43 protein-coding genes, 1 pseudogene and 1 riboswitch (1 of these 45 only partly in view) are annotated in these 42,827 nt (G+C 43.3%); of the genes and pseudogenes, 27 read left to right on the top strand and 17 right to left on the bottom strand.

Features of this window, described 5'->3' with window-relative positions; all coding sequences use genetic code 11:
* Positions 1-208: 208 nt before the first annotated feature.
* The 7 genes from LOR49_RS12290 to LOR49_RS12265 all read left to right on the top strand — a co-directional run bounded on the left by LOR49_RS12290 (position 209) and on the right by LOR49_RS12265 (position 4,966).
* Positions 209-577 (top strand): hypothetical protein, encoded by a 369-nt coding sequence (locus LOR49_RS12290; protein WP_240377029.1) that lies wholly within the window; start codon positions 209-211, stop codon positions 575-577.
* 63 nt (positions 578-640) lie between these two features.
* Positions 641-823, top strand: a complete 183-nt coding sequence (locus LOR49_RS12285; protein WP_240377028.1) for a hypothetical protein — start codon at positions 641-643, stop codon at positions 821-823.
* Positions 824-975: 152 nt separating this feature from the next.
* Complete coding sequence (locus tag LOR49_RS12280; RefSeq protein ID WP_240377027.1) at positions 976-1,530, top strand: tyrosine-type recombinase/integrase; 555 nt, start codon at positions 976-978, stop codon at positions 1,528-1,530.
* A gap of 176 nt (positions 1,531-1,706) precedes the next feature.
* The gene (locus LOR49_RS17520; protein WP_275899648.1) at positions 1,707-2,156 is read left to right on the top strand and encodes an Rpn family recombination-promoting nuclease/putative transposase; all 450 of its coding nucleotides are present in this window, start codon (positions 1,707-1,709) and stop codon (positions 2,154-2,156) included.
* Positions 2,150-2,590, top strand: coding sequence for a PD-(D/E)XK nuclease family transposase (locus LOR49_RS17515; protein ID WP_338021144.1), 441 nt, complete (start codon positions 2,150-2,152; stop codon positions 2,588-2,590). Before LOR49_RS17520 ends, LOR49_RS17515 begins: the two co-directional genes overlap by 7 nt.
* Before the next feature lie 223 nt (positions 2,591-2,813).
* On the top strand, positions 2,814-2,993 hold the full coding sequence (locus tag LOR49_RS12270) for a hypothetical protein (RefSeq protein ID WP_240377026.1): 180 nt from the start codon (positions 2,814-2,816) through the stop codon (positions 2,991-2,993).
* A 317-nt stretch (positions 2,994-3,310) separates the two neighbouring features.
* Positions 3,311-4,966 carry a flagellin N-terminal helical domain-containing protein gene (locus tag LOR49_RS12265; RefSeq protein ID WP_240377025.1) on the top strand — a complete coding sequence of 552 codons (1,656 nt, stop codon included), beginning with the start codon at positions 3,311-3,313 and terminating at the stop codon, positions 4,964-4,966.
* Positions 4,967-5,159: 193 nt separating this feature from the next.
* On the opposite strand, the gene LOR49_RS12260 is transcribed toward LOR49_RS12265, so the two are convergent.
* From LOR49_RS12260 to LOR49_RS12230, 7 genes are all read right to left on the bottom strand, one after another.
* Positions 5,160-6,053, bottom strand: a complete 894-nt coding sequence (locus tag LOR49_RS12260) for a chemotaxis protein (RefSeq protein ID WP_240377024.1) — start codon at positions 6,051-6,053, stop codon at positions 5,160-5,162.
* Between the two features lie 44 nt (positions 6,054-6,097).
* Positions 6,098-6,697 carry a chemotaxis protein CheX gene (locus tag LOR49_RS12255; protein WP_240377023.1) on the bottom strand — a complete coding sequence of 200 codons (600 nt, stop codon included), beginning with the start codon at positions 6,695-6,697 and terminating at the stop codon, positions 6,098-6,100.
* Positions 6,698-6,730: 33 nt separating this feature from the next.
* The gene (motB, locus tag LOR49_RS12250; protein WP_240377022.1) at positions 6,731-7,495 is read right to left on the bottom strand and encodes a flagellar motor protein MotB; all 765 of its coding nucleotides are present in this window, start codon (positions 7,493-7,495) and stop codon (positions 6,731-6,733) included.
* Positions 7,473-8,276, bottom strand: a complete 804-nt coding sequence (gene motA / locus LOR49_RS12245; RefSeq protein ID WP_240377021.1) for a flagellar motor stator protein MotA — start codon at positions 8,274-8,276, stop codon at positions 7,473-7,475. The genes motB and motA overlap by 23 nt, the downstream gene beginning before the upstream one ends.
* 254 nt (positions 8,277-8,530) lie before the next feature.
* Complete coding sequence (locus tag LOR49_RS12240) at positions 8,531-9,073, bottom strand: DUF4352 domain-containing protein (RefSeq protein WP_240377020.1); 543 nt, start codon at positions 9,071-9,073, stop codon at positions 8,531-8,533.
* A 3-nt stretch (positions 9,074-9,076) separates the two neighbouring features.
* A complete protein-coding gene (locus LOR49_RS12235; protein ID WP_240377019.1) occupies positions 9,077-9,271 on the bottom strand; it encodes an aspartyl-phosphate phosphatase Spo0E family protein in 195 nt (64 codons plus the stop codon).
* 59 nt (positions 9,272-9,330) lie between these two features.
* Positions 9,331-9,415, bottom strand: a riboswitch (cyclic di-GMP riboswitch).
* Between the two features lie 124 nt (positions 9,416-9,539).
* Complete coding sequence (locus LOR49_RS12230) at positions 9,540-10,268, bottom strand: LuxR C-terminal-related transcriptional regulator (RefSeq protein WP_240377018.1); 729 nt, start codon at positions 10,266-10,268, stop codon at positions 9,540-9,542.
* A 374-nt stretch (positions 10,269-10,642) separates the two neighbouring features.
* On the opposite strand from LOR49_RS12230, the gene LOR49_RS12225 reads away from it, so the two are divergent.
* The gene (locus tag LOR49_RS12225) at positions 10,643-11,059 is read left to right on the top strand and encodes a DUF4870 domain-containing protein (protein ID WP_240377017.1); all 417 of its coding nucleotides are present in this window, start codon (positions 10,643-10,645) and stop codon (positions 11,057-11,059) included.
* 140 nt (positions 11,060-11,199) lie between these two features.
* On the opposite strand, the gene LOR49_RS12220 is transcribed toward LOR49_RS12225, so the two are convergent.
* The 3 genes from LOR49_RS12220 to LOR49_RS12210 all read right to left on the bottom strand — a co-directional run bounded on the left by LOR49_RS12220 (position 11,200) and on the right by LOR49_RS12210 (position 12,077).
* Positions 11,200-11,406, bottom strand: coding sequence for a YvrJ family protein (locus tag LOR49_RS12220; protein WP_240377016.1), 207 nt, complete (start codon positions 11,404-11,406; stop codon positions 11,200-11,202).
* Positions 11,407-11,474: 68 nt separating this feature from the next.
* Complete coding sequence (locus LOR49_RS12215; RefSeq protein WP_240377015.1) at positions 11,475-11,696, bottom strand: DUF2922 domain-containing protein; 222 nt, start codon at positions 11,694-11,696, stop codon at positions 11,475-11,477.
* A gap of 168 nt (positions 11,697-11,864) precedes the next feature.
* Positions 11,865-12,077 carry a DUF1659 domain-containing protein gene (locus LOR49_RS12210; RefSeq protein ID WP_240377014.1) on the bottom strand — a complete coding sequence of 71 codons (213 nt, stop codon included), beginning with the start codon at positions 12,075-12,077 and terminating at the stop codon, positions 11,865-11,867.
* 500 nt (positions 12,078-12,577) lie between these two features.
* On the opposite strand from LOR49_RS12210, the gene LOR49_RS12205 reads away from it, so the two are divergent.
* Positions 12,578-15,931 (top strand): S-layer homology domain-containing protein, encoded by a 3,354-nt coding sequence (locus tag LOR49_RS12205; protein ID WP_240377013.1) that lies wholly within the window; start codon positions 12,578-12,580, stop codon positions 15,929-15,931.
* Here the strand turns inward: LOR49_RS12205 and LOR49_RS17745 are convergent.
* Positions 15,906-16,142 (bottom strand): hypothetical protein, encoded by a 237-nt coding sequence (locus LOR49_RS17745; RefSeq protein ID WP_420830449.1) that lies wholly within the window; start codon positions 16,140-16,142, stop codon positions 15,906-15,908. The two genes, LOR49_RS12205 and LOR49_RS17745, sit on opposite strands and share 26 nt — an antisense overlap.
* Positions 16,143-16,280: 138 nt before the next feature.
* On the opposite strand from LOR49_RS17745, the gene LOR49_RS12195 reads away from it, so the two are divergent.
* Together LOR49_RS12195 and LOR49_RS12190 are read left to right on the top strand one after the other, a co-directional pair.
* The gene (locus tag LOR49_RS12195) at positions 16,281-17,684 is read left to right on the top strand and encodes an amidase (protein ID WP_240377012.1); all 1,404 of its coding nucleotides are present in this window, start codon (positions 16,281-16,283) and stop codon (positions 17,682-17,684) included.
* Between the two features lie 52 nt (positions 17,685-17,736).
* Positions 17,737-19,083 (top strand): short-chain fatty acid transporter, encoded by a 1,347-nt coding sequence (locus LOR49_RS12190; protein ID WP_240377011.1) that lies wholly within the window; start codon positions 17,737-17,739, stop codon positions 19,081-19,083.
* Between the two features lie 119 nt (positions 19,084-19,202).
* Here LOR49_RS12190 and LOR49_RS12185 read toward each other — a convergent pair whose 3' ends face one another.
* From LOR49_RS12185 to LOR49_RS12175, 3 genes are read right to left on the bottom strand one after another with little or no spacing between them, the layout of a single operon-like run.
* Complete coding sequence (locus tag LOR49_RS12185; RefSeq protein WP_240377010.1) at positions 19,203-20,390, bottom strand: acetyl-CoA C-acetyltransferase; 1,188 nt, start codon at positions 20,388-20,390, stop codon at positions 19,203-19,205.
* The gene (locus LOR49_RS12180; protein ID WP_240377009.1) at positions 20,391-21,050 is read right to left on the bottom strand and encodes a 3-oxoacid CoA-transferase subunit B; all 660 of its coding nucleotides are present in this window, start codon (positions 21,048-21,050) and stop codon (positions 20,391-20,393) included.
* Positions 21,051-21,068: 18 nt separating this feature from the next.
* On the bottom strand, positions 21,069-21,764 hold the full coding sequence (locus tag LOR49_RS12175) for a CoA transferase subunit A (RefSeq protein ID WP_240377008.1): 696 nt from the start codon (positions 21,762-21,764) through the stop codon (positions 21,069-21,071).
* Positions 21,765-21,887: 123 nt separating this feature from the next.
* Between LOR49_RS12175 and LOR49_RS12170 the strand changes: the two genes are divergently transcribed.
* The 13 genes and pseudogenes from LOR49_RS12170 (at position 21,888) to LOR49_RS12115 (ending at position 35,250) form a co-directional block, all read left to right on the top strand.
* Entirely contained in the window at positions 21,888-22,766 is an 879-nt protein-coding gene (locus LOR49_RS12170; RefSeq protein ID WP_240377007.1) for a LysR family transcriptional regulator, read from the top strand.
* Positions 22,767-23,070: 304 nt separating this feature from the next.
* Positions 23,071-23,127, top strand: a pseudogene (locus LOR49_RS17740) (hemoblobin-interacting domain-containing protein); the annotation flags it as partial.
* Between the two features lie 57 nt (positions 23,128-23,184).
* Positions 23,185-23,460, top strand: a complete 276-nt coding sequence (locus tag LOR49_RS12165) for a fibronectin type III domain-containing protein (RefSeq protein ID WP_240377006.1) — start codon at positions 23,185-23,187, stop codon at positions 23,458-23,460.
* A 148-nt stretch (positions 23,461-23,608) separates the two neighbouring features.
* Positions 23,609-24,403, top strand: a complete 795-nt coding sequence (locus LOR49_RS12160) for an alpha/beta fold hydrolase (RefSeq protein WP_240377005.1) — start codon at positions 23,609-23,611, stop codon at positions 24,401-24,403.
* A 13-nt stretch (positions 24,404-24,416) separates the two neighbouring features.
* Positions 24,417-25,178, top strand: a complete 762-nt coding sequence (locus LOR49_RS12155; RefSeq protein WP_240377004.1) for an IclR family transcriptional regulator — start codon at positions 24,417-24,419, stop codon at positions 25,176-25,178.
* A 183-nt stretch (positions 25,179-25,361) separates the two neighbouring features.
* Positions 25,362-25,898, top strand: coding sequence for a cupin domain-containing protein (locus LOR49_RS12150; protein WP_240377003.1), 537 nt, complete (start codon positions 25,362-25,364; stop codon positions 25,896-25,898).
* Between the two features lie 96 nt (positions 25,899-25,994).
* Entirely contained in the window at positions 25,995-26,786 is a 792-nt protein-coding gene (gene nadX, locus LOR49_RS12145) for an aspartate dehydrogenase (RefSeq protein ID WP_240377002.1), read from the top strand.
* Positions 26,787-26,807: 21 nt separating this feature from the next.
* Positions 26,808-27,905 carry an ABC transporter substrate-binding protein gene (locus LOR49_RS12140; protein ID WP_240377001.1) on the top strand — a complete coding sequence of 366 codons (1,098 nt, stop codon included), beginning with the start codon at positions 26,808-26,810 and terminating at the stop codon, positions 27,903-27,905.
* Positions 27,906-27,943: 38 nt separating this feature from the next.
* Positions 27,944-28,732, top strand: coding sequence for an ABC transporter ATP-binding protein (locus tag LOR49_RS12135; protein WP_240377000.1), 789 nt, complete (start codon positions 27,944-27,946; stop codon positions 28,730-28,732).
* Positions 28,733-28,743: 11 nt separating this feature from the next.
* Positions 28,744-29,574, top strand: coding sequence for an ABC transporter permease (locus tag LOR49_RS12130; protein ID WP_240376999.1), 831 nt, complete (start codon positions 28,744-28,746; stop codon positions 29,572-29,574).
* Positions 29,575-30,292: 718 nt separating this feature from the next.
* Positions 30,293-32,431, top strand: a complete 2,139-nt coding sequence (locus LOR49_RS12125) for a hydantoinase/oxoprolinase family protein (RefSeq protein ID WP_275899647.1) — start codon at positions 30,293-30,295, stop codon at positions 32,429-32,431.
* A gap of 17 nt (positions 32,432-32,448) precedes the next feature.
* Positions 32,449-34,725, top strand: a complete 2,277-nt coding sequence (locus LOR49_RS12120) for a hydantoinase B/oxoprolinase family protein (protein ID WP_240376998.1) — start codon at positions 32,449-32,451, stop codon at positions 34,723-34,725.
* A 12-nt stretch (positions 34,726-34,737) separates the two neighbouring features.
* Complete coding sequence (locus LOR49_RS12115; RefSeq protein ID WP_240376997.1) at positions 34,738-35,250, top strand: acetone carboxylase subunit gamma; 513 nt, start codon at positions 34,738-34,740, stop codon at positions 35,248-35,250.
* Between the two features lie 161 nt (positions 35,251-35,411).
* On the opposite strand, the gene LOR49_RS12110 is transcribed toward LOR49_RS12115, so the two are convergent.
* Positions 35,412-37,364 carry a sigma-54-dependent Fis family transcriptional regulator gene (locus tag LOR49_RS12110; protein ID WP_240376996.1) on the bottom strand — a complete coding sequence of 651 codons (1,953 nt, stop codon included), beginning with the start codon at positions 37,362-37,364 and terminating at the stop codon, positions 35,412-35,414.
* A 940-nt stretch (positions 37,365-38,304) separates the two neighbouring features.
* On the opposite strand from LOR49_RS12110, the gene LOR49_RS12105 reads away from it, so the two are divergent.
* A complete protein-coding gene (locus LOR49_RS12105) occupies positions 38,305-38,493 on the top strand; it encodes a hypothetical protein (protein ID WP_240376995.1) in 189 nt (62 codons plus the stop codon).
* 244 nt (positions 38,494-38,737) lie between these two features.
* On the opposite strand, the gene LOR49_RS12100 is transcribed toward LOR49_RS12105, so the two are convergent.
* Positions 38,738-39,829 carry a sensor domain-containing diguanylate cyclase gene (locus LOR49_RS12100; protein ID WP_240376994.1) on the bottom strand — a complete coding sequence of 364 codons (1,092 nt, stop codon included), beginning with the start codon at positions 39,827-39,829 and terminating at the stop codon, positions 38,738-38,740.
* Between the two features lie 203 nt (positions 39,830-40,032).
* Between LOR49_RS12100 and LOR49_RS12095 the strand changes: the two genes are divergently transcribed.
* A complete protein-coding gene (locus tag LOR49_RS12095; protein ID WP_240376993.1) occupies positions 40,033-41,559 on the top strand; it encodes an S-layer homology domain-containing protein in 1,527 nt (508 codons plus the stop codon).
* Between the two features lie 167 nt (positions 41,560-41,726).
* On the opposite strand, the gene LOR49_RS12090 is transcribed toward LOR49_RS12095, so the two are convergent.
* On the bottom strand, positions 41,727-42,542 hold the full coding sequence (locus tag LOR49_RS12090) for a sulfite exporter TauE/SafE family protein (RefSeq protein ID WP_240376992.1): 816 nt from the start codon (positions 42,540-42,542) through the stop codon (positions 41,727-41,729).
* A 253-nt stretch (positions 42,543-42,795) separates the two neighbouring features.
* Here LOR49_RS12090 and LOR49_RS12085 point away from each other — a divergent pair, with 253 nt between their 5' ends.
* Positions 42,796-42,827 carry the 5' end (the start) of an LLM class flavin-dependent oxidoreductase gene (locus LOR49_RS12085; protein WP_240376991.1) on the top strand. 970 nt of this gene lie beyond the right edge of the window, so 32 of the gene's 1,002 nt are visible here — the first part of the coding sequence; its start codon is at positions 42,796-42,798; its stop codon lies beyond the right edge, outside the window.

The following is a 42,827-nucleotide window of genomic DNA, read 5'->3' as shown; positions in this document are numbered from 1 at the left end:
ACCTTCTTGGGCAACCAACATAGAAGGCCTTCCGAAACCTACATTTTTAGAATGCCATAAACACGATAACCTACCATTGGACACAGCTTTCTCTCCTTCATTTCCCTGCGCTATGAAAAAAGTAAAAAAAATCAGCACGCAAATGATAACAATGTAATAACGGAGACGTAGTAGTCGACGTATATCTGAAAAAGAAAGAGGGAGAAGTATGGCTTATTATGTGAAGAAAAAGAAGGTGCGTTCCCCGATTGTACAACAACCTGTCACTGTGATTCCGCTGGATCAAGAGGAAGAAGCCGAGACACTAGACGCAGGAAAAGGAGAACGAAAGGATAAAAATCAAACACAACAAACGGAGACGCCGATTATGGAAAAAAGTCTTAAAAGCAATCGACATCCCCATGTGCCAACCAACAATATGAAACGCCCCCCAACATTTGACGAGAGTCATGTACGAAAAACCATCTACTTTACTATAGAGAACCAAGAACGATTAGAAAAGGAGAAATATAGTACTCGCAGAAGCATTACGCGACTTGTGAATGACGCTTTAGACCGTTACTTTGCCGATTCATAAACCATTGCCACCTATGCCATGACGGTATAGGTGGTTTTTCATTCATAAGAAAGGGAGAGGTCGATGTCAACGAATCAGGAGCTACTACTTACGGAAAAACAAAAAGAGATCCTGGAAGGATTTCAGAAATGGTTGGAACGGGAAGAAAAAGCTGCAAAACGATTGAGTCTTATGTACATGATGTCAAAAGGCTCTTTCTTAAAGAGCAAATCCAACCCCCACATGATCTTTCGCGCTCCCTTGTAAAAAGATACTTGGAAACCATGCGAAACGATGGTTTTGCCATTGCTACTATCAACAAAGCCATAAACACTTTTCAAGTACTCTACCTGTATTTCAAACACATGGGGGAGAGTATAGAACCATTTGTTTACCCCAAAAGAGATCGAAAGCATGTAATGAACTCATATGTCGATGTGTTGAAGGATGAGGAAGTAGATAAATTAATGATGCATATGCATAATCAAGCAAAGAAGAGGGATCGGCTGATAATTTATATTCTGCTCTACACCGGGGTCCGTGTTAGTGAATTAATAAATATTCGGACACGGGACATTGATAGATTGACAGGAACCCTTCAAGTCACAGGGAAGGGTGGGAAAATTCGAGAATTGCCACTACGGGCTGATGTACTGGAACAGATAGAAAGTTACGTAAGAGGAGAACGGAGGGAAAGCCGCTTTGCAGAAAGCTCCTATTTGTTACTTTCCCAACGTGCCGCTAAGTTGCACCGAGACACTGTTAATCGCCTATGTAACAGATTATCTAGGGAACTGACGTTTCAGGTTTACCCCCACAAATGTAGAAGAACATACGCTTCACGCCTTTTGGCAAAAAAGGCAGACTTGTCGATGGTACCGGCTTTGTTGGAACATCATTCTGTGGCTCTTACCGCTAGGTACTATCTTCATCATTCGAACGAAGATCGTCAAGCAGCCGTTGAGAAGCTTTAAGCAAAAGATACAGGCCGAAGCCAAGAAGGAGTGATTCATGATGAGCAAAAACAAACAAGAGCGAACAGGGGATATCCTAGTGATCATTGGAATTGCAGCGGAAATTCTGGCTATCATTCATGCCCATTTTATATGACGCGAACCGTCGCTTCAGAATTACCCCAGGAACACCGGCAATGGATATTAAAGTATATCTATACCCGCAGCAATTGTTCGGCAGTGAGAAGAATAAAGAAATTACGGTTGTATTCCTCAACGCTATTCTAAAACGTACAAGACGTGATACGATTAAAAAAATCATGTTCCTTAATCAAGAGTATGGCGGTCAGTATGAGGCAGACAAACAATCTCGTCTAGATATTGTGGTACGCACGCTAGCAGGAAATTTGATCAACGTCGAGATGCAGTTGTCAAATAATAACGACATGATGAAGCGAACGCTTTATTACTGGTCCAGACTATATGGATCCCAGTTACAACGTGGGAAGGGTTATCACACACTTTCTCCAACGATCACCATTAATATTTGCGATTTTACGTTATTCGAAACAGCCCATTATCATACCACATATCACCTTTATGAAGATTCGACGATGGAACGCTCGAAAAGAAGGACGATGTGTTAGAAATTCATCTCATTGAAATGCGGAAGTTTATTCAATTATGGCATGAGAATAAGTTAGATCCATTCGATGATATTTTAGTCCGTTGGTTACTCTTACTAGGCATGGTAGATGCCAGAAAACAAAGAGTGTACAATGAAATTTATAAAGAATTGGAGGCGCTTGCGATGACAGATGAACGGTTAAGGGATGCTTTTAGTGCCTGGGAAGAACTAAGTCAAACTCCTGACTCCATCATTGCTTATGAGTCTCGTCTGAAAAAAATTATTGATGAAGAAGCGAAGATTGATTATGCGGAATATAAGGGAAGTGAAGCAACAAAGGTAGAAGTCATTTTAACAGGAGCCAAAAAGGGTCTTGATTTAGAATTATTAGCTGAATTGACTGGTTATTCAGTAGAAAAAGTACAAGAGGTGTTAGTCCAACATCAAGAATAAATAGGTTGTTAGAAGGACTTTCCTTTGGGTTGATTTTACGACCGGCATATGAATCGATCTAGGTTAGAAGCGTAAAATTACAATTTAAATGGGATGATGGGAGGAATCTAAAACAGACTTAGATTTCTCTCTTTTTTTTTACATTGAGCAACAAAAATTCCGTCAAAATCATTTGCTTTTTCTGTGTGGATTTCATTTACCTTGTAAAAACCACGCATTATTTTTGGTTTACCATAAAATTAGGCGACATGGCCAAACGTTTTACCAAGCATTTGACCCTAGTACTGGATACTATGAAACGAATACATGGACAGAAGAAGCATTAATCGCGAAACAACTTGATCATACGATCGATAGGGAGGTGGAAATTCATGACGAGGAAGCCGCCAAAACCATTAGATGATTCCAGATACTATTCTACGGAAAAGAGTAAAGGATTATGTGACATATTTATAAATCATATTGGGTATGCAGAGCCAGACAGAAACGACAACAATGTAATAACGGAGACGTAGCAGTCGACGTTCGCAGAGTTTTTTCTTGTTTGTTTAGGATCTTCGTCAATACCACTTTTTATGGAAATACTGTCCCTGAATTTTTGATCGAGGAGTTAGGTCTATGTATCAAGTCATTCTTGCATCTTTTTTTCTCTAGCCTAAAGAATAGGAGATTTCATTCCGATATAGTTATTAAGGACTATGTGGAGGGAAGGTTGTTCCTATGATTATTAATAATAATATTCCAGCGCTCAATGCTTACAATAAATTAGCTCAAAATAATCAAAAAATGTCTAACACGCTGGAAAAGCTGTCATCTGGCTTGCGGATAAACAGGGCAAGTGATGATGCTGCTGGTATGGCTATATCACAGAAAATGAAGGGACAGATACGCGGGTTGACGCAGGCGGACCGTAATGTGTTGGATGGTGTGTCATTGGTACAGACGGCTGAGGCCGGGTTGAATAGTATTCACAATATGTTGCAACGAACACGTGAGTTAACGGTACAGGCATCGAATGATACGTTGACAGAGAGTGATCGTAACCAATTACAGGAAGAAATAGAGCAAATCAAGCATGGGATTAATGATGTGGCAAACCACACAGAGTTTAATACGATTCCCTTACTAAACAGAACAGCTGAGGTTACGGAAACGAAAGAAGTAACAATAGTAGATGGTTCAGAGACACAGCTAACATTTGGTTCCAGGTATGATACTGCTCCTAGCTGGAGTGAAAAGCGAATCGTATTTTCGGGTGCCGACGATACGACGGGCACTAACGCTAAAATATACAAGAAGGATTATAGCGATCCTGATGATAATGGGAAGGAGATTCCTAACTTAGAAGGATTTGCGCCAGCGCTTTCCAGTAACGGGAAGAGAGTGGCCTATATTCGTGAGGATAATTTATATATGGCTAATGATGATGGAACGGGTAGCGTACAATTAACGACTACTGATGATGTGACTTACAGACATTCTATTTATCAATCAAGCCCTTCCTGGTCAGCTGATGATGCATTTATTTATTTTAGTTCAAACAAAGGGATAGAAAAAATAAATGTAAGCTCAAAGGAAAGAGAAATGATTGTTGAAGACACCAGTCTAGCTTTTCCTTCTGTTTCTCCGGATGGAAAAGAGGTGGTGTACCAGAAAGGTCAAGATATATATATAGTGAATCAAGATGGCACAGAAAATCGAAAGGTGGCAGAGGGGCAGCAGCCTGTGTTTTCACCTGACGGAAGTAAGATAGTTTTCTCAGATGCTGAAGACATATTTATCATGGATGCTGATGGAAGTAATCAGCAGAACTTAACTGCACCTATGGAAACGGCTGACCAACATAGTCATAATCACCATCCTTCCTGGTCATCAGATGGAAATAAGATCGTGTTTCATTCTGATGAAACAGATGGGGATTTTGGGACGCTTTGGGAAGTGACTCTGTCAGGAATGGGAGAAGACACGGAAACGACGAGCGGGCAAAACATCATCCTTCAAGTAGGAGCGAATGAGGGAGAGAGTTTTGAGGTGATCTTAACGGATGCACGTACCTCTGCTCTTGAGCTAGATGACGTAAAGGTAACATCCCAGGAAGACGCTCTAGAAGCTTTAGACAAAGTAGACCAAGCGATTGAAACGATCTCAAAGGAACGAACAAAATATGGAGCCTATCAAAACCGGTTAGATCACATTCATAACAATTTAGGGAATTACAATGAGAATGTAACAGCATCCGAGTCACGGATTGCTGATGCTGACATGGCTCTGCAAATGACAGAGTTTACTAAGAATAACATTATAAATCAATCGGCAACAGCTATGCTGGCTCAGGCGAATCAATTGCCACAAGGGGTGCTGGAGCTGCTAAAATAGAAAACTATTATAGAAGGACGTAATGGGGGATAACAAATGGGAAAAAGAGAGAAGGGATGTTTTATAGAAAACCATTAGAAGTGATTGACTATGATGAATATAATTTTAGTGAGGTTTCTATTAAAATCAGGGGGATAGCTCTGTGAAAAAGGAGCGATGTCCCCGTGATGACTCTTTTTTCCGGTTGTTCCAATTAAAGGATTAATTGATCAATCTTATCGATGAGTTTATTTATTTCTGGTTTACTAATCTGTGCGTCAGCTCCCACGTTTTCTCCTTTGTGATACAAACTGTCCGTTATTAATGAAGAAAAGATGACTACGGGTATGTCGCGCAACATCGCATGTTCCTTTATTTTTTTCGTTAAATGGTGGCCATCCATTTGCGGCATTTCGATGTCTGTAATAATGAGATCTGGATAGTTGCTGTTTTTCTCTTCTAACAGGGAGTTGATATATTCCCAGGCTTCTTTTCCATTGGGAAAAAGAGTGATGGTGTATCCTGCTTCTTCCAACGTGTCTTTTAACATTTTTTGTAATATCGAAGAATCTTCTGCAGCCAGAATATGTTTATTCGAACGATCTTTTTCTTTTCGTTTTTCGGGGGAATAGCCGGGAAACCCCGATCCTGGACAAATGTCCATAACAATTTTTTCATAGTCCAGTAACAAAGCCATCTCCTGTTTCATTTTTACAACGCCTATCGTATGGGTGTTATTCCAATCTGCAAGACCGCCTAGTTTTTCAATATTCTCCCAGGAAATTCGATGAATCCGTGTGACTTCTTGTACACGAAAGGCCACTTTCATTTTATTTAACTCTGCAATAATAAACGTGTCCTTTTCAGGGTTTTCAGATGGGGGATAGCCCAACACGCCCGCAAGATCAATGACCGGGAAAACCTCTTCCCGCAGATGAATAATCCCTTCGTAATGTTCATGTTGATTCGGGGTTTCGGTTACGTCTACGGTTTGAATAATTTCTCTCACTTTTAACACATTAATGCCAAATGTACTTTTTCCTATATGAAACATGACGATTTCTAATTCATTCGTACCGCTTTCAAGCAGGATGTCTGTTTGTTTCATTTCTACTGGTTCCTTTCTCTTTCCACGTTCATTTTCTTCGTGATTCAAAGATGGATGCGACCATTTCTTCTGATTCGCTGTTCAATTTCTAAACTTACTTTAGGCTCTTCGTGGTTCTCTGTGCACTCGGGAGGAATAGTACGGATCTGTTGTCTCGTTAAGGTCTCACGCTTCCTATTCGTTTCGTCCAGTAGCATGTAAATCGTCATGGTTCCGGCGTCTGCGAACGTACAGGGAAGACGGTATGCTTTTTCGTACCCGGACAGGCTCGTGTCACCTTGCATAATGGTCGGAGCCGTGATGTCCGTTTTGATCGCTTCTTGCATGAGATTCGTTGAAAAGTTGCCGCCAATCATGTTCCCCAGTTCTCCACTGAATGAATGCAGCATCTCTCCTTCAATCGGCATGCCAAACATGGTCTCTCCGATTGCACCGAACACGGACGACTCTCCGGTTAACAAAAGCTTTCCCTTCATGTCCCCGGTGATGCCGATGAGGACACCAAAACGCAAGGTTAACACTTGCTCGAGCGGTTGGACCGCTTCTACTGTGACACTTAGTGGAATGACATGTTCAATAGATGCTGTGATCATTTCCAATAAAGTAGAAGGTACCGATATTGCTGGCTTTGATGAATGTAGCATACAAATCACTCTCCTTCATTATGTAAAGAAGGCTTATGAATCACTGAGACCACGGTCAGTTTTTCCCGTGGTTTCAACATAATTCGGCAGGATCAGGACTTCCACGCGTCGATTTTTTGCTCTATTTTCCTTGCTGTTGTTCGGGGCATTTGGTTGATGCTCTCCGTATCCTTTTGCGCTGAAACGCCCCGGCTCCAGTCCGTCATTTTCTAACAGGAGACGCATAAAATTAACGGCACGCATCGCACTTAAATCCCAGTTCGACGTGAATTCTGGTGTGTGGATAGGCTTATCATCGGTATGTCCGCTTACAATGATTTGACGCGGCGGATCGGTGTTTAGAAAGGTAGCCATCTCTTTTGCGATCGTCTTTCCTTCTTCTTTTACGACCGCGCTTCCTGAATCAAAAAAAACATCATTTAAAATGGCGATCATAAGTCCTTCTCCTGTTAACCTTGTTTCAAGGACGTCAGAGAGGCTGTTCTTTTCAATGTAGGTATTAATGTTTTGTTGCAAATTTTTTAGTTCATCAAGCTCTTGTTTGTTCGCATCGTCAGTGGCGGACTCCTCTGTTCGGTGAGGGAGCTGCTGCAAACTCTGATTCTGTTCTAAAAAGCCATTGCTCCCGGAGAGTTCCCCTTTTAATACGGTCGCCAATTCTTCGTACTTCTCCGCATCGATTTCACTCATAGCAAACAAAACAATGAAAAGGGCGAGTAGCAGGGTTAACATGTCGGCATACGGCAAGAGCCATGATTCCTGGATATGCTCTTCTTTATGCTGTTTCTGTTTGCGCATTGCCCTTCACCTGCTCCTTACCTGTTGATCTCTCATTTAACGGAAGGTAAGAGCTTAACTTGTCTTTGATAATTAACGGCGATTCCTGGTTCACAATGGAGAGGACTCCCTCAATCATGACGTTCATCCGTTGGGCTTCATTATTCGATTTTTCCTTTAACTTATTCGCAAATGGGTGCCAGAGTACGTATCCGGAAAAAATACCAAATAATGTAGCGATAAACGCCGAGGAAATAGCGTGTCCTAACACTTCCATGTCTTCGAGGTTTCCTAAGGCAGCAATTAAACCTACGACAGCCCCGAGCACCCCTAAAGTCGGTGCGTACGTACCTGCTTGCGTGAAAATCGCCGCCCCTTTCTGATGTCTTTTTTCCATGGCATCGACCTTCTCCGCCAACACATCTCGAATAAAATCTGCTGTCTGACCATCCGTAACCATCTGCAAACCAGATTTTAGAAATGGGTCATCCAGTTTCTCAATTCGTTCCGCTAAAGCTAAAATTCCTTCTCGTCGTGTTAATTCTGACATTTCGGTAAATTGGTCAATAAGTCCGTTAATATCGGCAGGCTTTTCTTCTTGAAAAATGATTTTCAGTAAAATTGGCACTTTTTTGATCGTGGTTAACGGAAATGCAATCAACACGGAGGCAGCTGTTCCAAGAAAGATAATCAGTAAGGCAGCTGGGTTTACAAGCGCTTCCACACTGACTCCCTTCATGACCATGCCAACAAATATAGCAACAAAACCAAGCACAATCCCAATAAACGATGTTTTATCCATTTTTCTCCCCCTCTAAGTTGTGTTACACAGCCAACTGGCTCCTTTGTGCTGTCCGTTTGCTGTTACATTTTCTGACACGTTTTATATCGACACAAATACCCGGCACTTAAAGGTATTTTATGAAATAAGGTGACTTTTGTAGTGGGATAGTTTCAGGAGAAGCCAGAGGGCTTAAGGATTCACACACTATTTATTAGCAACGTAAATAAATTGGGCTAAGTTGATAAAAAAGGCAGAATACCTTGGTGCTGCGCTCATGGCTTTCCTTTGATATCTTGATTGGTGAAGAGCCAAACGGCTTTGTTGTTCCCAAAGTTGTTGGAGAGGTTGATATGTAGTTCATATGTATCGCTTTGGAAAGTGTCGAATGGAATTTCACCTGTAAGTTTGTCACCTGGGTTTAAGGTTCCTTCAAAAAGTTGGCTGAGACCGTCTATGAGACAGAGAACGTTATAGGAAGTGCCGGATCCATCACGGAGTTTAAAGATAGAAAAGGGATCGATCTGTATGCTTTTTTCTGTGTGATTCACTGCTGTCATTTTTACGGCTATGTAACGATCATGGTCTGGTTTCATGTGATCAAACACCTCATCGTTGATACGAATGCCGTGTAACGTCATTTTCAAGCCATTAACATCAACCTGATCCCCTATACCGTGCATGTGGATCCGCTCTGTATGTACCATCTCCGCTTTCGCTGTTTGGTTAGTTTCTTCGATACGAGGAACATTCTGTTCTTGAGCGCACGCGCAAAGAAGTAGGAAACATAATGGGACGAATGCCCGTACCCCCCACATACCTCATTCCTCCTTTTCTATGTATAGTGGCGCAGGGGTGCGTCTAGCGTGATTGTTGCATAAAAGAAACTCGTTTAATAAGGCATCTAATTCTTGACTGACCTGGACAACACGCACGTCTGTAAAATCTCCAACTTGTTCGTAAAGTTCTGTCATTTTTCTCCGACATTCTTCCACTTCTTTTTTTAGTTCATTCATGTAAGATACTCCTTTCTTCTAAATGTGTAAAATTACCCATGAAAAAAACCGACCTCAAAAAAACACAAGGTCGGTTGCACTACTCGCTCCCAGTCATGAAAAGTGCCCATGTGGACATGACTGTTCCTAGCTTCCTCGATTACTTACGACACTTTCTTATTCATTTTCTTAACTAGTATATCGGCAGAGTCTGCTAGATTTTTAATACTTTTGTATCGGTATAAAAAGCATTATTTATACAGTCACACCACGAAGACTTAGTTTGACTCTAGGAATGAACGAGAAGGGTAGTAGCCGGGGACTGACCTAGAACAAGAGGAGGATGTAAAAGTCCAATATCAACTGATTTTCTGATTAAGTGGGTACGGTTATTCGCTTCTAATTTTCGTAGAAGTTCACTTATATGGTCACGAATGGTAGAAACAGCTAAATGGCAGTCATGCGCGATTTGTTTGTTGCTTTTTCCTTCAATAAGTTTTGATAATATCATAATCTCTCGCTTAGATAGCTTGTCCCAAAGCTGGTTACAGTCAGCCTGCTGTTCGTGAAGCTGCTCCAAATATGCGTGTTGTACGTGGTCTAAATAATACTTTTGATAGTCCAATGGAAGATAACTCGGGAAGCTCATTGCCTGTTTCAACTCGTCGATCCAGTCTTCTATGGTTTTTGTTTCTTCAAATAGAAAATGATTACATCCTAACTGAATAAGAGTACTAACGTCTGCTTTCTTCTGAAGGTTAACAATGACGGTGTAAGTGGAATTTTGTTTCCTTCCCCAAAAACGTAAAAGTTCTTCAACTCTTTTTATGCTGATACTTGAAATATAATATAAGAGTTTATCATTAAAATGATCTGGGGCAATGTTTTCTTCAAAAAGATTTGACGAAACCTCTTGCAGGAAAGGAAAAGACTGAGCAATCACAGAACCTTTGGAAAAAGGACTTGTATCAAAAAGTATGAAAGGAGCATTGGGTGGCGTGGGGGACAAACGAACCATTTTGATCACCTTGCTTGCTTTTTATTTTGTGAGTGAAAGAAAAAACGGATATTTTCCAATACCTTCTGAGACTTAAGACCTTATAAATAAATAATAAGAAAAATATAGCATAACATACAAATAAAGTAAAATATAAAAAATATTTTTACAATAGTATAGTAAGGAGCGGGGTCAGACCCCATAACTATTACATGGCGGAGAGTCGTTTGGCTCTTAGTTTTTTTCTGGGTTGCTGCTCTAGATGTCGAGGATAAAGAAGATTTCACCCAATAAGCAGAAACTGCTCATATCCACCGGTGCCTTTGCATATGTATACAGGGCATGGAAGAGGTATTGCCTTTTTTTACATGTGACAAACGACAAGGGGGGACACTATGGGAGACAATAACGACGAGAAGCCTCCGGTATCACAAGAAGAAGTACCTGCTGCCGCCAAGCAAACAGAAAATAGTCAAGCGGCCACTTCTTCTGGATTGGATGAAAATGTTGCGGGTCTTTTATGTTATTTAGTTGGTGTGATCACGGGAATTGTCTTCATTCTGTTAGAGAAGGAAAACCGGTTTGTGCGTTTCCATGCGTTACAGTCGATTTTTACTTTTGCGTTCTTGTTTGTCCTAAGTTTTGTCTTAACCGCTATCCCTGTCATTGGGTGGGTGATTAGTATCATCCTGGCGCCGCTTTCTGTCATTCTCTGGGTTGTTCTGATGATCAAAGCTTACCAAGGCAAGTGGTTCAAGCTGCCGGTGGTCGGGGAAATGGCGGAGAAACAATTGGATAAAATGAAAACGTGACTGGCTAGCAAAAACCTTTTAGTAGCATGGCCTGTGGAGAGAACAACGCTGCAGGCTTTTTTGTTTTTTGCCGTTCGTGTACCGTTCCTTTTATTGGAGAAGAGGTCCTATGTAACTCCCTGTTTACCGGGAGCTGGGTGTTACTTAGATTTTTCGTTATACTGGATGACTTCAAGGAGCTCTCCGACTTGCTGTACGGTGGCTTCGTTTTGTTTTCCGATCATCACGGCCAGGCTGGATATGGAGGCTTGCAGGTCTTTGACAACCGGTTCGAGCCGGATGAGCAGGTACGAGGCAACGGCGATCGGAAAGCCGACGTTTGAGATCAGGGCGATCAGTTCTTCCATCTTGTTCACCTCCTTGTTGGTTGGAAAAGGAGGCAGCCGCTTGTACTGACTGCCTGTCTTTTACCTGGTTACGATAACGGAATCGGATCAACGGCACGGGAGACGATGCGTGCTCCTTCCTTGGATGCGAGCACACTGGCACTGCCGGAAAAGACGGAGTGGGTAAGCAACTCGTCCATCGCAGCGGATACTTCCTGTGATGTTATATTCTCTTTCGGGCTTGGCAGACGGATGGTGACAATTCGTTTTTCCTCGTTTACAAAACGCATTTCTAGTGTTTTCTCTGGCATTCTCTTTCCCTCTTTTCTGATTTTTTGTTACAGTGGTGTGGAAACGTTTTTTTACGAGCGTCGTCCGTGCGGGCACCGCCTCCACCCTATCTTTGTGCAAAGGCTGTTAGGAGAGGTTCCTCTTGGCTGGCTGGTACCCGCCGACGCGCTTTTTTAAGCGTTTTGTTACTAAAAAATGTTACTGTTTTCGGTGAGAGATACGTTGATGATCGGGTTGTCGGTAAGCGTTGAAAAAGCGGCGCCTACTGCGTGGAGTGCGTCGACTTCCGCGTCGATTTTACACGGATAGCCGGTGCGGCGGGTCATCGTTTTGCCGTCGTCATCCAAACCCATGTCAAACGTTAGGTTCAAGCGGGCTGCATACGTTTCTTTAGCTGCCATGTTTGCCACCTCCTTTCCCAAGATAGTCGCTTATTCCCTAGGCAACCGAGGCATTCAGGGCCGGTGAAATGCGTCGGTTCCGATTGGGAATAAAAAAAGCCGATAGGTCTCCCCACCGGCTAACTCGAGTATAGTACACAGTTGTGCAATAAGCAATCAAATTTTAAAAATATTACCAATAGTTATTTAATTAGTGGCGAAGTGTTGCTGTACTCCTCTACATCCCCCCTCTTGATCCATATCCGTAAACATAGAATCAAAGATGTATTGTTTCGTTTTGTTTTGTTTAGTCTTGTTTCGTTTAAATAATGGGGAAATATTGTCGGAAATATTGTCAGAAATATTGTCAGAAAGATTGCAGGAAAGATTGTCGGAAAGATTGTCTGCAAAATGGGCAGGAAGAACACAGATAACTTAAAAATAATTTAATAATTCAAACAATTTTTCTGTGTTTTGTTCTATAATGAGAATGGTTCAGACGAAAACACGGGGAAGGTGGAATGAGAGTTAGGAAAATGGTTAAAAAACTGGGGATGTTTTTCGCCGTTGTATGTTGCCTGTTCTCGATGACACATTATGAAAGGGTGGAAGCGGAAGAGTCTTTTAAGGATGTTAAAAAAAGCAGCAGTCATTATGAGAGCATCATGTATTTGCATAAAGCGGGTGTGTATGGTGACAAGACTGGGGGTGTTTTTGCACCGAACAGCAGTATTACCAGGAATGAAGTTGTAAATATGTTGTATACGTTATACGGAAATAGTTTTGAGGAAGAACGAGTATACAAGGTAAACACTTTTTCTGACGTTTCCCCGCAAAACGCCAATTATTATCCGATCGTGTGGTCCTATGAAGTAGGGATATTCGATGGAAAGGACGGCAGATTTGACGGGGAGGGGCGTTTAACAAGAGCACAGTTGGCGAAAATTTTAGTAAATACATTTGATTTAGAACGAAAGGGAACCCACCCCTTTCCAGATGTGAAGCCGGATCATTGGGCGTTTGACTATGTCAGCAATTTGTACAGTAATGGTGTGACGACGGGAAATAACGGAGATTTTATGCCGGAAAAAGAAGTTACCAATGGTCAATTCGCCAGTTTTATTTATCGGACGTTGCAAGTGACGGAAGTGGAAAGAAATAAAGATCCGATAGAACAAGCAGGCATGTTAGAAGCATCTATCAGTTATGTTCATGGGGACACGTTCTTATCAAAAGGGGGGACACGTGAATTCAAGGCGGAAGAGGCGATGGTGGTCTCTCAAGGGGATACGATTCGAACGGAAGGAGAAGGAACAGCCAACATTCTTTTTGAAAATGGCTCCAAAATAACGCTTGGAAAAAACACGAAAGTCGTCTTTTCCAATTTACGGAAGGAGGAAGAAGGAACACAGATACAAGTGGACGTCGTGGACGGGGCAGTATGGAACAGCGTGGAGGGGCTGACGGGGGAAAATGATTCGTATGTAATTGGAACCGAAACAGCCATGATGGAAGCGCACGGAACACTATTTTTAGTCAGGATAGACCCTGAATCTGGAAGAACAACGGTGAATGTTTTTGACGGCATTGTTGGCGCCAGATCACCTTCAAACCCCGGGGATGAGAAGACCGAAAGACAGCTCCGTATGAATGAAACGTTAAGACAAAATGGGTCATCCCTCGAAAATAGTGAAGTGAGAAAGTTAGACCCTATTGATTTCACTTCTGAGACGGAAGCAGAAATATTGGCAGAAATTTTACATGATATGAGGAATAAGGCGGAAGAAGAAGATCGCCTCGCAAATGAATATGCAACCCGGTTCGAACAACAGGGAAATGACCCAACCGACTTGCTGGAGTCGATGAGAAGGAACAGGTACTCAGAATCACTCCTGCAGCTGCAACAGAATGTAATGGAAGGGATTAATCAAAATAAGAGAGAGGAGGAGCTAAACACCTTACTGCAACAACGGAAACGTGAACATCTTCAGGAATTGGAAAGACAACTTGCGCAACAGCGGGAAGACGCAATGAATAGAAAAAAGGAATTAGAAGAAAGGGCTGCTAAAGAAGCCATCTCACGAAAAAGGATGGAGGACGTGTTAGACACTATTCCGAATGTGCCGAAAGTGAATACCTATTCGCCACGTAGAGCTGGTGACAGAGGGAGTAGTGGAAGAAGCTCTGGAGATAGAGGAGGTTCCGGAAGCACACCTGATAAGCCGGATCCAAATCCACAACCGGACCCAAAACCAGACCCGAAGCCACAACCCCCATCACCGCCTGATGTTACAGAGAGTATACACGGGGATCAGTACCATATTGAAGTATCGGGGGTATCCGAGGGTGCGACACTGGTGTTGTATGACGCCGACAGTGAATCAGTGGTAGAAGGTGCGGTATATGAGAATGGTCGTTTCATCGTTGCGGCAGATGGCAAAAGCTACTATGTGACGCAGATAGTAGCTGGTAAGGAAAGCAAACGATCGAATATAGTGGCTACAGAAAATGTAAACCAGGAACCAGACCGTCCAACCGCACCGCAGCTTACAGGAAGTGCGGACGGAGATGAGTTTTATATTGTAGTCGAAGGGATCGCCTCAGGGGCTATTCTCACTTTGTATGATGCCAGTGCTGATTCAGCGGTAGAGGGAGCTGTGTATGAAGATGGCCGCTTTATCGTTCCAGCCGATGGCAAAAGCTATTCTGTGACGCAGACTGTGGATGGACAGGAAAGTGACCGGTCAAATATAATTGTTGCTGCGAGAAAACCGGAGCCACCGACGATTTCAGGAAGCGCGGATGGAGAATATTATTATATTACAATAGAAGAAGATGAAGAAGCGGATGTCGCGTACACCTTGTACAAAGCCAATGATCAATCTAAGGTAGCGGACGCAGTCTATGAAAATGGGGAATTCACTGTACCGGTTGATGGGAACAGCTACTATGTGACGAAGACAGTGAGGGGACAGGAAAGTGAACCATCAGATAGCGTAACCGCCCTACCGAATGCCCCGATGATATTAGGCAGCGGGAGCGAGGATGGGGATCAATATTTTATTAAGATAGAAGGTCTAGAGCCGGATGTCACGTACACCTTGTATCATGCCAATGAACAAACTAAGGTAGCGGACGCAGTCTATGAAAATGGGGAATTCATTGTACCGGTTGATGGGAAAAGCTACTATGTGACGAAGACAGTAGGCGAGCTGGAAAGCGGACCATCAAACACGGTAGTTGTACCTAGTCTGCTATTGCCGCCTGACTTAAAAAGGATTGAAGACGAAAACATCCCCGTCTTGCCATATGTATTCCGAGATAATAACCAAGCCTGGCGAGATAAAATTTCAGAGATTACTCTGGTGGGGCCTGATGGCTCGGAGGGAATGAAATTAAACGATCAGCAGGACTATGCAATAGAGGATATACCAGAAGAAGTTGATATAGATGGGGATCATGTTATAATGTTTAATCCTGAATTATTTCAAGATGAAGGCTCGTACACGATTACCATAAAGGCTGCCGGTTATGAGGATGTAACATTAACGGTGGAAGGACTGAAAAACGGACTGGAGCCAGGGGCAGAGACAGTGGAATTGAGTGCGACATCGACAAGCAATTCGATTACGCTTACCTGGGATAACACTGCGGGATATAATGAGATTTGGGTTCAGTACGATGATAAAGAAGAATATCCCGAGGGAGGGGCTTCCGAGTATACCATCACGGACTTAACGCCGGCTACAGAATATACCATTCGAGTTGAATTTAGAATGAATGGAGATGATTTCCCGCGGGTGATAGGAACGGCTACCATTGCCACTGATGTAGCTGTAGAGCCGGAAGTCAGACCACAAGTACTGGAGTATTAAAAACAAGTTTCAGGGCCGATGTCTGAACGTATAAAAGGATAAGCTCTGTGGAGAGATAATCTCTGCAGGGCCTTTTTTGTGGCATTGACGTAGTTAAAAGAATAGATTGGGCAGCATAAGCTTCGTTTGCGTCGATTAAATCAAGGTCACTTGTTGACCATGCTGCTTTCTCTAGTGCACGTTTGGTCGCCGTGACGGGACCAAGTCTCATGACACTTGGGTATCTGTCGATTAACATTAAGAATATTATTTATTAAAAAACTATTGCAATATATTACTTTATCAGATAAAGTTGTATTAATTCTATTTTTTTGAAAGTTGTCACTTAAACAACGAGGAGGAACAGACATTGACTATTTGTTTTCAGTCGGCTCAAGAACTCGCTTCTGCGATTAAGGGTGGTGAATTATCGGCGGTTGAGGTAATGGAAGCTTTCCTTACTCAAATCGAGCAGGTAAACCCAAAAGTAAATGCAATTGTGTCTTTGCAGGCAGAAGAAGCCTTAGCTCAGGCAGAAGAAGCAGACAAGCATCTTGCGGAAGGTAAATCAATAGGACCCTTTCATGGTCTGCCTATTGCCATAAAAGATACTCATAATGCAAAAGGATTCCCAGCCACAAGCGGTTCTCTCGCTTTAAAAGATAATGTGGCGCAACAGGATGATTTGATTGTTGAAAGGTTAAAGGAAGCGGGAGCCATTGTTATTGGGAAAACAAACGTGCCGGAGTTTGCGGCAGGTGCTCATACTTTCAATGAAGTATACGGTGTTACCCGTAACCCATATGACCTTAGCCGCACAGCAGGAGGGAGCAGTGGCGGTGCAGCAGCTGCTGTAGCAGCAGGTATGCTTCCATTTGCAGATGGAAGTGATATGGGCGGATCGCTTCGTTTCCCAGCGGCATTTAACAATGTGGTTGGATTAAGACCTTCGCCAGGCCGGGTTCCTACATACCCGAAGCCCGCCATTTATTCTTCCCTCGGCGTTCAAGGGCCGATCGCCCGAAACACAAAGGACATTTCTTTTATGATGTCAGTACTAGCCGGTCCGGATGAAAAGTCTCCGCTTTCCATCGAAGAGCCCGGTTCGCTTTTTCTTGAACCCTTTGATGAAGATATCTCTGGTCTGCGTATCGCGTGGTCGGCAGATTTCGGCGGAATCCTTCCTGTAGATCCGGAAGTGAAGGAAGTGTTTGAAAAACAAGTAAAGATATTTGATGATCTGGGTTGCGAGTTAGTAGAAGATTGCCCTCCATTAGAAGAAGCAGAGGAAGTTTTTCAAGTTCTTCGGGCCTGGGAATTTGAAATGTCTTATCGAGAAATATTTAACCGCTTTCAAACTCTTTTAAAACCTAGTTTTGTTTGGAATTTTAGAAAGGGCGAGGAGCTGAGAGGCGTAGATATTGGGAGAGCAGAAATGTTGCGTCAACGTCTGTACCATCGCATGCGGCTCTTCTTCGAGAAGTACGATGCCTTGCTTTTACCAGTTAGTCAGGTTGCTCCATTTGATGCTGACTTGGAGTATCCAGAAAGCATCGACGGTGTACCTATGGAAACGTACTTGGATTGGATGCGCTCTTGTTATTACATTTCGGCTGTCGGAAACCCTGCTTTGTCTGTTCCGGGAGGCTTCACAGCGGAGGGGTTACCACTCGGGCTCCAAATTGTCGGGCCGCACCGTGCTGATTTTGAAGTGCTTCGTATTGGACATGCTTTTGAGCAAGCTGCACCGTACGGAAAAAGGCATCCAGAATAGAAAGGGAAGGGATGCCGTTAACAATTACTTACTAAAGGAGGTCGAGTGAAAAATGTTAAAAGCCCTTACTGTTTTTATCGACCGCTGCGTACGCAGGTACTTGCCAGACGCTTATTTATTTGCAGTCCTGTTAACATTAATTGTCTTTGTTCTAGGGTTTGGCATAACAGAAAGCTCCCCGATGGACATGGTGGAGTATTGGGGAAATGGCTTTTGGGATTTACTAGCATTTGCCATGCAGATGTCCCTTATTGTTGTTACGGGTTATATACTAGCTAACACTCCGATTGTAAAATCTTTCTTATCCAAATTGGCCCAGCTCGCTCACACTCCTGGACAAGCCATCCTTCTCGTAACATTTGTAGCGGGAGTGGCCTGTTTAATAAATTACGGATTTGGACTCGTGATCGGTGCCTTGTTTGCCCGCCATGTTATACAGAGGGTTCCGAATGTCGATTACCGGTTGCTTGTTGCCAGTGCCTACAGCGGATACTTGCTTTGGCACGGAGGGTTTTCTGGTTCAATTCCTTTAACAATCGCAACTCCTGACCACTTTGCAGAAGACCTTGTGGGCATTATACCTATTACGGAAACGTTATTTTCTACTGCCAACATTTTTATTGTACTTGTACTACTCGTCACATTGCCGATTTTAAACCGTTTATTATTAAGCGCTACGAATGACCCGGGGATCCTGTCAAGAGAACAAATGGCAGCTGCTTCTGAGCCCGCTTCAAATAAGGAGCCGGAAGAAGATACTCCTGCTGATGAGGACCTTACGCCTGCCGCTCGATTGGAAAACAGCCGCATCCTCTCCTATTTAGTTGGAGCAATGGGTCTTGTTTTTATTGTGATTCATTTCGTACAAAACGGTTTTGACTTAAACATTAATATTGTGAACTTTATATTTTTATTTCTTGGTATTTTGCTGCATCAAACGCCTCGTCGTTTTCTCAATTGTGTTTCCGACGCGGTCAAGAATGCCGGCGGGATCATTATCCAATTTCCATTTTACGCAGGTATTATGGGGATGATGGTCGCCTCAGGGCTGTCGGAGAAAATGTCGTTATGGTTTGTTAGCATTTCAAATGAATTTACTTTTCCACTGTTTGCTTTCCTAAGTGCAGGGGTTGTAAACTTTTTCGTTCCCTCTGGAGGGGGACAATGGGCAGTTCAAGGCCCTATTATGATCCCCGCTTCGATCGAATTAGGGGTTGATACGGCAAAAACGGCAATGGCAGTTGCTTGGGGAGACTCCTGGACAAACATGATCCAGCCTTTTTGGACGTTACCCCTTCTTGCGATCGCCGGTCTTAAAGTAAGAGATATTATTGGTTTTTGTGTTATTACACTGATCTACAGCATTATCCCCATTTCAATAGGCCTTCTCTTCCTTTAATGCACGCAAAAACGAAAAATGCCAACCCAGGGGTTCTTGGGTTGGCATGTAATGAGTGAAGTGTATCTGACGGCTTATCTTGTAAAAATTTTTCTTTGCGATTTCTGGAGAGCACCATGCTAGAGCTGCTCTACCACGGTTGCGACACCTTGCCCGCCGCCAATACAGAGAGTGGCAAGACCGGTGGCGCTGCCGCGTCGTTTCATTTCATATAAGAGAGTCACGAGGACACGAGCTCCGCTTGCACCAATGGGATGGCCAAGCGCGATAGCTCCTCCGTTAACATTCAAGCGTTCCGGATCAATGTTCAATTCCCGCTGGACGGCAATAGATTGAGCAGCAAATGCTTCGTTTGCCTCTACTAAATCAAGGTCACTTATTGACATTTCTGCTCTCTCTAGTGCGCGTTTGGTTGCCGTGACGGGGCCGAGGCCCATGACACTTGGGTTAATGGCAGCACTTGCGTTGGACCGGATACGACAAAGCGGGGTGATGCCGAGTTCCTGCGCGCGTCTTTCGCTCATGACAACAAGAGCAGCTGCTCCGTCGTTAATCCCGGAGGAGTTCCCTGCCGTCACACTTCCGTCTTTTTGGAAAGCCGGCCGCAGTTTCCCAAGTTTTTCTGTCGATGTTCCTGGGCGAATGCCTTCGTCGTGTTCTACGACGAGCGGATCGCCTTTCCGCTGTGGCACGGGAACGGGAACTATTTCTTCTGCAAACACGCCATTTTCCTGGGCATATGTGGCTTTTTCCTGACTCCGGGCTGCAAAGTTGTCTTGTTCTTCTCGTGTAATGCCGAATCGTTCGTTGATATTTTCGGCTGTGATTCCCATGTGGTACCCTTCCATTGCACAGGTGAGACCATCCGCAATCATGCTGTCGACGAGCTTCTGATCTCCCATTCCAAATCCGTCGCGTGCACCTTTTACCAAATAGGGGGCCTGGCTCATGTTTTCCATCCCGCCGGCCACGACAATGTCCGCGTCTCCTGTCTGGATGGCTTGGGAAGCGAGGTGGACGGCCTTTAAGCCGGACCCGCACACTTTATTAATTGTCATAGCCGGGACGGTTTCAGGAAGGCCAGCTTGCAGTGCTGCATTCCGGGCTGGGTTCTGCCCAATCCCGGCCTGCAGGACATTGCCCATGATTACTTCATCGACTTGGTCGTTTTTTACACCGGCACGCTCAAGAGCCGATTGGATAACGACGGCACCAAGATCCACTGCGGAGACGTTTTTAAACGCACCACGAAAGGTAGCAATAGGGGTGCGAACAGCACTTGCGATGACGATATTTTCCCCGCTCACTTAGGCTTCCTCCTTCAGATAGACAGCCTTATCTACTTGAAAAGATGCTTCCGTATGAGCTCGCACAGACTCAAGATCAGCGCCTGGTAAAATCTCTTTTAACACCATGCCCTTATCAGTGAAATCAAACACGGCCATATCCGTAATTAAACGGTCGACAACATTACTTCCCGTTAGGGGCAGCTCACAACGGGATTTGACTTTTGATTGTCCTTGTTTATTCACATGGTTCATGATGATGACTACTTTCTTGGCCCCTTGGACAATGTCCATCGCACCGCCCATGCCTTTCACCATTTTCCCGGGGATCATCCAGTTCGCCAAATCACCCGTCTCCGAAACTTCCATGCCACCGAGGATTGCCAGATCAATATGACCGCCGCGGATCATCCCGAACGACTCGGCATTATCAAAGCAAGAGGCGCCTTTTTTGGCGGTAACTGTTTCCTTACCGGCATTGATCAAATCGGCATCTTCTTCCCCAGCAAGAGGATAGTGTCCAATGCCGAGTAAACCATTTTCCGAGTGTAAAAAAACACTTTTTGTAGCGGGGATGCGATCTGCAATCAACGTTGGCATGCCGATTCCTAGATTCACGTTCATTCCATCTTCTACTTCTTGAACAGCACGGGAAATAATATTCTCACGAGCATTACTCATTCTCACTCACCATCCTTTTTAAGCTTGACGTACGGTTAATTTTTCAATTCTTTTTTCAAAAGCTTCCCCTTTTATAATATTCTGAACGTAGATGCCAGGAGTATGGACATAGTTTGGATCGATATCGCCTGGCTCCACCAACTCTTCCACTTCTGCGATTGTGTGCTGGCCGGCTGCTGCCGCGATCGGGTTAAAGTTACGGGCAGTATAGCGATATACCAAGTTCCCAAAAGTGTCGCCTTTCCATGCCTTTACTAGGGCAACATCTCCGGTAATGGCTTCCTCAAGCAGGCACATTTTTCCGTTGAATTCCTTGTGTTCTTTCCCCTCAGCAATCGGTGTTCCTACTCCGGTGGGTGTGTAAAATCCACGGATACCTGCACCCCCAGCCCGGATTCTCTCTGCGAGTGTGCCCTGCGGTACAAGCTCTACTTCCAGTTCTCCGCTTAAATATTGCGCTTCAAACGTTTTGTTTTCTCCTACGTAAGAGGCAATCATTTTTTTGATTTGCTTGTTTTGAAGCAGCAGACCAAGACCCCAATCGTCCACACCACAGTTATTACTCACCACCGTCAGATTTTTCGTACCTTGTTCTGCCAGTGCTTTTATTGTGTTTTCGGGAATGCCGCTCAGGCCGAATCCACCAACAATGACCGTGTCCCCGTCTTTAATGGAGCGGACACTTTCTTCAAAAGACGTCGTCACTTTTGACATAACATAACCTCCTCGTTTCATTAATTCCGTGCTTACTACTAGTTTACTAATAGCGCTTACATTAGTAAAATAGATAAATAACATATATTTATTCAAAAAAGGAATAAAGGTGACGACATGGAATTGAAACAACTACGTTTCTTTTTAGAAGTGAACAAGGAACAGAGTTTTTCCAAAGCAAGTCATGCCTTACATGTCTCGCAGCCAACGTTAAGCAAAGTGATCTCCCAGCTGGAAGAAGAACTGGGAATGAAGCTGTTCGATCGTTCTACCCGGCACTTGCGTATAACCGAAGAAGGAAAAACGATGCTGAAACACGCCCAGCAAGTCATACGAGCCGCGGACGACATGGAACGAGTCGCTGATGAGATAAGAACACATAAAAAAGGGAGCTTTCGTTTTGGCCTTCCTCCTGTTATAGGATCCACCTTGTTCCCTGATGTGATAGCAGCGTTTCAAGCTCGTTATCCTGATACGGAGATGATTATTAAAGAGGAAGGGGCCAAAATTATGGAGGAAGCACTCCTCGAAGGCAGCATTGATGTCGGCATCGCCATTATGCCAGTGGAAACTGACCTATTTGAGGTCCATCCCATTGTCCGCAAGCGTCTGTTGCTGATTGTCTCCTCCGCTCATCGACTGGCGAATAAAAAGCGCATACGGATGGAAGAGCTGCGAAACGAGCCCTTTCTTATGTTCCAGCGAGGTTTTTCCGTTTATAACCGGGTGAGGGAAGGGTGTATTCGTTCGGGATTTGAACCACACATTATTCATGAAAGCACCCAATGGGATTTTCTTATGGAGATGGCCAAAAAAAACCTTGGGGTTACCTTCGTCCCCGAGACACTTTGTCAAAAGGCAGACTTGGCGGGAGTTGCTGTCCTGGAAGTAACGAATCCGATACTCTCCTGGGATCTCGCTATTATTTGGCGAAAAAACAGCTACCCGTCTCACGCTGCAAAGGAATGGATACGATTTGTCCTGCAGTACTTTCAACCGTAAACACTCGATTATAACCAGAGAATGAGCGCTGGAATCGAGAGTTAGTGGGCACTACGGCGCTGTTATTTTTCACAAAACATCTTTTCGCAGCTTCATAGGTGCTCTATGATGCTGTCATTTTATCCCATGCTCCATTTCACAACGTCATATACGGCCAATGGAGTCGTTATTTTCTGAAATACTACTTTTCGCGGCTTCAAAGGCTCGGAGGAAATGGTATTAGTGGATTAGCAGGATTATGTAATAGAAAGCACATCGGTGAAAGCAAGAGTGGATGTAGAGGAAAGACTTTACCCCTGAATTATTTCCAGATGAAGGCTCGTATACGATTACGATAAAGGCTGCCGGTTATGAGGATGTAACATTAACGGTAGAAGGTCCGATAAACGGACTGGAGCCAGGGACAGAGATAGTAGAAGTGAGTGCGATATCGACAAGCAATTCGATTACGCTTACCTGGGGTAACATTGCGGGACATACTGATATTAGAGTTCAGTACGATGATAAAGAAGAATATCCCGAGGGAGGGGCTTCCGAGTATACCATCACGGACTTGAAACCGAATACAGCATATACCATTCGAGTTGAATTTAGAATGAGGGGAGATGACTTCCCGCGGGTGGTAGGAACGCCTACCATTGCCACTGAATCAGCTGTTGAGCCGGAGATCAGACCACAAGTACTGGAGTATTAAAAAAGGATAGGGACCGGTACACACGTAAATAAAACCAAAAAAACACACTGTCATCAAATGAAATAAATTGGTTGACACTTCCTACTTGTAGAAATATACTTTTATTAAGTTTTGCATATAAAACTATGTTGCGGAAAGGAGGGGGAATATGCCATATGTTCAATTAGAGTTTGGTAAGATTCATTACCGAATGAAAGGCAATGGTCCTGTTTTATTTATTCTACACGGATTGGGAAATAATGCGCAATCTTGGGATAATCAATTAGAAGAACTGTCTAAATCATTTCGCGTTATAGCGTGGGATGCTCCAGGATACGGGAAAAGTTCAGATCCTCACCCTGATTTTGAGACTTTCCAGGAGTTTTCAGATGTATTAAATAAGGTTCTTGAAAAATTAAAAATTAAATCCGTTTTTCTACTGGGACATTCAATGGGGGCAGCCATTGCGATTGATTTTGCATATCGTTTTGCAGAAAAAGTTGATAAATTAGTTCTTTCTGATCCTCCAAGGGGAGCTGCTGTTGTAACGGAGTCAAAAAATAAAGCAAAGTTAAATAACCGGATATATGCTATTGATGTAGAAGGTCCGGAAGCTTTGGCTAAAAAGAGAACAAGAAATTTGTTTTCTTCTTATGCAAGTGAAGAGTTGATAGAAAGAGCTGAACAAATTATGTCACAAGTAAGGGGGCCTGGTTACCGTTCTGTGTCTTACTCGCTTTACAACTTAGACCAAACAATGATTTTTAATAAAATTTCGGCACCTACACTTGTAATATGCGGAGAATTAGATAATATTACACCACCTGAGGATTCAAAATTTATTCATGATCGGCTTCAGGATTCTACTCTTCAGCTGATCCCGAGAACAGGTCACTTGTGCTATATGGAAGATCCCGACTCATTTAACGGAATAGTTGAAGACTTCCTCATAGAAAAGAAGTAAGGGTGGTATTTACATGTCTAAAGAAGATAAATATATAGCAAATTCTTTAAAAAGAGGACTACAAGTTATAAAGTTATTTGATGAAAATCATGAAACATTATCTTTAGTTGAAATCTCAAAAATGCTTAATGTAAGTCGTACGATTCCCTATCGATTAATGTTCACTCTCCAGGACATGGGGTACGTAAAGCAGGATCCTTTGACCAAAAGATATCAGTTGACACCGAAGGTCATGGAGTTAGGGTTTAGTTATTTAAGCAGCTTGCGCTTCCCGCAATTATTTCAGCCTTATCTAGAGAAAGCAAAGGATGATATTAAGGCTTCTTGTTATTTATCAATATTGGATGGTACAGAAGTGGTTTATGTAGGTGTTGCCTCTATACCAGGTTTAACTTCTATTAATGTGAATCCTGGGTTGAGATTACCTGCTCATGCTACGGCTAATGGAAAGTTGCTAATAGCTTTTCAAAGTGATCAGTATATAAATGATTTATTTAAAAACGGAAACCTGTTAGAGCAGTTTACAGACACTACATACACAGCCAAAGAAAAATTCATGGAGGAATTGGAACAAATCAGAGAAAAAGGATATGCTATATCGAAAAAGGAGTTCCGTGCCTCTGTTTCTTCCGTTGCTGTACCAGTATATAGAAATAATGAAGTTTTTGCTGCGATTAACGTGGCTATTCCAGCCAATGCTTTCGATTCAGATTTTTTAGAGAGGGAAGCGTTGCCCACGATTTTGGCGACAAGCAAGGAATTATCTATTTTTTAATATTATTTACTTGAAGATACTTATCCTCATACAAAGAGGGTAAGTTTTTTTATTGTTTTTCTTTCTTTAAAATTTTCTTGAAATTGCATTGACAGAATTACTCTACATAAGATATCATTTTCATTAACAAAACAATGTATTGTATATAAAACATTGTCTGTAATAAATCTAGGAGGGATTTGAATGTCTGTTGAAAAATTATCCGTAGAAGAATTTGAAAAAAAGTATGTTGCGCGTCTTGGTGACCGTACGTTAGATTGGAATGTATTAAAGTTTCAGGAGGATATTGATCCTCGTTACAAACGTGCGCAAATGCGCTATATTGGACGTGGTGCTACCGCTAATAATGACGCAAATGTTATTGAAGCACAGCATTTCACATTGAGCACGATGGTTTTGCCAGCTGGATGTATCGGCCCTTTACATCTTCACGATGACGTAGAAGAAGTTTTCTTTATTTTAAAAGGGTCCGTTAAAGCAATGATCCAGTATCCGGAGGATGAAGCGGTCCAAGAGATTAGATTGAATGAACGAGATGTCATATCGAGTCCTCCAGGGGTTTACAGAGGCATTCATAATGATTCCGATGAAGAGGCTCTGATGCTTGTGATGCTGGGAGCTGTTAAACCAAATTTGCCTACGTATCCGGAAGGCTCTGAGCTGGAAAAAGTTCGTTTAGAGCGTGCTAAGGAACGAGAAGCCATTATAAACGACAAGTAAAGTAGTGAGCAGCCTTGCTGTAGTTATCAAATAAAACTATGGCAAGGTAGTAGTTCTAGATAGATAAATAAAATACAAAAATAAAGGTAATGAGATATGAATATAGGATTAATTGGAACTGGTAATATGGCTCAATTCTTATTAGAGGCCATTCACGGAGAAAACGATAGAAACGCTGACTTTCATGTTGTATCGCTATATGGAAGAAATGAGAAGTCTGGTGCAGAACTTGCAGCAAGCTATCATACTGACTTTTACGGAAATATAGATGACTTTCTCAGTTCTCCAATTGATGTTGTGATAGAAGTTGCAACCGTACAAGCGGCAAAAGCGTTTTCTGAAAAGGTTCTTGATCGGGGAAAGGATCTGTTTTTAAGCAGTGTGGGCGTGATGAGTGATCTTGCCTTTTATGAACGTGTTCAATCCATTGCTACTCAGAATGAAGCAAATATTTATTTGCCATCTGGGGCAATTGGTGGGATCGATATGATTAAATCATCTAACTCTCTTGGTGGATTGAAAGCGGTTTCTATCACGACAATAAAAAGCCCAAAGTCTCTCGGACTAGATGAAAGCATGGAAAAAGAAATGATTGTTTTTGAGGGAAAAGCAAAAGAAGCGATTGACACTTTTCCAAAGAATGTAAATGTATCCATTATTTTATCATTAACAGGAATTGGTGCAGATCTTACTAACGTTACTATCGTGGCTGATCCAAACGTAAAAAGAAACACTCACACGATTGAAGCGACAGGGACGTTTGGGAAATTTCATTTAACAATTGAAAATGAGCCAATGCCTACTAACCCAAAAACAAGTTATTTAGCAGCCTTAAGTATTTTATCCTTACTACAGAATAAAGACCAAGCTGTAAAGCTGGGTAATTGATTAAGAAGGGCGGAGTATACCGTGAAAAAAAACTTATATTTTATTTTCTTGGCATTTTTATTGTTTGTTTTAGCCGCTTGTGGTTCTTCGGGCGGTTCCAATTCAGAGAGTGAAGCAAGCGGATCGGACAACCAAGATTCGGGAGATGGACTGAGTGAATCAGAGGAGCTGACCGATATAACTTTTGCAGAGCCGGCTCGTATCCTCTCTTTCGCTCCGTTGTACGTTGCAATCGAGAGTGGTTTTTTTGAAGAAGAAGGAATTAATGCACAAATTTCTTCTGGTGGTGGCGGCTCTCAAGTAACAGCTACACTTTTATCAGGAGATTCTCAATTTGCTATTAATGCGCCGCGTGCTATGCTGTCTGCTATTGACAGCGGAGCAGATTTAACCGCTATCCAGTCCTTAAACTCCGCTTTAACTTATGAGGTAGCACTTTCCGACTCTTACATGAAAGAGAAGGATATTACATTTGATTCTTCAATTGAAGAAAGAGTAGCGGCCCTGTCAGGGGCGACAATAGGATCCAACCAGATTGGTGATTCCGGTGACGTATACTTGCGTTACTTATTACAAGAATTTGGTGAAGACCCTTCCACTCTTGAGACTGTTAAGCTGACAGGCAATGGAACAAAAGTTGGCGGTATGCAGGAAGGTATTGTTGATGGGGGTATTGCTTCTCCACCATTCTCAGCGTTAGCTGAAGCTGAAGAAGGGGGACAGCTCGCTATTCGCTTGAGTGAGGTCGCCATGTATTCCGAATTAATTTGGGAAACAGTTTTCACGAAGAGTGAATACTTAGAAAAGAACCCTGATATTGCGGTTAGTGTCGTGCGGGCTTTAGGAAAAGGAATTGAATTTACAAAAAATAACCCTGGAGAAGCGGCAGCTTCAATTGTTTCCTATTTTGAAGGAGTAGAGGAGGAGATGATTAAATCATCTCTGGAAGGATTGTCTCCTGTTTATGTTGGACACGGAGAAATGACTCAAGCCGCTTGGGATAATGCTCAAGATCCTCTGGTAGAGTTCAGTGACATGTCTGGTGTTACAAACAAACACGACACAACAGAAGACGGGTTATGGACAAACAACTATATTGAAGAGGCATTTTCTGAATAAATTTTTAATGTGGGGTTGATGAAATGGGAGAAACCGTAATGACTCAACAAAAACTCACGAGCCAATTTTTGGATGTCACCTATGTCAATAATAAAACAGGCGATGAAATTGTCGCCCTTAAAAACATCAATTTATCGATTGAAGACGGAGAATTCATCTGTATTGTCGGACCATCTGGATGTGGTAAAACAACTTTCCTGAACACAGTGATGGGCTTCATTAAGCCTAGTAACGGTACGATTTTATTAGATGATACTAAAATTGAAGGCCCTGGACGTGACCGGTCCATGGTCTTCCAATCCCCTAATTTACTCCCGTGGCGTAGCGTCTTGGATAATGTCATGTATGGAATTGAGCTTCAGAAAAGAGTATCTAAAGAAACAAAAGCCTTAGCATTGCAGTATATCGAATTAGTTGGTCTGAAAGGTTTTGAGAAGTCTTACCCTCATGAGCTGTCTGGGGGGATGCAGCAACGAGTTAATTTAGCAAGAGCATTAAGCGTCGAACCTTCTTTGTTATTATTAGATGAACCTTTCTCAGCTTTAGACGCACAAACCCGAGAGTTCATGCAAAAAGAGCTTTTGAGGATCTGGAGTCAAACCAGGAAAACTAGTATTTTTATCACACACCAAATAGACGAGGCTGTTTACCTGGCAGACCGGGTTTTCGTCTTTGGCGCTCGTCCTGGTCATTTAGTGGAAGATATAAAAATTGAGTTAGAACGCCCTCGTGAACTGAAAGTAAAAAGGGATGCCCGCTTCACGGAATATGTAGATAGAATATGGGACCTTATTGAAAAAGAGTCTTCCAAACAAGGTTTTAGTTAGGGGGTTTAATATTGAGTAAAGAAGAAGCGATTCCAATGAAAAATGAAACTTCTGAACAAAAAAAAGTCAACCGACCTAAAAAAATTTCAAAGTCACAAAAAAATTTTATGATTAGTGTAGTATCGGTTTTAGCTTTCCTAATATTTTGGGAAATTATTTCTTATCTTCAAATAATCAATCCATTATTTATTAGTTCGCCGATCGGTATTATTCAGGCGGCCGGCATATTATTTACCGACGTTTCCTTCTGGACTAATATACGCGTGAGTGCTTATGAATTTGCAGTCGGATTCCTCCTCGCTATCATTATCGGTATTCCGATGGGGATTTTCGCCGGATGGAACCACACATTTAACTCTATTATTAATCCTTTCGTTTCTGCACTCTATGTAACTCCAAAAGTAGCGTTATTGCCGATCATTATCATTGCGTTTGGTATTGGTGTTGCGTCCAAAATAGTGATTGTATTCTTAATGGCGTTCTTCCCTATCGTGATGAGTGCTACAAAAGCAATGAGCACACTTGATCAGAATTTGATTAAGACGGCAAGAAGTTTTACAGCAACGGAGTTTCAAATATTTAAAACGATTGCGCTGCCATCTACAGTTCCGTTCTTATTAAATGGTATCCGTCTTGGGTTAGGTCAGGGATTAATTGCAATTGTTGTCGGTGAAATGTATGCTTCAACAGCTGGGATCGGATATCAATTAACCAACGCTGGACAAAACTTAAAAACCGCTGAAATGTTTGTGGGGGTAATAGTGATTGCCGGCACAGGTGTTGTCCTAACGGGATTGGTCGGGTTAATTGAAAAAAGATTCTCTTCTTGGAAACCTGAGTAAATAATAATAAAAGCCTGTTGGAGTCCTGTAGGGAGTTATTCTCTGCAGGGCTTTCTTTTGATATTCAATATTGCTATTGAGCAAAACTTCACTTTTTCTTCTGATCAGCCCCGTTTATTAAGCTCTTTTGTATTTCTTGACTTATCTACAGTTATCCGCTAAATCCATGTCTTTAAGCTTCATCGTTTTACCAAGGATCTGGAATCTATAACGCATCTTGAAAAACACTATACTCTTCTTCAAAATCTTTCACGGACGAGCCATCCTGGATAAAGTCATAGTTTCTACCCAGTATCAGGGATTCTCGTAAACTTTAAACTAGTTGGTTTTAATATGAATAGGCGAAGAGGGGAAGATCTCCTATCTCCCATTTGTGAACGTTTCCCGAGGCTGTATCAAAAAGTCATAAAAAATGACCTTTTGATACAGCTCTTTTTTCAATTCCACAAGATTTATCGGTAAGATTAACTTTAACTTATCCCCTTTCGTATAAATGGCTCTTCAGGTCCGCTTGCCGCGCGGGCAAGGATTCAGCCAACCGACGGAAAATCTCCGTTGGTAGATTCAGCTGCACTACACTTGTATCGCTACAGGTGTAGCAATACTATACATTTCATTAATTTAGTATTTGAAAAACTCTGAATAGAACACTTAATTAAAATTGGCACACAAATTGCATTTAAACAAAGTACATCCAAAAAAAGGAGGAGAAGGTAATTTGGCAAAATCACAGATTCTTGCAATTGATGCTGGCGGCACAATGACAGACACGTTCATTATCGATGAGAAGGGAGAATTTGTCGTTGGGAAAGCCCAAACGACACCAAAGGATGAACATATTGGCCTCATGAATTCTTCCAGAGATGCTTTGGAACAATGGGATACAACCGTAGACAAAGAGTTTCCTAACTTATTGGCTGGTGTGTATTCCGGTACTGCGATGCTAAATCGCCTTGTTTCCCGGGTCGGTTTGCGGGTTGGACTTGTCCTGAATAAAGGTACAGAAGATATGCACCGAATGGGACGGGGGCTCCAGTCTTTTCTTGGGTATTCCTACTCCGACCGCGTTCATATTAACACCCACCACTTTGATGAGCCACTCGTCCCTCGTAAATGGACAGTAGGAGTAACGGAACGAGTCGATATGTTTGGTAATGTGGTGATCCCTTTATATGAACATGAAGTGGAAGGCGCCATCCAAAAGTTAATTGATGAAGATGTAGAAGCGATCGTGATTAGTTTATTGCATTCTTACACATATCCTGATCATGAACGGAAAATTCGCGATATCGCGACACGTATGATCAACGAACAAAATAAAAATATCAAAATATTTGCTACGGCCGACTACTACCCGGTTCGGAAAGAATCTCACCGTACGAATACGACGATCGTCGAAGCATACGCTGCGGAACCATCTCGGGAAACGTTAGCAAACCTTGATAAAGCGCTGCGTGAAAGCGGAACTGATTTTAATTTGCGCATTATGGCAAGCCATGGTGGAACAATTAGTATTGAAGCAAATGAATTGGCCCGCACATGCGTATCTGGTCCCATCGGAGGCATGGTTGGCGCAAAATATTTAAGTGACAATTTAGGTATTAAAAATGTAGCCTGCTCCGATATCGGGGGCACTAGTTTTGATATCGGCCTCATTACCCAAGGGGATTTGGATATTGAATCAAGCCCGGATATGGCACGTCTTGTGTTGTCGCTACCACTCGTTTCCATGGACACTACCGGCGCGGGAACAGGCAGTTACGTCCGTATCGATCCAAACTACGGAAACTTAACGCTAGGTCCGGACAGTGCTGGCTCTCTCGTCGGCGTATGTAATCCAGACAGCGGCATTGAAACAGTAACGGTATCTGATTGTCACGTCGTGTTAGGGCTCATCAATCCGGACAACTTTATTGGCGGGACGATTAAACTGTCACGTGAAAAAGCGTATCAGGCGGTAAAAGAACAAGTGGCAGACCCGCTTGGACTGACAGTAGAAGATGCTGCCTTTGGTGTTACTGAACTACTAGAATCTCAATTGAAAAACTATTTGGAATCCATGATTTTAGGAAAAGGCTTCTCCCCTTCACAATATGCATGCTTCTCTTACGGTGGTGGTGGCCCTCTTCATACAGCAGGATACACAAAAGGGCTTGGATTTGAAGATATTCTCATCCCTGCTTGGGCTGCTGGTTTTTCCGCCTTTGGGTGCGGAGCTGCCGACTTTGAGTACCGTTATGACAAAACATTAGACCTTAACCTTGCTGAAAAAGCTACGGAACAAGAAATTTTAGCAGCTGGAAAAGAGCTGCAAGCGGCTTGGGATGAACTGAAAGGACACGTGGGCGATGAATTTAAGAAAAATGAATACACCGGAGATGATGTAAAATATCGCCTATTTTTCCGTATGCAATACCAAGGACAATTAAATGACTTAGAGATTGAGGCACCTATTAGTGCATTCAAAGGTGTGAGTGACTACAACACACTCGTAAAAGCGTTTGAAGACATGTATACGCGTGTCTACGCCAAATCTGCCTTATCTCCTGAGTTAGGTTACTCCATCACGGGAGCTATCGTTCGCGGTGTCGTTGACGTACCACTTCCTAAAATACCGCAAGAACCTTTATCTAGTCCCAAACCACCCGAGGTAGCATTCTTGGGGAAACGCTCTGTATATTGGGATGGGGAATGGATCCAAGCAGATATTTATGAAATGGAAAAATTGCTGCCTGGAAATAAAATCGGATCGTTATCGATCATTGAATCAACAGCCACGACCCTCGTTATTCCACCTGGGTTTGAGACGTACTTGGATGAGAACCGCATTTTCCATTTGAAAGAATTAAACAAATAAGATAGGAGGTTATCTTTTTGAAAACAATCGAAGAGGTTCAAAATAAGAAAGTACCGATTGGTTGGGATGGAAAAACGTTAAAGGAAATGAGAGCCGAGATTGATAGAGTAAGTAAAGAAACAGGATATTACGCCGGTCTTGAAGATTTAAAGTTTAAAGAATCGGATCCAATCCGGTTTGAAAAAATATTCTCTAAACTTCGCGGCGGGGTCGTTCATGCGAGAGAAACAGCGAAAAAAGTTGCGGCTTCTCCTATCGTTGAACAAGAAGGGGAACTATGTTTCAGCTTATATACACCAGAGGCCGATTCCATCGTTACGTCTACCGGTATTATCATCCACGTGGGAACCATGGGTGCCGCAATAAAGTTCATGATTGATAAGGATTATGAAGACAATCCTGGTATAAAAGACGGTGACATCTTCTGTAACAATGACAACCACGTCGGTAACGTGCATACGTGTGACGTTCATACCCTCGTTCCGATTTTCTGGGAAGGAGAGTTGCTCGGATGGGTTGGAGGAGTCACTCACGTCATCGATACGGGAGCTTCTGGACCGGGAAGCATGCCGATGGGACCCGTTCAACGATATGATGACGGCTACCAGATCACTTGCCGGAAAATTGGAGAAAATGACGAGTTGTCCAAAGACTGGTTGCTAGAGAGTACTCGTTCTGTACGTGGTTCCAAGTATTGGACATTGGACGAGAAGACTCGCGTCGCCGGTTGTCATATGATTCGTGACTTAGTTCTTGACGTCGTGAAAGAAGAAGGCGCAGATAATTATAAACAATTCATGCGCGAAATTATTGAAGATGGCCGCCGCGGCTTCGTCAACCAAGTAAAAACAATGACGATTCCTGGTACGTATCGTGCCGCTTCGTTTATCGATGTGCCATTTGAAGGACTTGACTTGCCTAAGTTTGCCCAACAAGACTCTATCATTCATACCCCATCCGAAATAAAGATTCATAAGGATGCCCATTTAGAAATTGATTTCGAGGGCGCCAGCCGCTGGGGATGGCACCCATTCAACGCCACACCTGTATCGATAACGAGCGGGATATGGGTTATGCTAGCTCAAACTCTCGTCCCAAATGATCGAATCAATGACGGGGCCTATTACGCGAGCAGCTTCGGTATCCCGTTAGGATCATGGTTTAGCCCAGATGATATTCGATCGGCCCACTCGAATACATGGCATGGTCTCGTGGCAGGATGGACACCGCTATGGCGTGGACTGAGCCGCGGATATTGGGGTCGAGGATTTTTAGAAGAAATCAATGCCGGCAACGCTCACACTTCCAACTGGCTGCAAGGCGGCGGGTATGACCATCACGGAGAGCTGTCTGCTTTAAACAGTTTTGAATCCGCAGCCTGCGGGGTAGGCGCAAGCGCTGTGAAAGATGGAATTAGCCACTCTGCTGCTTTATGGAATCCAGAAGGTGATATGGGCGACATGGAAATTTGGGAAGTTCTTGAACCTCTCATCTTCATGGGAAGAGAAATATTACCTGGTTCAGGAGGTTCGGGTAAATATCGCGGCGGGAATGGCTGGCAATCCTTACGTCTTGGCTGGGGTGCGAAAGAATGGACCATGTTGGTTGCAGGTTCAGGAGCCATGGCCACAGACTGCGGTTTAATGGGTGGTTACCCAGGAGCGGCCGGTTATCGATTCAGTGCCTACAATACCGACTTGAAAGAACGGATTGAAAAGAGATTACCTCTTCCACTCGGAGGGGATACCGATCCAGACGATCCAGGCTATGAGAAGAACTTAAAGGCAGAAACGATCAATCGTGACAGACAGGCCGTGACGACACAAGAAGAGTTCGGCGATTATGATCTCATGTTGAATTACCTACGTGGGGGTCCAGGGTTCGGCGATCCATTAGATAGAGATCCGAAAGAGGTAGAAAACGATTTAAATGAACAGTTTATTTTACCTCGTTTTGCTGAAAGCACGTTCGGTTGCGTGTACGAAGAGAAAGACGGTGAATTTGTAGTTGATCTTAAAGCAACCAAAGAAAAGCGGAAAGAAATGCGTCAACAACGCTTAGAAAAAAGTGTTCCAACGAAAGAATGGATGAAAGAAGAAAAAGAACGCATTTTGAACAAGGATGCTTCCAAGCAAGTCCAACTCATGTTTGCAGAGAGCTTCGCCTTAAGTAAAAAATTCACAGATGAATTTAAAGAATTTTGGGACATCGACGAAGACTGGATGGTTTATGAAGATGACTTAAACGTAACGAAACTGGGACGACACATTAATCGTTTTAAAGACGCCAAATAAAGGAGGATGGTTATGGCCGACTACAAATACGATCACAAAGTAATTAATGAACTGGTCGAAGGTACATTAGAGTGGTACCAACTCAAAAACATGATGTCTAGTCATAAAGATGCCGACCGTTTTAAAGTATACCGGGAAGTCATGCAAGAGAGAGTATCCTGGGATGATCCCATTCTATTACCGCTCGGACTCCACTTATATATCGTGTTAAAGGAAAATGGAGATCGGATTGTAAAGTGCGATTGCGGTCACGAATTCTGCGATTATCAAGAAAACTGGAAGGTCCACGCGAATATATTTGTCCGGGATGACGAAGAAAAAATGAATGAAATTTATCCTGTATTAATGGCACCTGATCCAGAATGGCAGGTCATCCGTGAATATTACTGCCCTAGTTGTGCCGCCCAATTAGAAGTGGAAGCCGTTACTCCTTGGTATCCTGTCATTCACGATTTTGAACCGGATATTGATACGTTTTACAAAGACTGGGTCAAGCTCCCTCTCCCTGAAGTAAAATCTAAGTAATTTCTAAGTGCTGCTTCAGGCGCCCGCTCGGTGAAAAGAACGCGAGCACGAGGCCTGAAGCGGCCACTCGAACAATATCCTCTCTAACGTTACATGAAAAGAGACTGTAAATGGGGAACAGCCCCAATACAGTCTCTTTTCTTATTAAAAAGGTTAGGATGTCATACTTTCTTCATGACATCTATCTCATACTTTTTCATTCTGCGATATAAGGTGGTCCTCGCAATTTGGCATCGTCGTGCTACTTCTGATAAATTGCCATTCGTTGCATGGATTAATTCGATGATCTCTTCTCTTTCCGCCCGTTCTAACGGGGTGAGCCGATCAGCTGTGTAAGTATCAAACTCATTCTGTTTTTCTAAGATATATTTCGGCAATGATTCCAGCGTAATACAATGACCCCCGTGAAAGAGAATAGCGTATTCCATCACATTCTTCATTTCTCGAATATTTCCAGGCCAAGAATACTCTTCAAAAAGAGCAAGCACATCTTGACTAATGGCCGGTACTTCTCTCCCGTGTCTGTTCGCTAATTCCTTTGCAAAGTGTTGGCATAAGAGTGGAATGTCTCCTTTTCGATTTTTTAACGGAGGCAAATGCACTTCCACCACGTTCAATCGATAGTAAAGATCGGCGCGAAATGCACCTTTCTGTATTAAGGATTCTAAATCTTGGTTCGTTGCCGCGATAATTCTCACATCGATCGGAACGGGTTTCGCGGAACCGACAGGAACGACTTCTTTTTCTTGTAATACTCGCAACAGATGAACTTGTAAATCTAGGGGCATCTCCCCTATTTCATCAAGAAATACCGTCCCGCCATTGGCTTCTTCAAACTTTCCTTTTTTTCCTTGGGGATCTCCGCCTGTAAACGCTCCGCGAGCATAGCCAAATAATTCACTCGTAATTAAGTTCTCAGGAATCGCTCCACAATTAATGGCAATGAAAGGGTTATGTTTGCGCTCGCTTTTCAAATGAATGTTATGCGCAAACACTTCTTTGCCGGTCCCGCTCACTCCTGTAAGAAGAACAGGTATATTTTTGTCCGAGATGACACCGATTTTTTGAACCGCTTGTTTGAGAGCAGCCGATTGTCCAATGACCCCTTTTAGTTTCGTATTCGGAGGCGCAGAGAGTCCCGTTTTTTCGATAAACAGGGCAAAACCGATGTGTTCTGCGTTAAATGTAATGCGTCGCACCCTTATTTTTGATGGAAAGGATGCAACTTCCCATTCTAGTTCGTAGGGTTTTTTCGCTAGCAACACCCTTTTTAATGAAGATATCTCTTCCTTTTCCCACAGCTGCGTCCAATGGGAGAGCGAAAAGAGATCTAAACATGCGCTATCTCCATGCACAACATGTAACATCTCGTCCAATATTACAACGTGGGCGGAGGTATTGGTTTTCATTTCTTGATACGTGTCTTGTAAATGTTTAAACACATCATAGGAATGGATAAATAACTGTTGCTCGATTAAATACGAAACATTTTGGACGACGCTTAAAGAATGAGATTGCGCATGATGACTAGGTCCTGTTAAGTCAATGATACCTAAGATGTTATTCGTTCTTGGATCACGAATCGGTGCAGAGGAACATACCCAAGGATGAACCCCTTGACAATAATGTTCAGAAGAGAGTATTTGAATCGGCTTTCTTGAGGCAAGAGACGTTCCAATGGCATTTGATCCTGCAGACTTTTCACTCCAATCCGCTCCAATGACAAAGTTCATCTGTTCAGCTTTATCTAATATTGGGGTTTCTCCTTTTAAACAAATAATCTTTCCTTCTTGGTCACCTAACGTAATCAAGTGATTCGTACCAGCTATTTGTTTGGAAAAGTTTTCGATAATGGGCAGGGAGGCGTTATACAAGGCGGATTGGTTTATTTGTTCTTTTAATTTATCTTCTCTTACTTTGATTAGGGTTTGTTTTTGTAATGGGTCGACTCCATATTGTTGGCAACGTTTCCATGATTCTAAAACTTCTACACGTACTTTGTTAGACTGTGGAACTTCCCTTTCACTCATAAAATACTCCCAATTACTATCTAGTTCCTTTAATTTGTGTGGGAGCTCGTCTATTGAATGGAACGCTAAACTTGACCGAACCACCCCAAAATCCCCCTTGTCATTAAATCTCGATTCTAAGCCAATTTGAGGTACAAACTACTGCTCTTACTAACTCAGACTATTCTAGTGGCTTGTCCTCGGATAGGTTATACTTAACTGGACAGATTCGATAAGGTCATAATAAACCCTGAGGAGCATCAATATGATCAGACGAGCAGGAAGGAAATTTGTCAAATCTTATACAATGTTCAGTTGCAGGTCTCCGTTTATGTCTTTTCCGCACAAGTCAAGCGACCGGATTCGCTCTTAAGAAAGGTGACAGTAGTAGTTTTATGGTAGTTGATAAGTTTAAAAAGACAAAATAGTACATATTTTAATAATATTCTAAATAAACTAATTTGTCAAATGGATAAATTGGGATGAGGTTGATATTCAACTGAACCAGCTTTGTATTTTCCGTGTTGTTTATCGAACTTAGGCGAGAAGTGTTTTTGTTCATCATGATGATAACCAGAGAATGAGCGTTGGAATCGAGAGTTAGTGGGCACTACGGTGCTGTTATTTTTCGCAAAACATCTTTTCGCAGCTTCATAGGGGCGCTATGATGCTGTCATTTTATCTCATGATCCATTTCACAACGTCAAAGGCTCTTAATGGAGTCGTTATTATGGCCAGAGCCCCATTTCACGACGTCATACACGGTCAATGGAGTCGTTATTTTCTGTAATACTACTTTTCGCGGCTTCAAAGGCTCGGAGGAAATGGTATTAGTGGATTAGCAGGACTATGTAATAGAAAGCACGTCGGTGAAAGCAGGTTTTTATGAAGGAGTTGAGACGGGATTTAAAGGATTTCAAACGAGTTCTGCACAATTTTCACTTAGAAAGCCAGAGCCTTTCTCCCGACATGCAGAAAAGAGTACTCCATCTTGTGAATACAAAGGCTTCAATAACCCCTAAGTTGATAAAGGACATACTGCGACATGGGAAAGTATAACGAAAAAGATAATGATGATTATCTGGTAAGACATACTTTATTGGGAATGGATACCTTCGAAGACCTGGAAGAAGCTGAAGCATTAGTCTTTTCACTCCGCGCAACGGAACTGGAGCAAGGTGAACACACAATCAGTTCTTTTCCTTTGGAAGGGTTTCAAGACTTGCACCGCTAAGCGGGTAGTCCTCTTCATCCATTGAACGTCCCGGAATTATTATACACAATAAAATATTCGCTGGTAAGGGGAGAGGATGCAGGTACATGAAAAAAGAACGGAGGATAAAATCTGTGGAGGTTGAATCTTTTTAGGGATTTTTTGCTTTTGTTGTTGAGAGTGTCTTTTGCGTCCACCGCTATTTGCAGGAGGTGGGGGTGGCATGATGTGACACCCCCACCCTAAAGGCTTTCTAAATGTTTTTTTAGTCAAAAGCAGGTGGCAGGCCGCTCATCGGTGGCAGTCTCCATGTCTTCTCTTCTTTTGGCGCCGGGGAATAAAAGGTGAACCCGTTCTTCTGTTTATGTTTGACCTTATACATCGCTTTATCCGCATGCATAAGCAGTGTTTCTGCATCCTCCCCGTCGTCTGGATAAACGCTAATACCGATGCTGCTTGATAGGCTCTCGGCGGTATCTTCGGTTTGGTAAGGTTCGGAAATGTTGTTTATAATACGAGAGGCGATGGATTCGACTTCCTTTCGACTCGTTTTTTCAAAAACCGCCACAAACTCATCGCCGCCGACCCGTGCGATAAAATCTTCTTTTCTCATGCTGCGAAAGAGTCTTTCCGCCACTTCCTGCAGAATGAAATCCCCCGCGTGATGCCCGTGGTTGTCGTTGACATGTTTGAAGTCATCCAAATCGATAAACATCACCATGACTTTCCGGTGGTGGCGCTGCGCCCGTGAAATGGCTTTTTGTAGGTGAGAATCCAGCCATACCCGATTCGGCAAATCGGTTAAATCATCTGTGTAGGCGATCTGCTTTAGTTTTTCTTCCAGCTGTTTTCGTTCCGCAGTGTCGATAAATTGCCCCATCACCTTTGTGACGGTGCCATCCACATCCATAACAGGTGTAGCGTGAAGCGAAATCCATTTTTGTTGTTGGTCGGCGCGCAAGATCCGATACTCGACCTTTACAGGGTTTCCGGTAAGCAGTTCTTCTTCCGCCTGGACCAGTATAGCCTCGTCATCCGGATGGACGATTTTTTTCCAAAGGTCCTCGTCCTCTTGAAATGCCTGCCGCGGATACCCGAACAAATTCTCGACCTCTTCCGAGAAATCGATTGTGTTTGTGGTGACATGTTGGGTGAATATAACGCCGTCCACGGTCGTCCTAAGAAGCTCTTGATCGGCTGCTTGTTCTGCTTCAGTTTTTCCCTCGTCATACCCTTCCTCGTATCCATAGTGAAAACCCTTTTTGTATCCTTGTTTGTAAATGGCATCGAGCATTTCTTCTATGATTGAAATATCCTCAAAAGATAGTTTTTGAAATAACTCTTTTTCTTTGGACATTGGCTTTTTAAGGCACTCCTTTTTGGCTTCTTGGTCGTCTGTCTCTGTTATCAATATATACGTACCCCGATTCTTCAGATGCTAACCGTGAAGGTGGTTAAACGTTCAAAAGGCTTGTATTTTTTGAAAAGGTAGAATATTTAGTGCGCGGACGCGGTAACGTGTTATACTGGTTACAGTTATATTTGGGGAGGAGTGTTGGGATGGTTAGAAAAGGTGTGTTTGTGCTGGTGACGTTTTTGCTGTTCACCTCGGCTGCTATGGCTGGGGGAGGTTTTTCAGATGTGGGGGGAGAGTTTTGGGCAAAATCGAACATTGAGTACTTAAAGGATGAAGGGATTATTTCCGGTTACGGCGATGGAACGTTTGCGCCGAACAAGGAGGTAAAACGAAGTCAAGTCGCCAAGATGCTGTCCGAGGCATTGGATTTGGAGCTGGAAAACCGGCCGGACCCAGGGTTTACGGATATAAACCGTGACTTCACGGGCTATGACTACATTGCCGCAACCGCAGCAGAAGGGATTTTCGGAGGGAAAAAAGACGGTAGCTTTTCTCCAAATGCTATCATGACGCGTGCGCAGATGGCAGCCGTGTTAAACCGTGCCTTTGATCTGCCGGAGCGGGTCACGGGTAACATCGCCATTGCCGACATGGAGCCTGGCGATACGTTTTACGACGATGTGCAGGCAGTGGCGAAAGCGAAAATAACGACGATTACGTCAGGGGAGAGCTTCGAGCCGTACGAGAAATTGACCCGGGCTCAGTTTACTGCATTCCTCTCGCGAACGTTAGCGCCGAAGCAATTTATCGATGATAGTGACGAGGACACGGATGCGGATGACCCGGCCACTCAGACATACCATAATGAACAGTTTGATTATACTGTGACGTATCCAGAAGCGTGGGGAGAAGGCAGTTATTTTCAAAATGACCCGGATGAGAGAGGGAAGTTTCTCTATGATAAAGAGGGCGGGATGATAAGAGTATTTGCCGCACCGCATGTAAGTGACGAGTATTTCCCGGGAAATGTCGAAATAAAGCAGCTCCAACTCGATGATGGCAAAACGGCGGAGTATTACGTGAACCACCATCCCAGCATCATAGAGTTCAGCATGGTGCTTGTTCACCAGGGCGTCGTCTATAACATTAGCGGGGAGACTCATCCGGATTTCTTTAATACGCATGAAGAGGAAATCATGGATGCCATGCGAAGTTTAGAGACAGGAGGAGAGTCGGAAGAAGCGGCAGCAAAAGCAGCAGCTGACTCGGCCTTGTCCGCCATAGGCGCGGAGGATTGGGAGGCCCTTTCCTCGTTTGTCCATCCGGATAAAGGGGTACGTTTTTCTCCGTATGCCTACGTAGAGATAGCAGATGATCAGCAGTTCACCGCGGCGGAAATGGAGACGTTATGGGGAGATTCGACCACTTACTTGTGGGGACAGTACGACGGCACCGGCTTTCCAATTGAGTTGACGTTCCAGGAATACTATGAGGAGTTCATTTACGCCCGCGATTATCTCCATGCCGATGAAACGTCGGTGAATGAGAGGCTCGGACAGGGAAATACGATTGACAATAGCCAGGACGCTTATCCCGATGCCGAGATCGTCGAATACCACTTCACCCATTCCGGAAACGGTCTGGACTGGTCCTCGCTGCGACTTGCGATGGAAAAGCAAAACGGCAGCTGGTACGTGGTTGGCGTGATTCACGACCAATGGACGATTTAACGCATTTGAAAAATACGAGAAACCGGGTGGAGAGCAGTTGCGTGCTCTCCGCTTTTTTCATAGAATCCATCGTGTTTTGGAAAGCATCCACACGTAAAAGGGACCCATTCAGAGATTACGAGCTGAAATCCAGAGAGACAGCCCCATCAACGAACATCGTAACCACCTTACAACGAGGCGGCCGCCTGCCATATGGATGTGATGCCAATGATGATCAACATCAAGAAAACGAGACGTTTGAAATTTTCATCATTGATGTATTTACGTAAAGGGTGCCCGAGTAAATAGCCGATGAAAGTGGGAATGATCAAGCCACCCACCGCTATCAGCACGTCTGCTTGATTTTCCTTATGAACCACAAAAAAAGCCAATAGAAAGGCCAATACATAATTGATGAGGAAATAATTCACAAGGGTTGCGCGAAAGGTATCTTTTTTCAGGAAATTTATTAGAACGGCCACTACCGGAGGGCCGGGCATTCCAACAACCCCGGTCAATAAACCAGAAAACATTCCCGCTATGTAAAACCCTCTCGGTACTTTTTTCTTTTCCGCTTTACGGCTTGCGGAAAGCTCGGTAGGAGAGTCACTCGTTGCGGCTTGTTCTACCTTAGCGGTACGCCGCTCTCTTTCATTCTGAATCCACTGAACCACGATGTATACTAAAACCGATGCCCCGACAATACTTTTAAGATGAACGGCATGCAGCCTATCGCTCCCCAGCAAACCTACACATAATCCAAGTAAGCCAACAGCCGTTAAAAGCCCAACCAGATCCCAGCGAGCCTTTTTCCAGTCTTTTCTTGCTTGAAGAAAAAGGATAAGGATAGACAACACCATACCGATTAAGACGGCTTCATAACCAGGGAAAAGAAACATTAATAACGGAATCGAAACCAGCGCGAAGCCAAACCCTGTCAAAACTTGAACCATCCCTGCCGCCATCACGGCAATACTACCTAGCAGGAAAACGATCGGATCCAAAACAGGCACCCCCCTCTCTTTCAAAAGGTTATTCAACAATGGTGTACGACTTCCATATGCTATCTAATTTACCATAAAGGGATGGTGACTACGACATAATGCCGGAAGATACGCTGGCAAAGGTTAATCAAACCGTTTTCAAAAGGGATGAATGAGTCCTTCCCTGTTTTCATACAGGCTGCCAGATTGGCCCCGTCGTGAATAAATTGTTACGATAGTTGTGTTAACTCCACGTGCAGAAAGGATAATTCTCATGGCAAATATACAAATACCAGTATCGCTTTT

It is taken from the genome of Bacillus piscicola (genome assembly GCF_022458745.1).
Classification (GTDB): domain Bacteria; phylum Bacillota; class Bacilli; order Bacillales; family Marinococcaceae; genus Alteribacillus_A; species Alteribacillus_A piscicola.
Note: the sequence above shows the minus strand (reverse complement) of the source record. Positions and strands in the feature narration are given on the sequence as shown.

Bases quoted from the DNA above. Each gene is read 5' to 3' on its own strand.
- LOR49_RS12290 (WP_240377029.1), top strand. From the start codon at position 209: ATGGCTTATTATGTGAAGAAAAAGAAGGTGCGTTCCCCGATTGTACAA.
- LOR49_RS12100 (WP_240376994.1), bottom strand. From the start codon at position 39,829: ATGTCCAAAGAAAAAGAGTTATTTCAAAAACTATCTTTTGAGGATATT.
- LOR49_RS12265 (WP_240377025.1), top strand. From the start codon at position 3,311: ATGATTATTAATAATAATATTCCAGCGCTCAATGCTTACAATAAATTA.
- LOR49_RS12230 (WP_240377018.1), bottom strand. From the start codon at position 10,268: ATGGTTCGTTTGTCCCCCACGCCACCCAATGCTCCTTTCATACTTTTT.
- LOR49_RS12240 (WP_240377020.1), bottom strand. From the start codon at position 9,073: ATGTGGGGGGTACGGGCATTCGTCCCATTATGTTTCCTACTTCTTTGC.
- LOR49_RS12180 (WP_240377009.1), bottom strand. From the start codon at position 21,050: ATGAGTAATGCTCGTGAGAATATTATTTCCCGTGCTGTTCAAGAAGTA.
- LOR49_RS12105 (WP_240376995.1), top strand. From the start codon at position 38,305: ATGGGAAAGTATAACGAAAAAGATAATGATGATTATCTGGTAAGACAT.
- LOR49_RS12135 (WP_240377000.1), top strand. From the start codon at position 27,944: ATGACTCAACAAAAACTCACGAGCCAATTTTTGGATGTCACCTATGTC.
- LOR49_RS12255 (WP_240377023.1), bottom strand. From the start codon at position 6,697: ATGCTACATTCATCAAAGCCAGCAATATCGGTACCTTCTACTTTATTG.
- LOR49_RS12160 (WP_240377005.1), top strand. From the start codon at position 23,609: ATGCCATATGTTCAATTAGAGTTTGGTAAGATTCATTACCGAATGAAA.
- LOR49_RS17520 (WP_275899648.1), top strand. From the start codon at position 1,707: ATGGATATTAAAGTATATCTATACCCGCAGCAATTGTTCGGCAGTGAG.
- LOR49_RS12285 (WP_240377028.1), top strand. From the start codon at position 641: ATGTCAACGAATCAGGAGCTACTACTTACGGAAAAACAAAAAGAGATC.
- LOR49_RS12095 (WP_240376993.1), top strand. From the start codon at position 40,033: ATGGTTAGAAAAGGTGTGTTTGTGCTGGTGACGTTTTTGCTGTTCACC.
- LOR49_RS12280 (WP_240377027.1), top strand. From the start codon at position 976: ATGAACTCATATGTCGATGTGTTGAAGGATGAGGAAGTAGATAAATTA.
- LOR49_RS12115 (WP_240376997.1), top strand. From the start codon at position 34,738: ATGGCCGACTACAAATACGATCACAAAGTAATTAATGAACTGGTCGAA.
- LOR49_RS12150 (WP_240377003.1), top strand. From the start codon at position 25,362: ATGTCTGTTGAAAAATTATCCGTAGAAGAATTTGAAAAAAAGTATGTT.
- LOR49_RS12205 (WP_240377013.1), top strand. From the start codon at position 12,578: ATGAGAGTTAGGAAAATGGTTAAAAAACTGGGGATGTTTTTCGCCGTT.
- LOR49_RS12190 (WP_240377011.1), top strand. From the start codon at position 17,737: ATGTTAAAAGCCCTTACTGTTTTTATCGACCGCTGCGTACGCAGGTAC.
- LOR49_RS12215 (WP_240377015.1), bottom strand. From the start codon at position 11,696: ATGCCAGAGAAAACACTAGAAATGCGTTTTGTAAACGAGGAAAAACGA.
- LOR49_RS12210 (WP_240377014.1), bottom strand. From the start codon at position 12,077: ATGGCAGCTAAAGAAACGTATGCAGCCCGCTTGAACCTAACGTTTGAC.
- motB (WP_240377022.1), bottom strand. From the start codon at position 7,495: ATGCGCAAACAGAAACAGCATAAAGAAGAGCATATCCAGGAATCATGG.
- LOR49_RS12225 (WP_240377017.1), top strand. From the start codon at position 10,643: ATGGGAGACAATAACGACGAGAAGCCTCCGGTATCACAAGAAGAAGTA.
- LOR49_RS17745 (WP_420830449.1), bottom strand. From the start codon at position 16,142: ATGAGACTTGGTCCCGTCACGGCGACCAAACGTGCACTAGAGAAAGCA.
- nadX (WP_240377002.1), top strand. From the start codon at position 25,995: ATGAATATAGGATTAATTGGAACTGGTAATATGGCTCAATTCTTATTA.
- LOR49_RS12260 (WP_240377024.1), bottom strand. From the start codon at position 6,053: ATGAAACAAACAGACATCCTGCTTGAAAGCGGTACGAATGAATTAGAA.
- LOR49_RS12155 (WP_240377004.1), top strand. From the start codon at position 24,417: ATGTCTAAAGAAGATAAATATATAGCAAATTCTTTAAAAAGAGGACTA.
- LOR49_RS12220 (WP_240377016.1), bottom strand. From the start codon at position 11,406: ATGGAAGAACTGATCGCCCTGATCTCAAACGTCGGCTTTCCGATCGCC.
- LOR49_RS12175 (WP_240377008.1), bottom strand. From the start codon at position 21,764: ATGTCAAAAGTGACGACGTCTTTTGAAGAAAGTGTCCGCTCCATTAAA.
- motA (WP_240377021.1), bottom strand. From the start codon at position 8,276: ATGGATAAAACATCGTTTATTGGGATTGTGCTTGGTTTTGTTGCTATA.
- LOR49_RS12235 (WP_240377019.1), bottom strand. From the start codon at position 9,271: ATGAATGAACTAAAAAAAGAAGTGGAAGAATGTCGGAGAAAAATGACA.